Below are 55,997 nucleotides of genomic sequence, written 5' to 3'. Positions count from 1 at the left end.
CGGTGGCGCGCCATGGCGCACCCGCCACGCTGGCCGATCTGGACCGCTGGCCGCTCGTGGCGCAGGGCCAGGCCGAGACGGTTCGCCCCTGGGTCTTTCGGCTGCCCGATGGGCGCGAGGTGACGCACCTGCCCCAGCCCCGCTTCGTCAGCAACAACCTGCTGGCCTTGCGCGAAGCGGTGCTCGCGGGGGCCGGCATGGCACAGATCCCCCTGGAGGCCTGCCGCGACGCGCTGCGCGATGGCGCCTTGATCGAACTGCTGCCCGATCTCGCGCCACCGCCGTCCACCGTGTACGCGATCTACCCCAGCAGGCGCGGGCTGAGCTTTGCGGTGCGCACCCTGATCGACTTTCTGGAAGCGCGATTCCGCGACATGGCCTGAACGCGTTGCAGATCTGGAACGCCGCGTTGCGCGGCCGACGGCTACCCCTGCCGAAGGGCGCTGGCTATCGTTTTCTTCCCATCACACACGGAAGGAAGCGTTCATGAAGTTGTCTGGAAAAGTCGCCATCGTCACCGGCGGTTCGCGCGGCATCGGTGCGGCCATCGCGCGCCGGCTCGCGGGCGAAGGCGCGCAAGTGGCCCTGTTCTATCGCAGCAACGCCGAGGCGGCCGACGCCACGGTGCGCGCCATCGAGGCCGCGGGCGGCCAGGCGGCGGCGTTCAAGGCCGACGTGGCGGACGAGGTCGCGGTGCGTCTGGCCGTGCGCGAGGTGGTGAACCACTTCGGGCGCGTCGATGCGCTGGTCAACAACGCCGGCATCTTCGAAGCCGAACCCGTCGGTGAGATCAGCCGCGAGTCGTTCCACCGGCAGTTCGCTGTCAACGCCTGGAGCGTGCTCGCCAGCACCCAGGCGGCGCTCGAGCACTTTCCCGCCGCGGGCGGCGCCATCGTGAACGTCTCCAGCAGTCTCGCGGTGCGTCCGGAGCCCCAGACCGTCAGCTACTCCGCCAGCAAGGCGGCGGTGGACAGCCTCACGCTGGGCTGCGCGATCGAGTTGGGCGCGCGCGGCATCCGCGTCAACGCGGTGGCGCCTGCGATCACCCGCACCGACATGACGGCCGACATCCCGGCCGAGCAGTTGAGAGAGGAAACGCGCCTGACCCCGCTGGGCCGCCTGGCGGAGCCGGGCGACATCGCCGACGTGGTGGCGTTCCTCTGCTCGGACGACGCGCGCTGGATCACCGGGCGCAGCCTCCTGGTGGACGGGGGCCGGATGTAGCCGGCCCCGTGGCATGCCCTGCGCGACGGCGCTGGCCGCCTGTGCACAGGGCTTTGGCGTTGGCGTTGGCGTTTCGCGCCGCCCCCAGGCAAATGGCGCCCTTCGGTTGGCGATTCGTCGCAAGGGCGTCGTCTTCACGGGCTGCCCTGCCTAAGGTGCGCACCACCGAACCCATGCAGGAACCGCCCATGACCACACCCATCCTCTTGCTCATCTTGTTGACGGCGCCGTACCTCTTCGCGCGGCTGCTCGCGTCGGCTGGCCGCAGCGGCCCCGACCCGAACGCCGCCGCGGCCGTCGGCCTTGGCCTGGTTTTCCTCTTCACCGCCAGCGGGCATTTTGTTCAGACCGAGCCGATGGTGCAGATGCTGCCGGCCTGGGTGCCGGGCAGAGTGCCGCTGGTCTACCTGACCGGCGTGCTGGAAATCGCCATCGCCATCGGCTTCTTCATCCCCCGGCTGCGCCGGCTGGCCGGCCTGAGCGCCGTGGCGGTGCTGATCCTGTTCTTCCCGGCCAACATCCATGCGGCCCTGAATCAGGTGCCGATGGGTGGCCATGCGTGGGGGCCTGTCTACCTGCTGGTGCGGGCGCCCGTGCAACTGATCCTGGTCGCGTGGGCGTGGTGGTTCACGCAAAGGCGAGCCGTCAAGCGGGGTTCTCCGCTTGGGCGGCGCGCTGGCGCAGCTCGGTCTTGAGCACCTTGCCGTAGTGGTTCTTGGGCAGGGCGTCCACGAACACGTAGCGCTTGGGCCGCTTGAAGCGCGCGATGTGCGCCAGGCAGTGCGCGTCGAGCGCGGCGGCATCGCCCGCCTGGCCCGGTGCGGCCACCACGAAGGCCACCACGACCTCGCCCCACTCGGGGTCGGGCGCGCCCACCACGGCCACTTCGGCCACGCCGGGCGCGGTGAGCAGCACCTCCTCCACCTCTCGCGGGTAGATGTTGGAGCCGCCGCTGATGAGCAGGTCCTTGCTGCGGTCCTTGAGCGTGAGGAAGCCGTGCGCGTCCATCGAGCCCATGTCGCCGGTCCAGAGCCATCCCTCGCGCACCGCCGCGGCCGTGGCCTCGGGGTTGCGCCAATAGCCGGCCATCACGGTGTCGCCGCGCACCAGAACCTCGCCCACCTCGCCGGGTGGCAGCGCTTGCCCATCGGCACCGGCCACGCGCACCTGCACCGGCGTCTGCGCCACGCCCACCGAGGCCAGGCGCGCCGCGTGGTCCGGGTGCGCGGCGTCGGCGATGTGTTGCCGAGAGAGCGCGGTGCCCACCATGGGCGTCTCGCCCTGGCCGTAGATCTGCACGAAGCGCGGACCCATCACGCGCAGTGCGCGCTGGATGTCGGCCAGGTACATGGGCGCGCCGCCGTAGACGATGGTCTTGAAGGCACGCGCCGCCTCGGCCGGCCCCAGGCCCTCGGCCTCGGCGTGGTCCACCAGGCGCTTGACGATGGTGGGCGCCGCGAAGGTGGACAGGGGCCCCAGCGCCTGGCCGAGCGCGAACAGCTCGCCCGGATCCACACCGCCCGAGGCCGGCACCACGTGGCGCGCACCGGCCATGAGGTGCGGAATGGCGTACAGGCCGCAGCCGTGCGACATCGGCGCGGCGTAGACGATGGCGTCGCCACGGTCCACCGGGTCCACGTCGACGAAGTAGCACAGGCCCATGGTCATGAGGTTGCGGTGCGTGAGCATCACGCCCTTGGGCCGGCCGGTGGTGCCGCTGGTGTAGAACAGCCAGGCCAGGTCATCCGGTGCGTTGTCGTACGGATCGGGCAGGGCGCCCTGGTCCAGCGGCGCCAGCAGCGCGTCGGCCTCGGGCGATTCGATGTCGATCTGCCGGTCGAGCCCGGCCAGTGGCTGCGGCGCCAGCTCGCGCGTGACGAAGGCCCATCGCGCCTGCGCGTTGTCGATGATCCATTCCACCTCGGCCGGGTGCAGCTTGGCGTTGACCGGCACCACCGCCAACCCGGCCCACCACGCGCCCCACAGGATCTCCAGGTAGCGCGGGTGGTTGCGCATGAACACCACCACACGGTCGCCGGGTTGCAGCCCGGCCGCGCTCAGCCGCTGCGCCAGCGCCGCGCTGCGCTGCGCCCACTGCGCGTGCGTGGCCCAGCGCTCGGTGCCGTTGAAAAGGGCGGGGGTGTCGGGCGAGATGCGGGCCTGGCGGGCCAGCAGGTGGGCAAGAGACATGGTGTGGGCGCAGCCGCGTGACAACGATGGCCCGGACCATAGCGCGCGCCCGAGCTTCTGCCCATACCTTGTGAATACCGCCCCGCCAGGTCCGACACCCTTGGCCGGCGCGGTGCGCATGGGCCACTGCATCTGAAAAATCCCTTAAGCCGCGCCGCCGGCGCGCTTTTCCTCCACCGGAGCGTTGACGCGCCTGGGCCCGCTGTCGTGCAATCGCTTCACCCGACGAGGAGGGGTACATGACGACGAACAATCACCGCACGCGCTGGCTGCGCGTGCTCGGCATTGGCCTCGGCAGCTTGGTGCTGCTGGCCGCCGCCATCCTGGCCACTGGCATCTTCCTGGCCGAACGCAAACAGCAACGCCGCGTGGACGTGGCCGCGCAGGCCGTGCCCTACAAGAGCGACGCGGCCGCGCTGGAACGCGGGCGCTACCTCTACGCGTCGCGCGGCTGCGTGGACTGCCACGGCGCCAACGGCGCCGGCCGCACCTTTGTGGACGACGGAGCGCTCACCATCGCCGGCCCCAACATCACCACCGGCCCCGGTGGTGCGGTGGCCGCCTACCAGCCGGTGGACTGGGTGCGCGCCATCCGCCACGGCGTCACGCCGCAAGGCCGCGCGCTGATGGTGATGCCCAGCGAGGACTACAACCGCTTCACCGACGACGACCTGGCCGCGCTGGTGGCACACATCCGCTCACTGCCGCCGCAGACGGGGCAGGGCGCGGTGGTGAAGCTGCCGCTGCCGGTACGCGTGCTCTATGGTTTCGGCGTGGTCCCGGACGCGGCTTCGCGCATCGACCACACGCTGCCGCCGCAGCAGCCGGTGCCCGAGGGCGTGACGCTGGCGCACGGCGAGTACGTGGCCAATATGTGCATCGGCTGCCACCGCGAAGGCCTGGTCGGGGGCAAGATCCCCGGCGGCCCGCCCGACTGGCCGCCGGCCTCGCGCCTCGCCCCGGGCGAAGGCAGCGTGATGGGGCGCTACGCCGACGCCGACGCGCTGATCACCCTGTTTCGCAGCGGCAAGCGCCCGGACGGGTCGGCTGTGCAGGTCATGCCGTTCGAGTCGCTGCGGGAGATGAGCGAGACCGACCTGCGGGCGCTGCACCTGTATCTGAAGGCGTTGCCTGGCCAGGGTTGAGGGCCGCAGAAACGGTTGCCGGTCGTTTCACACCCGAACCACCACGGAGGGTGTCGGTTGCCCGGAGTCGTCCAACTGATAGGCGTAGGCTTCCTTCATCTTGACGTTGGCGCTGTCCGTGTAAATGAGCAAGCGACGGCCGTCCGTTCGGGTCTTCACCAGGCCGAACGCGGCGCGGCTGAAGCCGTGAAAAGCCCCGCGTTTCCTGGCCACCTGGGGATCGACGTTCTGCACCAGCTTTTCATACGTGAAGAACGCCACCAGCTCGGTCACGAAGATCAGGGGTTCGGCGACCCTCGAATGCTTTCCCAGGGCGCCCATCAGGGTGGCGCGCGGGTGAATGTATTCCTTACGTGCGTTCTCGTCGCCGCTTGAGACCACGCTCACCACCGGAGATATCGCTTGCACGAAGGCGCCGGAAAAATCGGCGGATCCATGGTGCGGCACCTTGAACACTTCCGATCGAAGATTGACCGTTCCCTTGTTGTGCTCCCGCGCGAGAAAGCGGCTGGCCTCATCGTTGAGGTCACCGGAGAAGAGGTAGCTGAAACCACCGTAGTTCAGCTTGAACACGATGGAGTGCCCGTTGATCGTATGAGACGCCGAGAAGCCCTTGCTGTCCAGATCCTCTTGCGCCAGGGATTCATGTCCCATTCGGGGGCCCTTGGGCGGGTCTCCCAGGAATTTCAGCCCCGTCTTGCCCGCGACCGTTTCCGTGATGGGGCCCAGGACCTCGATGTTCAGGCTGCCCTGGTTGAAAAAGGAAAAGGCCTTGGTGTCGCCGAGTTCCAAGCGGCGGAACACGATCTTGCGCCGCTTGTTGTAGGCCGCCAAGGCCTTCTTCCACTTCAGGAAGGGCGCGTTCATGTCCGCATCGGGAACCTTCAGCAGATCCGTCTCCAGTCCCACGAGGTAGAGGCTGTCGCCGAGCTTTGCGGTGGGGCCGAGCAACTCCTTCTCGGGCACCCTTTTCTTGTTCCTGGTGCCGGGCCGCTTCACGATGCCGTTGTGGTAGACGCGGTGCGGGCGAATGAACAGCCGCTTCTTCGGCTCGGGGTGTGTTTCGGAGTCGAAGATCCGGGGCAGGCCTTCGAAGTGGTCTGCGTCACCGTGCGTGACCAGAATGCAGTCGACGTCTTTGGGCTTGGCGGCGCTGGTGCCTCTGAAGCGGCCGGCCAGGTAGCGCGCGAACAACTGGTTGTCGCCACCATCGACGAGGATGAGTTTTCCGTCCGGCGTTTCGATGACCGCACCGTCGCCCTGTTGCACGTCGATGAAGTTGACGCGCAGCACCTCGTTGTTGGCCGCCTTGATGACGACGTCGGCGGGTTTGAAGCCGCTGGACCGGGTGGGCACGATGAAGCCCGGGAGCTTGTTCGGTGTGATGGAGCCGTCCAGCGCTGCCTCGTAGACGACGGTCTCGATTTCAACTGCCGAAGAGGTGATTTTCTTGACGGAGACCTCGTCCCCCCAACCGAGCGTTCGCAGAAACTTCTTGCGCCCGGCGTCGGCCCACACGTCCACCAGGTCCACGTTCACCACGCACCTTGTCGCCACGGCCATCTCCTGTGCGCCAATGCCATCGGGAGTTCTTGCCGTTTGCCTTCGGCGCGAAAGGACGGCGCAGAAGTATGCGAGCGCACTCAGGGCAAAGACCATCCCCCAGTCTGGGGATGGGCGCTCGCCGATGCCTGGGTCCGGTGTTCGCGCGCGCCGATCAGGCGAGCACCGCTCCGTACACCAGCCCCCGCATCACCCCCCGGTAGTGAATCCGCTGGTTCGGCGCCTGCGCCATGAAGATGGCGAACAGCCCCAGCGACGGGTCGACGAAGAAGTGCGTGCCCCCGATGCCGCTCCAGTGGTAGGTGCCCAGTGAGCCGGGCACGCTGGCCTCGCCCGGCGCGGTGCGCACCGCAAAGCCCAGGCCGAAGCCGTGGCCCGGTGGCAGCAAGGGGTTGTCCGCATGGGGCACGCTGGTGCCCAGGTGGTCGGCCGTCATGAAGGCCAGGGTGTGCGGTGAGAGCAGGCGCTGGCCGTCCAGTTCGCCGCCGTTGAGCAGGCACTGCAGGAAGCGCGCGTAGTCGTGCGCGGTGGACATGAGCCCGCCGCCGCCCATCTCCAGCTTCGGCACCTCGCGCGGGTCGTGCATGGGCATCTGCACGCCGCCATCGGGGTCGTGCTCGAAGGCCTCGGCGATGCGGTGGTGCTGCGCGGGCGGCACGTGAAAAGCCGTCTCGTGCATGCCCAGGGGCAGCAGGACAGTCTCGCGCAGGTGCTCGGCCAGGGTCTGGCCGGTGATGACCTCGATCACGCGGCCCAGCACGTCGGTGGCGCGGCTGTAGGCCCAGGCCGTGCCGGGTTGGTGCGCCAGCGGCAGCGCGGCCAGGCGCTCGCACAACTCGGCGTTGGTCTGGTCGCGGCTCACCAGGCCGGCCTGCGAGTAGAGCGCGTTGACGTGGCCGTTGCCGGTGAACTCATACGTCAGGCCGGCGGTGTGGCGCAGCAGATCCTGCACGGTGGCGGGCCGCGTGGCGGGCACCAGCACCACCCCGTGCGGGCCGGGCACGGCCACGCGCTGGTTCATGAAGCCGGGGACGTACTGGCCCACCGGGTCGCTCAGTTGCAGCCGGCCTTGCTCCACCAGCATCATGGCCGCCACCGAGACGATGGGCTTGGTCATGGAGTAGATGCGGAAGATCGCATCCGTGCCCATGGGCGCGTCGCGCGCCGGGTCGAGGCGGCCGACCGCGGCGTCGAGCACCACACGCCCATGCCGCGCGATGAGCACCGCGGCGCCGGGCAGGCGGCCGCGGTCCACGTCGCGCTGCAGCGCCTGAACGATGCGCTGCGTGCGTTCGGGGCTCAGTCCCAGCTCCGCCGGCTCGGCGGTCGGCAGTCCGTGCATGCGGGCCTCCGGTGCGCGATCAGGAACGTTCGAAGATGGCGGCGATGCCCTGGCCACCGCCGATGCACATGGTGACCAGCGCGAAGCGGCCCTGGCAGCGGTCGAGCTCGTGGATGGCCTTGACCGTGATCAGCGCGCCGGTGGCGCCGATGGGGTGGCCCAGCGAGATGCCCGAGCCATTGGGGTTGACCTTGGCCGGGTCGAGCCCCAGATCGCGAATGACGGCGCAGGCCTGGGCCGCGAAGGCCTCGTTCGCCTCGATGACGTCGATATCGTTCAGGCTCAGGCCGGTCTTCTTGAGCACGGCCTGCGTGGCCGGCACGGGGCCGATGCCCATGTACTTCGGGTCCACGCCTGCGTGCGCATAACCCACCAGCCGCGCGATGGGGTTGATACCACGCGCCTTGACCTCTTCGCCGCTCATCAACACCACGGCCGCCGCGGCGTCGTTGATGCCGGAGGCGTTGCCGGCGGTGACGGTGCCGTTCTCCTTCGCGAACACGGGCTTGAGTTTGGCCATGTCCTCCACCGTGGCGTTGGGGCGGAAATGCTCGTCGGTGCCGAAGGCCACCTCGCCCTTGCGGCTCTTGAGCATCACGGGAACGATCTGGTCCTTGAAGTAGCCCGCTTCCACGGCGTGCTGCGCGCGGCGGTGGCTTTCGGCGGCCAGTTTGTCCTGCTCTTCGCGGCTGATGCCCCACTTGGCGGCGATGTTCTCGGCCGTGACGCCCATGTGGATCTTGTGGAAGGGGTCGTGCAGGGCGCCGACCATCATGTCGATCAGCGTCACGTCGCCCATGCGCGCGCCGAAGCGGGTGTTGAGGCTGGCGTAGGGCGCGCGGCTCATGTTCTCGGCGCCGGCGCCGATGGCGATCTCGGTGTCGCCGAGCAGGATGCCCTGCGCGGCCGAGACGATGGCCTGCAGGCCCGAGCCGCAGAGGCGGTTGACGTTGAAGGCCGGGGTGCCCTGGGCGCAGCCGCCGTCGAGCGCGGCCACCCGCGAGAGGTACATGTCGCGTGGCTCGGTGTTGACCACGTGGCCGAACACCACGTGGCCCACGTCGGCGCCGTCGACGTGCGCACGCGCGAGCGATTCGCGCACCACCAGTGCGCCCAGCGCGGTGGGGGGCGTGTCTTTCAGGCTGCCGCCGAAGGTACCGATGGCGGTGCGCACCGCGCTGACGACGAAGACGTCTCGACTCATGTGAACTCCAGGGATCGAAGGGGGAAGGGGAAACGGGGCATGGTAGCGCGGGCCCGTGTCAGAAGGTCTGGCGCGCCAGCACGCGCAGGCGCTCACCCTCGGGCCGCGTCACGAAGACCTCGCCCATGGCCAGGTACTCACCGGTCAGCGCGGTGATGTTCACCTGGTGCGTGACGAGCATCCAGTTGCCGGGCGCGCGCAGCGATTGCACGGCGGCCAGCACCTCGCGGGTCTGCGTCTCGCGTGCCTGTGCCCCACCGAAGAACGAGTTGATGGGCGCCCACACCACGTGCCGGCCGAAGGCCAGTTGCGCGGTGTCCACGCAGCGGCACCAGGCGCTGCTGCGCACCTCGTCGAGGCGGATGCCCTCGCGCCGGAACGCCTCGCCGACGCGTCGGGCCTGCTCACGGCCTTCGGCGCTCAGGTTGCGCTGCGTGGTGCATTCGCCCAGCCGGAAATCGGGCGGGTCGCCCACACCCGGCTCGGTCGTGGCATGGCGCATCAGGACCACGTTGCCGCCCTCGCGCAGGCGGGCCCAGAACTCGCCGGGCTGGGCGCGAACGCCGCCCGCGGCCAGCACGGCGGAGGCGGCGATGAAGCGGCGTCGTTGCAGCATCGGGGCCTCCCGTGGGTGGCGCTCAGGCGTCGCGCACGTCGGCCACGGGGTTCTGGCCGAAGTCCGAGCGGTCCAGCCAGGCGAGCACGCGCGTGGCCGCGTCCTCGGGGCTGCTGAGCATGCCTTTCTCGCGCAGATCGACAAAGCGCTGGCGGTCGGGGAAGGCGCCCGCTTCGCTGCCGCGCAGGTGGATCTGCATGTCGGTGTCGATCACGCCCGGCGCGAGCGACACGAGCTTGGCGCCATGGGGCTGGTGCAGTTCCTCCAGCGCGCAGCAGCGCGTGAAGTGGTCCAGCCCGGCCTTGGCCGCGCAGTACGGCGCCTGCGAGGCCATGGCGTTGCGGCCCAGCCCGGAGGAGATGTTGAGCACGCGGCGCGGGCCTTTCCAGCCGGCCTTCACCCAGGCGCGTGTGGCGCCCAGGAACGCGGCCGTGAGGTGCATGGGCGCTTCCAGCCCCACGCGCAGGGCATTGGTGAGTTGGTCGGGCGGGCAGTCGGGCAGCGGCACGATGGCGGGCAGCACGCCCGCGTTGTTGATCAGCGTGGCGCTGGCGATCTCTTTCGGATTGAGGCCCCCGAGCCAGTTCGCCAGGCGATCGCGCGCGCCAACCGTGTCGGCCAGGTCCTGCGACCACTGCGTGAGCGGCGCGCCCAGGCGCTCGGCCTCGGCCTGCAGCTCATCGCTGATCTGGCGCGACAGGCACAGCAACACGTGGTTGGGCGAGAGCAGTTGCCGGGCCATGGCCTGGCCCATGCCGCGCGAGGCGCCGGTGAGGATGGTGAGGTGGGGGTGGTCATTCGGTGTGTCTCGTCGGGTCGGTCGTTGGGGTTCAGAAGGGGCAGGGGCTGTGCAGCTCGAGTGTGTCGCCGCTGACGGGGTGCGGCAAGGTAAGCCAGCCCGCGTGCAGCAGCAGCCGTTCGGCCATGGCGCGCTGCGCCTCGCTGGCGTAGAGCGGGTCGCCCACGATGGGGTGGCCGATGGCCTGCAGGTGCACGCGCAACTGGTGGGTGCGCCCGGTCACGGGCTCCAGTTCTAAGCGCGTGCCGATGTCCCCGTGCGCGCCTTGGTCATCGGCCGCCAGTCGCCAGCGGGTCAGGCTGGGCTTGCCCATCTCGTGGTGCACGATGCTGCGCGGCCGGTTCATCCAGTCGATCATGAGCGGCAGGTCGATGGTCTGCCAGCCGTTGCCCTCATCGGGGTTGGCCAGGCGGCCGGCCCCCACGGCGGTGTAGCGCTTGTGCACGCGGCGCTTCTCGAAGGCCATGGACAGGGCGCGCTGCATCGCCAGGCCGCGCGCCATCAGCACCAGGCCCGATGTGGCCATGTCCAGGCGGTGGACGATGAGCGCGTCGGGCCAGCGCACCTGGGCGCGCGCGCTCAGGCAGTCCTGCTTGTCCGGGCCGCGGCCGGGCACGGCCAGCAGGCCCGCGGGTTTGTCGAGCACGATCAGGGCATCGTCCTCGTACACGAGGTTCAGCGCGTCCACGGCGGTGTTCATGGCCACGATTGTCCCCGCCGCCGGGCGGCGCCCCGCCGCCACGGGACAATACGGCCCATGCTGCTGCTCGCTCCCATGGAAGGCCTGCTCGACGCCACGCTGCGCGACGTGCTCACGCGCCTGGGCGGCGTGGACCGTTGCACGAGCGAATTCATCCGCGTCACCAACACCCTGCTGCCTGAGCGCGCCTTCATCCGCGTGGTGCCCGAGTTGCTGAACGGCGGGCGCACCGTGGCGGGTGTGCCGGTGCGCCCGCAGTTGCTGGGCTCCGACCCCACGCTGCTGGCGGAGAACGCGGCGCGCCTGGCCACGCTGCAGCCACCGGGCATCGACCTGAACTTCGGCTGCCCGGCCAAGACCGTGAACAACAGCCGGGGCGGCGCCATCCTGCTCGACGAACCCGAGCTGGTGGGCCGCATCGTGGCGGCGGTGCGGCGCGCGGTGCCGGCGCACATCCCCGTGTCGGCCAAGATGCGCCTGGGTTACATGGACGACGCGCGCGCCGAGGACAACGCGCTGGCCATCACCGACGCGGGCGCCAGCGAACTCGTGATCCACGCGCGCACCAAGGCCCAGGGCTACAAGCCGCCCGCGCACTGGGAGCGCATCGCGCGGGTGGCGCAGGCGCTGCCCGCGCAACGGCCGGTGCTGATTGCCAACGGCGAGATCTGGAACGCGGACGACGCGCGGCGCTGCCGGGACGTGACGGGTTGCGAGCACCTGATGATCGGCCGCGGTCAGATCACCGACCCGGGCCTGGCGATGGCCATCCGCGGCGAGGGCGAGGTGCCGTGGCAGGGCGTGGTGCCGCTGCTGCCGCTGTTCTGGGCCCGCGTGAGCGCGCGCGTGGAGCGGCGCCACCGCGCGGGGCGGCTCAAGCAGTGGCTCAACTACCTGCGCCACCGCTACCCGCAGGCGCAGACCGCGTTCGATGAGCTGCGCCTACACCACGATCCCGAGGCGATCGAGGCCTGGATCGCCCGGGCCCAGGCCGCCTGGGGATGCCCCGACGAGGCGTCTGCAGAATCCGCGCAGCCGTGTTAACTTCCGGCCCCCGCTTCGCAAGAGTGTCCTTATGTCTGCACTGCAACAACGGCTGGCCGCCCTGGGCCCCGAGCGCCTGCGCGGTATGCGCCGTGGCCTCGAGAAGGAGAGCCTGCGGTCGCAGCCCGATGGCAAGCTGGCGCTCACCCCGCACCCGGCGGCACTGGGCAGCGCGCTGACGCACCCCCACATCACCACCGACTACAGCGAGTCGCAGCTCGAACTCATCACCGGCGTGCACGCCAGTGTCGAGAGCTGCCTGGGCGAACTCACCGAGGTCCACCAGTTCGTGTTGCGCGCCTTGCAGGCGCAGGGCGACGAGCGGCTCTGGGTGTCGAGCATGCCCTGTGGCCTGCCCACCGACGAGACCATTCCGCTCGGGCGCTACGGCTCGTCCAACGTCGGCCGCGCCAAGAGCGTCTACCGCATGGGCCTGGGCCACCGCTACGGCAGGCGCATGCAGACCATCTCGGGCATCCACTACAACTGGTCCCTGCCCGGCGTGGACAACGAGGGCTACTTCGCGCTCATCCGCAACTTCCGCCGCCACGCGTTTCTGCTGCTCACGCTGTTCGGCGCCTCGCCGGCGGTGTGTTCGAGCTTCGTCGAAGGCCGCAACCACGAGTTGCAAAAGCTCGGCGCCAGCGGCACGCTGTACATGCCGCACGGCACCTCGCTGCGCATGGGGCGCCTGGGTTACCAGAGCGAGGCGCAGGCCACGCTGGCCGTGAGCTACAACGGCCTGGAAGGCTACGCTGCCTCGCTGCACGACGCGCTCACGCGGCCCTGGCCCGCCTATGAGACCGTGGGCATCCGCAACCCGGGCGGCGACTACAACCAGCTCGCCACCACGCTGCTGCAGATCGAGAACGAGTTCTACGGCACCATCCGCCCCAAGCGCGTGATCTTCCCGGGTGAGCGCCCGCTGCACGCGCTGCGCGAGCGCGGTGTCGAGTACATCGAGGTGCGCCTGCTCGACCTCAACCCCTTCGAGCCCATCGGCATCGATGCGATGACGCTGCGCTTCCTCGATGTGTTCCTGCTGCACTGCCTGCTGGCCGACAGCCCGCCCGACACGCCGAGCGAAATCCGCGAACTCGCGCAGAACCAGCACCTCACAGCCGCGCGCGGCCGCGAGCCCGGGCTGGAGCTGCTGCGCCGTGGCGCGCCCGTGACGCTCGCCGACTGGGGTCAGGAAATCATCGAGCAGTTGCAGCCCATTGCCGACGCGCTGGACGAGCTGGATGGCACCGACGCGCACGCGCTGGCCGTGGCGCACGCGCGCAGCACCTTGCGCCAACCCGATCTGCTGCCCTCGGCGCGCGTGCTGCGCGCCATGTCGGCGCACCACGACGACTCCTTCATCGCCTTCGCACGCGGGCAGTCGGCGCTCACGCACCGGCACCTGCTGGGCCTGCCCTGGAGCGACGCCCAGCAGGCGCGCTTCGAGGCGCTGGCGAAACGTTCGGTGGACGATCAGCGCGCCATCGAGGCGGCCGACACCCTGCCCTTCGAGGTGTATCGGCAGGAGTACGTGTCGGCCGATCGCCTGGGGCACCCGCGCGTGGCGGCGGTGGGCAAGGGGCAGGCGCTGGCGGCCTAATAGCGATAGTGGTCGGCCCTGAGGTCATAGAAGGTGGAATCACCGTCTGAGGACCCTGTCCCGCTGTCAGTGGATTCAAGCTCTTTCGTATCGGAGTCCGACGAGCTTGAAAAACCCGACGGCGTGCGCGGCTGCGGTGCCCGGGCAGGTGGGACATGGGTGCCCCTGAGGGACGGCGGGCAGGACAGCGAGCGAAGGCGCATGGGATGGCGGTGGAGTAGGTAGGGAGACGTCTGGCAAGCGCCAAACCCTCCCTGAGTGCGCCACCCCAAGGCCCCGTTCCGGCCCCGCCATGAAGAAACGCTGAGGCGCCCTCAGGCCTCGCCGCCGAACTTCTTCACCAGGTTGGCGATGTACTTGTCGACGAGTTTTTCGAACTCGGCTTCCACCACCGGCGCCACCACCATCTTCATCAGGCTGGGCAGCGGCACGTCCACCGTGCCCTCGATGGCGAGCTCGATGGCGGTGGACTTCTTCTGGTCGGCGATCTTCCAGTGGCCGCCCACCAGGGCGTTGCCCACGCCCTTGACGGGCGTCCACTTCACCGTGCCGGTGCCCTTGGCCTCGTCCCACTTGCTGGTGTACTTGCTCGCGTACACGGTCTGGATGTTGACCTGCGCCGTGCCGACCTTCTCCATCTCCCACTGGTAGCTGCCGCCACCCAGGTCGGTGAGCTTTTCGACCTTGGGGAAAAACGCCACCGACGCGGGCACGTCGGACAGCAGCTTGAACACATCGGCCGCCTTGGCCTTGACGGCGAATTCGTAGCCGAGGTCGATCTTGACGGTGATGGCCATGCTTGCCTTTCGCTGGGAGGGGGTAAGGACGGGGCATTCTAGGCAGGCGAGCCCCGATCGGGGGGCGGACTTGTACCAAGGCACAATGCGCGTCCTTCCGCCCCCCTCAGCCCTTGTTCCCCGTCCCCCATGAGCGTCCAGTGGTTTCCCGGTCACATGCACCTCACGCGCCAGGCCATCGCCGAGCGCGTGAAGGCCATCGACGTGGTGATCGAGATGCTGGACGCGCGCCTGCCGGGCTCCAGCGCCAACCCGCTGCTGAGCGAGCTCACGAAGAAGCGGCCGTCGCTGAAGGTGCTGAACAAGCAGGACTTGGCCGACCCGGAACGCACCGCGCTCTGGCTCGCGCACTACAACGCTTTGCCCGCCACCCGCGCCATCCCGCTGGACGCCAGCGTGACCGCACCGGCGCGCGCCTTGATCGCGGCCTGCCGCGAACTCGCGCCCAACCGCGGCGGCATGGTCAAGCCGCTGCGCGTGCTGATCTGCGGCATCCCCAACGTGGGCAAGAGCACGCTCATCAACACCCTGGTGGGCAAACGCTCCGCCAAGACCGGCGACGAGGCCGGCGTGACGCGCACCGAGCAGCGCCTGCTGCTGGCCGACGACTTCTACCTCTACGACACGCCGGGCATGCTGTGGCCGAACATCATCGTGCCGCAGAGCGGGTACAACCTTGCTGCGAGCGGGGCCGTGGGGCGCAACGCCTACGACGACGAAGAGGTGGCGCTGGAGTTGCTGGACACGCTCAAGGCCAGTTACCCGGCGCTGCTGCTGGCGCGTTATGGCTTTGCTTTCAGCGCCGAAGCGCTGGCCGATGTGCCCGCCGAAGAATTGCTCGAAACCATCGGCCGCCAGCGCGGCGCGCTGGTGAGCGGCGGGCGTGTGGATGCGCAGAAGGCGGCGGAGCTGGTGATCGGCGACTTTCGCGCCACCTTGATCGGACGCATCACGTTGGAGACGCCGGTGCAGTACCTGGAGTGGCTGCGCGCGGGCAAGGCGGCGCATGCGCAGAGGCAGCAGGAGCGTGAGCGGGAACGGCCTGCGCGCAGGCCGCGGCGGCGCTGAACCGCAGGCCTTTGCACGAGGTCCGCAAAGCAAGGCCAACCCAGCCCAGGGTGGCCTTGTCGTTCCAGGGCGCACACCTGAGTGCCTTGGGGAACGGAGACTTTGTCACCAGTCGCAAGCAACCAGCCACTGTTGGCGATCCGTGCTCCACCTCACGCGCTCGCTGGCCCACAGGCCGTAGTACATCGTTTCGCTGCGCGCGGCTTCGAAGTTGCGTGTTTCGCTCAGTTCTACCCATGCTGGCAGCCAAGGGGCTTGCGATTCGACATACACCCTCGACAACATCAATCGCCGCCAATAGTCGCCTCCCGGGTTGGGGCCCGTCCTGAGCGCATACCCCGGCACATAGCCCATGGGGTAATACACCACACCGTCGCTGTTCGTGATCAAGGTGCCCCCGACGCTGTTGTCGGCTCCCGCATTCTTGATGGGCCAATTCCAGATTTCGTCGTCGCAGGCTGAGATGCCGAAGACCCGCGGTGGGAGATAGAACAGCAGCGTGGGTTTGGCCTTTGCCACGATGACTTGGCCTGTGACGGTTTCACCCGTGCTGGTCTTGGCCAGGATGGTGGCCGTTCCGGCGTTGAGGATGTGGATCGTCGTGCCGTCCTTGATTTCGAACACGTCCTGTTGGGCATTCCCGTACTCGAAGGTGACATTGCCCACGACGCCCGTGGGGCGCGGGATGAGGAAGTCTGGATCGCCATACGTGGCGTGGATGGCTGCGAAGCTTCGGTCCTGGGCCGACTTCACCGTCACGGTGGCTTCGACGAAGGCCTCGCGGAAGTTGTCGGCGGCGCTCTGGGTCGCGCGGATAGTGGCTGGCATGCCGGGCGGTGTTGGAGCCACCGGCACAATCTGGCCATTGACGATCCTAGCGACCTCGGGCTGCCCCGGCGCTTGGACGATCTCATAGCGCCAAGTGCCCGAGGCGTTGAGCGAAGCGGGTGTAGACAGTGTGCGAGGGAGCGAATCCATGCCGATTTCAATGTCGGGGAAGCTTTGCAGCCTGGGGTTAGCGCCGGTCACCGTCATCACGACGCTGTCGTAGTCGAGCACCGCCGGGCCGCCGCCCGCAACCACGTAGCAGGTGATCACCGTGGTGCCGACACCCGCGGTTTCCCAATGGTCCTTGTCGAACCCTTCAGAGCCGGTGGCGATGCCCACGCCGCGCAACACGGCCGTGTTGCTGGACCTGAAGTGGGTGCAGCGATTGCCGTCGGTGATTTCCGCGCCGCTGTCGTCATAGGACTTGGGCATCACCGGCTTGTCGCCGTAGACCACGCTCAGCGGCGCCCCCAGATTGAACCGCTTCGGGATGCCTGAGGCATCGACCTCGAACTCACGAACCAGAGCGGGGATGGTCCAACCCGAAGAGATGGCTTCAGCGAACGGCCCCGACACAGTGGACAGCACGAAGCGATACGTACCTGTAGTGGCCTGATCCGTGACCCGAAAGCTCATGCTCCCGTCGGTTCCCACGCGGCTTGGGGGCGTGTGCGTGGCGAGCGGGATGGCGGGGGAAGCGAATGCCGGATCGCTGGCCGCGACGTGGCCCGCCACCGCACCCCTGACGAAGTTGACGCGATAGCCGATGTCAAAGCCGTTGCCGGGCTTGAGCAGCGACGTGGGCGACACGGTGATCTGGACGCCGGGCGGGCCATCGTTGATGGTGACGGGAACGGTGATCTCGCGCGCCGCCCAGGGACCGACTGCGGCTTTGGAAACCTTGACGTTCACCGTGCCCGGGCCCTTGACCCACAGCTGACCCGTCATCGGATTGATTTCGGCGATCTCGTCGTTCTGGATCGGATCAGGAATGCTGAAGACGATGGGCCCGGGGGCGTTCGAGCTGGCGCGCAGCGTGGTTTCGAAGGTGGTGGACGGCAGTGGTGGCACGGGGTCTACCGTCAGCGTGGGCTGGCCCGCGACCACCGTCCACGTGGCCTTGGCCACCACGATGCCTCCGGCATTCCTGGCCTCAAGCTCTGTCGTCCCCAACTGGCCCTTGAGCGACACCTGGGGCGAGCCGCTGGTGCCCACGATGGTGGCCACGCCGGGTGTGCCGCTGGTGTAGGTGACCGACTGACCGCCCAGTTGGGCCGGCAGATCGATGGGCGTCGTGGTGTACGGAATCTCCTGGTTGTTCAGGCCCGGAACCGCCGTCACCTCGAACTCGGCCTCCACGGTCCCGCTGTCGTAGATGCCCAAGGGCTTTTGCGTGGCCACGATGGTGGTCTTGCCCACCGCCTTGACCGTGATCAGGCCTTGCGGCGTGATGCTGGCCACGGTGGTGGCGGTGTCCTTGAGGCTGTAGACGATGGCCGCGCCCTGGACGTTGGAGGTGGGCGCCGTGATCTGGAAGGCCGGCATGCCATACATCACCGGGGCCAGTTGCCATGGCTGGAAGGTGACGGGCTGGCCTTTCACCTTGATGGTGTAGCTGGCGCTGGCCGCCGGGTAGGGCGGTGAAGCGGCCTGGTCTGCCGTGATGGTGGCCTCGCCCGCGAGCACGCCGCTGACCTGGCCCGTCTGGGCGTTGACTGTGGCCACCGCCGTGTCGCTGCTGCGGTACGTGACGGCGCCCGGGCTCAGGCGCGCGGTGGCGGTCTGCGTGAACTGCTGGTTGACGGCCACCTCGGCCTTGGCCTGCGCGAACGACAACTGCTTCACGGTGGTGATCACCAGATTGTTGATGCTCACACCGCCCGCCGCCCACACGAGGGGCATGCCGATGAGGAGCAGCAGCAGCCATCGCCAGGGCCGCTTGAGCAGGGGAAGGAAGAACGGCGTCATCGAGGGGGCAGAGAAGAGGTTGTTGGCGCGCATGTCAGTACCCCACCGCGTTGAAGTCCACGAGGGTCAGGCTGGCGTCGGACATCACGACCACGACGGAGACGGGCGTGGTGGCGCCGGCGCCCGGGTTGGGGAAGCGGCGAATGCCGAGGTAGAGCGAACCGTCCTGCACCCAGATCAGCGGCCTGCCATCGCTGCCCAGGTTGTTCGAGAGCACTCCGTTGAGGGTGACCTGTGCCACGGCCACTGCGGGCACGGGCAACTTGATGATCAGCGCCTCCGGTGTGGCGCTCACGGTGGCGCCGCCCAGGCCGGCCTTGTCCAGGCTGGCCAGCAGCACGGGCACGGCGGTCAGGTCGACCTTGGCGAGCACGCGCGTGGGCAGTTCGCGCGGGCGCTGGTACACCTCGTCGAGGCGGCGGACACCGGCGGTCTGGCGCTGGCTCAGGGTGGTGCAGCGTGGGGTGCGACCATCCAGGGGGACCTCAAGGCCCAGCATCAGGCTGGTGCGCGCCTTCATGCCCGTGGCGCCGGCATCGTGCGCCAGCGTGAGGTTCCACTTGCCACGGCGCACGCCGAACGAGAGCCTGTCGCCCGCCACGCCCGTGTTGGCGTTGCCGTCGATCTGCCAGCAGCCCGGCAGCGCGTGGGTGTAGCCCAGGCCCGTGGTGGTGCGGCTGTCCTTTTCGCCGGAGCCGTCCTGGAAGCGGTAGCGCACCCTTTCGCGGCCCAGGGTGAACTTGAACTCGGCGTTGGCCCAGAGGGCGACGCCCATGCCCAGGTTGAAGCCCTGCAGGCGGCCGGGGGCGATTTCGCGGGGATCGACGAGGAAGCGGATGAGGGTGGGGGTTTCCTCCACCATCACGGCGTCCGGCACGTCAGGTTTGCGCGCGCGCGCCGTGTAGGCGCTGGCGTTGAGTTGCGTGAGCCACGATCCCTGATCGAAGCGCTTGATCACCCGCAGCAGGGCAGAGGTCTGGTCGACCGCCACCTCATCGGGGCCCGAATGGAACCGGTAGGTGTCGGTGTCGCGCAGCCAGCCCAGTGACAGGCCCAGGTGGAGGTCTTTCGTGGGCGAGTACAGGCCGTTGAGCATGAACTCCTGGTGCTCGGTGCCCGCGGACACGTTGGCGCCAAGGGCCCAGGTGTCGCCGAGCAGGCGCGCGTAGTCGATGTCGATGCGCGTGCCGCCACCAGCGCCCCAGTCACGCCCGAGCCGGGCGCCGATGCGGGCGTCGCGCGATTCGCTGCGGTACTGGGCGCCCGATTCGTTGAGGCTCAGGTCCCCTGCCTGGAGGTTCGGGCGGGTTTGATTGGCCTGGCCAGGGCGCCGGTCCGGCATGGTCGGGCTGCCGTCGGCCGGGGCCTGGGGCGTGGCTGGCGACGAGCCGGCTGGCGTGGGAAGGGACTGGGCGAGGCAGGGCGCGATGGCCAGCGGAGCCGCGAGGGCGGCCAATGCCCACCGGGCGAGCGGGGTGCGAGGCATGGAGCGGTCGAAGGATGGTTGGTGAAGCGCCCCACGCGTGAACGCGATGGGGGGTGCTCACCGAGTGTCATCCGAATGACCTACTTTACAGATGCCTCCATTGCACTAATTCATTACGTCTTATCGGCGGTCGGGCCCGGTCGTGCCTATTGACCGCTGAGCCCGACAAAGCTGGCGAGTTGCGCCGTGGGCATGGCCCCGGCCACGGTGCGCGCGCCGCCGCCCTGCGGGTCGCGCGCCACGATGAAGGGCACAGACTCCGCGCCCAGGCGATTGAGCAGCGCCGTGTTGTGCTTGATGGCGGCCTCGACGTCGGCGGGGATGCTGGCCGAGGCGGCGGTGCCGCCCTGGCCGGCGGTGAGGCTTTTCTCATGCGCCGACATGGCCTCGGCGGGGTTGGCCGCGCCCAGGATGGCCGCGCCCTGCGGCAGGCTCTTGGCATTGAGCAGGGCCACCGGCAGCCACACGAAGCGCGCCTGGCGCAGCAGCGGCTGGGACGACTCCCACAGCGCGGCGCAGTGCGGGCACTGCGGGTCGAACAGGACGTAGACGGTGTTGGCGGCCATCATGGCGCCCACGGTGAAGCCCTTGCCTTCGGCGGCGAGCACCTGAAGGGCCTGGGAGCGGTCGATGGGCGGGGCCGGTGGCGCGGCGTCGGGCTCGCGCGAGCAGGCGGACAAAAGGTGCATGGCCGCGAGGGCGGCCATGGAGGAGAGGGCGTGGCGGCGTTGCATGCCGCGATGATAGGACGCCCCGATGACGCTCAATTGAGGATGGCGTGGGCGATCAGACCGGTGGCCGCCGCGATCAGCAGGAACTCGCCGTTGACCTGCACCCAGTGGTGGCCGCGCGGCGGCTGGTACAGGCGCGGGTGGTGCTGCACTACCACGTAGCGTCCGCCGCGGTATTCGCGCGGCAGGTATTGGCCGCGGTGCCAGCGCGGGCCGCGGTTGTCGTAGTAGTGGTGTCGGTTCACTATGCGCACGTCGCGGTGGACATGGCGGTGCACGTCGCGTTGGACGTGGCGCGGACCGCGGTCGTAGACATGACGCTCGACGTGGCGCTCGACGCGCGGGCCGTCGTGCCGATGTCCGCGGCGGTGGTCGTCGCGGGCGAACGAGGCCGTGCTCACGGCCAGCGTGGCGGCGGCGACGGCGATCGAGATCAACGAACGGGCTTTCATGGCTGTCTCCTTTCGGGAGGTGTTGGTGAGCCTTCATCGTGCTCACGCCATGTATCGCGCCGGTAAACGCGGCGCAGCGCCATCGCAAAGATCGTTGCCGGGCTTGCAGCGGGCTTTGGCTCAGGGCAGCTCGGCGTGGCCGGACGGCGGCCCCGAATGCTGCGCGTGCATCTTGGCCGCGATGTACTCGCCGTGCGTGACGTGCAGCAGCCCCGCCACCTTGCGGATGACCGCGTTCTCGTGCACGTCCAGGTGCTCGTCGGCGTACGCCACCTCCCACATGGCCTCCACCATGGCCACCTTCTGGGCGTGCGTGAAGCGTTCGTTCAGCAGGCTCGTGAAGCGCTGGTAGTCGTAGGCGGTGCGCGCGGTTTCGTGGGCCAGTTCGATCAGTCGCTGCAGTTCGTCGTCGCTCAGTTCGAACTTGCGGCGCAGGGCGCGCAGCACGGCGTCGTATTCGTCTTCGTGCACCTCGGGCGCGGCGCGCATCACCTCCACCAGCAACACGGCGGTGGACAGGTGCAGGGTGTGGTCGCCGGGCGGGGTATCGGCCGGCGACGACAGCTCGCCGGTGAGTTGTTCGATCAGGTCCTTGATGGTTTTGAACATGAAGCCTCCATGACAAGGATGGACACGCTCCGTTGAACGGAGGTTCCGCCGCGCCCGCGCGTCGCGCACGCGACAGGCCACGGTACGCCCGACTCAGGGAAAACGCCAGACCCTCTGGTGTGCGCGGCGCGGCAGGCCTATAACCGCCGCTCGGAACAGCACCCTGCCAGGCCATCGAGCCGCGTTCAGCGGCCTTCCCAGGAGACAAGCCATGACCCCGACTCGCCCGCGCTGCCCGCGGCTGGCGTTCACGCTGGCCTTTTCCTTTGCCCTGTGGCCGATGCTTGCGCAGGCCGACGGCGTAACCGTGCGTTACGACGCCGAGGCCTCGCCTTTCCCCAGCAACCGCTACACCGTGCCCGACTTCGGCAACGCCACGCTGCGCCGCGTGAACCTGCCCAAGCCCGATTGCGCCATCCGGCCCAGCGACTGCGCCGACATCGACGTCATCAACACGCTCGACGGTTTCTCTACGCAACCGCGCATCACCGTGCCCTTCACCGGTGACATCGACCCCGCGTCGGTGAACAGCGACAGCATCTACCTCGTCAACCTGGGCGACGTGCTCACCCTGCGCGGCTTTGGCCAGCGGGTGGGCATCAACCAGGTGGTGTGGGACCCGGCGAGCAAGACCCTGGCCTTCGAGTCCGACGAGCTGCTGCAGGAGCGCTCGCGCTACCTGCTGGTGGTCACCAACGCCGTGCGCGACGCCAGCGGCAAGAAGTTGAAGAACGCCGACTTCCTGGGCGGGCGCGACGCCCACCTGCGCGAACTGCGCGACGCGCTGCCCATGGCGCGCGGTGGCGGGCGCGCGGTGGTGGCGGCCTCGCTGTTCACCACGCAGACGGCCACGGGCGACCTGCTCAAGATCCAGCGCCGCATCAAGGCCGGCACGCCCGCGCCCATGAACTTCATGGTAGGCAACGGCGGTGCCGTGCGCGCGCTGTTCCCCGTGGCGGGCCTGCAGGGCATCCAGTTCAACCGCCAGACCGGCACCGCGCCCACGTTCACGGCGGGCTTCCTGCCCACGCCCGCCTTGCAGGTGATGCCGGGCGCCGTGGGCCACGTGGCCTACGCGCGCTTCGATTCGCCCGAGTACCAGAACGCCGCCAAGGTGATCCCGCCGACGGACACGCTCACGGGCAACCCGCGCCCCTTGGGCCGCCAGGCGCTGACGGCCCAGTTCTTCCTGCCCGCGAGCCCCAGGCCGGCCGGCGGCTGGCCGGTGGCCATCTTCGGCCACGGCTTCACCGACAGCATGTACGGCGCCCCGTGGACGGTGGCCTCGGTGCTGGCGTCACAGGGCATCGCCACGCTGTCCATCAACGTGGTGGGCCACGGCGGCGGGGCGCAGGGCTACCTCAACGTGCTGCCCACGGCGGGCGCGCCGGTGCAGATCCCCGCTGGCGGGCGCGGCATCGACCAGGACGGTAACGGCAGCATCGACAGCACCGAAGGTGTGAACGCCGCCGCGCCGCAGACCATCGTCAGCAGCCGAGACGGCCTGCGCCAGACCGTCATCGATCTCATGCAACTGGTGCGCCAGGTGGAGGTGGGCGTCGACGTGGACGGCGACGGCTCGCGCGACCTCGACCCCGCGCGCATCTACTACGCGGGCCAGTCCTTCGGCGGCATCTACGGCACCATCCTGCTGGGCGTGGAGCGCAACATCAAGGCCGGCGTGCCCAACGTGCCCGGCGGCTCCATCACCGAGATCGCGCGCCTCAGCCCGTCGTTTCGCATCCTCACGGGCCTGAGCCTGGCCACGCGCCAGCCCGTGCTGCTGAACCTGCCGCCCACGCCCGAGCTGCCGGTGCCGCTCAACTTCAACGAGAACCTGCCCCTGCGCGACCAGCCGCCGCTGGTGAACACCGTTCCTGGCGCCATGGCCATCGCCGAGCTGCTGGACCGCAACGAGTGGGTGCAACAGTCGGGCAACCCGGTGTCCTACGCCGAGCTGATCCGCCGCGACCCGCCCCTGGGCCACGCGGCGAAGCCCGTCATCGTGCAGTTCGCCAAGGGAGACGTGACCGTGCCCAACCCCACCAGCAGCGCCATCGTGCGCGCGGGCGGCTTGAAGGACCGCGTCACCTACTACCGCAACGACCTGGCCTTTGCTGGCAACCCGGGCATTCCGAAGAACCCGCACACCTTCCTCACCAACATCGGCGTCGCGGCGGCCGCGCCGCTGGCGGTGGCGGCGCAGACGCAGATCGCGGTGTTCTTCGCCAGCCATGGTGCGACGGTGATCGATCCGGACGCGGGCGGGCCGCTGTTCGAGGTGCCGATTCAAGGCGACTTGCCAGAAGGTCTGAACTTCATCCCCTGACGCAACGGTGGCGCGGGGCGGCGGTACAGTCGCCGCCTTATGTCCCACGCCGTCTTCCGCCTGCGCGCCGCGCGCATGGCCGCCAGTGTCAAGCCTTTCGTGGCGCGCGGTGGCGCGGCCATTCGGTGCGAACGTTGCCGGCTCCTGCGGGCTTACTGCGTCTGCGATCTGCAGCCCCACGCGGACACGCGCGCGGGTGTCTGCCTCCTCATGGGCGACACAGAAGCATTCAAGCCCAGCAACACCGGCTGGCTGATCGCAGACGTGGTGGCCGACACCTGGGCCTTCGGCTGGTCGCGCACCGTCATCGACCCCGCGCTCATCGCGCTGCTCAATGACCCGCAATGGCAGCCCTGCGTGGTGTTCCCCGGCGAGTTCGTGGACCCGGCGCGCGTGATCGCCGCGCCGCCGCAGCCCGAGCCCGCCACGGCCAGCGCACCCGCGCGCCGCCCGCTGTTCGTGCTGCTCGACGGCACCTGGTCCGAGGCGCGCAAGATGTTCAACAAGAGCCGCTACCTCGACCCCTTCCCGGTGCTGAGCCTGCACCCCGACCATCCCTCCAGCTACCGCCTGCGCCGCGCGGCGCGCGACGACCATTTCTGCACCGCCGAGGTGGCGGCCTTGTGCCTGGCGCTGGCCGGCGAGCCGCGTGCGGCCGAGGCCCTGTCGTCCTGGCTCGGCGTGTTCACCGAGCACTACCTCAAGGGCAAGCAGAACCAGCCGGTGGACCACGAAGACCCGGTGCACCAGCGGCTGCGCGCGCTCGCGCCCGTCGCGGCACCTTAGCCGCAGCGCACCAGCGCGTTGCCGCCCGGCGCGGTCACGTCGGTTCGCCGCTCCAGCACCTCGGCCGGTGGGCCCGCGTCCTTCGACCCGGCTTCGGCGCCCGCGCGCAGACGAACAACGTCGCCGGGTGCCAGGCGCAGGCGGTCCGGCGCGGTCGCCACCCAGACCGGCGCATACCAATCGCCACCGTCCAGCACCTTGAGCTGACAGCCCAGGCGCAGCACGCGGCCGGCCGCCAGGTCGCTGTCGCGCAGCGCGTCCAGGCGGCGCAGGCCGGCCGCAGCGAAGTCGAAGGCCCAGGCCGGCACGGGGCCGCGCAGTGTCACCCGCCACTGCCCGGCCGGTGCGCCCGGCACCTGGCAGCGCGTGCCCGGGTGGGGGCCCAGGGCCGTGGCGCCGGCCTCGCCCAGCGCCGTGGCGGTGCCCGCGTAGACGCCGTGCAGCCGCGCCGGCACGCCGCCATCCGGGGCCGGCCAGGCCGCGCCCAGTCCGTGCACGTCCGCCACGGTGCCCCTGGACAGACGCACGCCAGGCGGCAGCAGCACCGTCACCGTGTGCCAGCGCATGCCCGAAGGCTGAGCGACGTCGGGCACACCGCACTCGCCTTCGACCAGCCGACCCTCGTCGAGCTCGCGCCGCGTCACACCGGCGCGCAGGGCCGCGTACAGCTCGGGGTGGCCGTCGCGCAGGGCGTTGCGGTCCGTCACCACGTCCAGCACCTGGGCCTGCGTCTCGCTCCCGGCGCGGGGCGCGGTTTCGCAGGCGGCCAGGGCGGCGCACAAGGCCAGCGTCATGAAGCGCCAGACCGCTGTGGTTCGGTCGCGGGCTGGCGCGGAGGGGGTCATGCGCATCGGGTCATCCATCGGTGGCGTGCCAGGAAAGGGCGGTAGCGCTGCGCCACGGCCAGCGGGTCCTCCATCATCGGCAAATGTCCCAGGCGGTCCAGCACCTGGATGTCCGCGTCGGGACGGTGCCAGCGCAGCGTGCGCGCGCCCGATACGTGGAACACCCGGTCGCGCCGGCCCCACAGCGTCAACAGCGGCGCGCGCACCCGCGCGAGGCGGCCCTCCAGCAGGTAGCGGTCGGCCACATGTTCCTTCCACAGGCGGTGATTCGACGGCGCACGCCGGATCGCGTCTTCGCGCGCCACGCGCAGGACGGGCCAGGGCAACCAGGGCCGCCGAGCGAACAGGCGCTCCAGCAGGGCGTCGAACTCCGCCGCGTCGTGTGCGATCAGCGGCGCCTGCCCCGCGTCGATCAGGCGGTCCGTCTCGCTGGCTTGCGGCGAGCGCAGGCCGTGCGGCGCGCCGATGAAGGCCAGGGAAGCCACGCGCCCAGGGTATTCGCTGGCCAGCAGCGCGCCCAGTACACCGCCCATGGAGCTGCCCGCCACGTGTGCGCGCTGCAGGCCAATGGCGTCCATGAAGGCGCGCAGGCGCTCCACCTGCTCGGCGTAGCCATAGCGCTGGTCGTCGTGCCGGTCGCTGGCGCCGAAGCCGGGCAGGTCGGGCACGATCACGCGGTGATGCGGCGTGAGCCGCCGCGCCAGATCGACCCAGTGGTCCTTCTCCGCGAAGATGCCGTGCAGCAAGAGCACCGGCTCGCCGCGCCCGCCTTCCAGATAATGCAGCGCGTGCCCGGCCACGCGGACCTGGCGTTCGCCCAGGCCCGCCAGCCGGCGGTTCATGTTCACCAGTGGAGCCTTGAGCAGATGGGACAGGCCCTTGCCTGCAGCGTTGATCAACCCGGCCTGTGGGGCCAGGCCCAGCGCCCAATGGTGGGCGGTACGAATCGACACCTCGTTCTCCTGTCGTGTGGTGGGATGGAGCCGTCACGGTATCGGTGGAGCGCGCGAGCGTCTTGGAGGTTTGGGCTGTGTTGAGCGGCAACGCGCTCACCCTGTGCGCCGACAAGGCGCTCTACCTTGGCGAGATCCCCGCCACCGGCTGGCACCGCCACGCCGCGCCGGTGCTGCTGCTGGGTTTGTCGGGGCGGTTTCGCCTGCTGTTGCCGGCGGGGCGCGTCGAGACCTGCCACAGCGCCTTGGTCGACGCCGGCGTGGAGCACGTGTTCGATCCGCAGGGCGAACGCGTCGCGCTGATGTACCTGGAACCCGACGCGCCCGAGGTGCGGCGCCTGCGGCCGGTGTTCGCGCGCCAGGGCCCGGTGATCGGCGAGCCGGTGCCGCGCTCGGTGAGCCGCTGGCACACCGAGCAGCGCCTGCACAGCTTCGACCTGCCCGCGCTGCTGGGGCGCGCGGGCCTGCCCGAGCTGCAGCCGGTGGACCCGCGCGTGCTGCGCAGCCTGCAGCGCCTGCGCGAAGCGGGCGAGGGCGTGCCCGATCGCGACGCGCTGGCGCGTTCGGCGCACCTGTCGGCCTCCCGCTTCAACCACTTGTTCAGCGACGAACTGGGGGTGAGCTTTCGCAGCTACCGCATCTGGACCCAGGTGCGCCGGGCCATGGCGGCCTACCGGCCCGACGGCAGCCTCACCGAGGCCGCGCTGGATGGTGCCTTCGCCGACTCGGCCCACTTCAGCCGAATGTTCCGCCACACCTTCGGCATGACGCCCTCCAGCGTGCTGCGCCCGCTGCGCGCGGTGAACCTGCTCGGCTGAGCACGCGCTTCAGATCACGTGCTCAGGCCACGAAGCGGTAGCCGATGCCGGTCTCGGTGAGCAGGTGCTTCGGCATCGCCGGGTTCTGCTCGATCTTCTTGCGCAGGTTGGCCATGTGCACGCGCACGTAGTGCGTGTCCTCTCGGTGGCCGGGGCCCCACACGGCCTGCAGCAGTTGCGCGTGGGTGATCACGCGCTCGGGCTGGCTGGCCAGGTGGGTGAGCAGCTTGTATTCGATGGGCGTGAGCCGCAGAGGCTCGCCCGCGCGCTGCACCTGGTGGCGCGCCAGGTCGATGGCCACCTCTCCGAAGTGGATGACCGATTCCCCGGCGGGCGTCTGCGCCAGGTGCCGGCGCAATTGCGCGCGCACGCGCGCCATCAGCTCACCCGATCCGAAGGGCTTGACGAGGTAGTCGTCGGCGCCCGCGTCCAGCGCCTCGATCTTGCTGGCCTCGGCGCTGCGCGCCGACAGCACGATCACCGGCACCGCCGACCACTGGCGCAGGTCGCGGATCAGGTCCACGCCGTCGCCATCGGGCAGGCCCAGGTCCAGCACCACCAGGTCGGGGCGGCGCGTGCCGGCCTCGATCAGGCCGCGCTGCAGGGTGGCGGCTTCGTGCACCTCGTGGCCTTCGGCCTGCAGGGTGAGCCGCACGAAACGGCGGATATCGGCCTCGTCTTCGACGACCAGGATCTGCGGGGCGTGTGTGCTCATTGCGTCGAATTGTCGGCCGGCGGCGTGCCGCGCGGCAGGGTGATCTCGATGCGCGCGCCTTCCACGCGGCCGTCGCGCTCGCGGTTGCGGCCCTCGATGCGTCCGCCGTGTGCTTCGACGATGGCGCGGCCGATGGCCAGGCCCAGGCCCACACCGGGCGTGGCGCTTTCGCGCGCGCCGCGCTCGAACTTCTCGAAGATCCGCGCTTCCTGGCCGCGCGGCAAGCCGGGGCCGTGGTCGTCCACGCACAGGCGCACCGACTCGGCGTCGGCCGCAGCCCACAGCCGGATGGCCGAGCCCGCCGGTGTGTACTTGGCGGCGTTCTCCAGCAGGTTCACCAGCACGCGCTCCATCAGCACGGCATCGAACTGCAGCAGCGGCAGATCGGCCGGCAGATGCACGTCGATCGCTCGGCCGTGCAGCGCATCGCCGCACGCCGCCAGCGCGCTGCCCACCACCTCTTCCAGCGGCTGCCACGCGCGCTGCAACGGCACCGCGCCGGCCTGCAGGCGCGCCATGTCCAGCAGGTTGGTCACCAGCGCCGCCATGCGCCGCGCCGACTGCGCGATGGCCTCGGCCAGCTCGGCCTGCGCGGGCGCCAGCGGCGGCGGCGTGAGGCGCAGCGCGTCGCCCAGGCCCACCAGCGAGGCCAGTGGCGTGCGCAGGTCGTGCGAGATGGCGGCCAGCAGCGAGTTGCGCAGGCGCTCCGACTCGATCTGCACCGTGCTGTGCTGCGCCACCTCGATGTAGTGGATGCGCTCGAGCGAGATGGCCAGCAGCGACGCGCAGGCCTGCAGCGCCCGGCGCTGCTCGGTGTCCAGGGCCTGGCGTTGGCCGGTGCCCGGTGCGACTGTGGCGCCAGGGTCGATCACCAGCGCGCCGCGTGTGCGCATCGGCGCCTTCAGCGGCACCACCAGCGTGGCGCTCGCGGGCAGGGTGTCGGTGCCACGGCCGGCGGGCTCGCCGCGCTCGAAGGCCCATTGCGTCACGGCCATGTCCACCGGCGCCTGCCCGCCGGGCAGGGCCTGCAGCCGGTCATGTTCGTCGGCGGCCAGCAAGGTGCTGCGCATGCCGAACTCGGCCTGCACGAAGCGCGCACCGATGTCGGCCACCTGCTCGGGCAGCAGCGCGGCCGACAGGTCGCGCGACATGTCGTGCAGCGCGCGCACGCGCCGTTCGCGCCGCGTGGCGGCGTCAGCCTGCTGGCGCAGCACCGCCGTGAGCTGCCCGATGGCCAAGGCCACCACCAGCATCACGGCGAAGGTGACGAGGTACTCCACGTCGCTTACCGCGAGCGTGAAGCGCGGCGGCACGAAGAAGAAGTCGAACAGCGCCACGCCCAGGAAGGCCGCCAGCACCGCAGGGCCGCGCCCGAACCGCAGCGCGATGCCCACCACCACGAGCAGGAAGATCATGACGATGTTGCTGAGCTCCAGCACCGGGATGAGCGGCGTGGCCAGCAAGGCCGTGAGCCCACAGGCCACGGTGGCGGCCACGTAGCCGGGCCAGCGCGGCCCGCGCGGCACCTCCCCGGGCGCGTGCGCGGGTTCGCTGCGTTCGCGCTGGCCGTGCGGCTCGGCCACGTGCAGCAGCTCCAGCTCGCCCGCCTGCGCGGCGATGCGCTCGGCCATGGGCCGCGCCCAGGGCCAGGCGCGGCGCGATCGGCCCAGCACCAGGCGCGTGAGGTTGTGCTCGCGCGCGTGGCGCACCAGCGCGGCGGCGGGGTCGCGGTCGCTGAAGCTGCTCACGCTGGCGCCCAGCGATTCGGCCAGGTCCAGCGCCTTCTGCGTGGCCGCATCGGGCTCGTGCGAGAGCGCCTGCACGTGCACCGCGTGCCAGGGCACGTCGAGTTGCGCGGCCATGCGCGCGGCGCTGCGCACCACCTTGTCGGCCGAGGCGCCTGGCCCCACGCAGGCCAGCAGCGATTCGCGGTTGGGCCACACCGGGCGCACCGCGCCCGCCTGGCGGAAGGCGCGCACCTCGTCGTCCACGCGGTCGGCGGTGCGGCGCAGGGCCAGTTCGCGCAGCGCCAGCAGGTTGCCCTTGCGAAAGAAGTTCGCGGCGGCGCGTTCGGCGCGCTGGTCGTCGCCCTCCCGCGTGGGCAGGTAGACCTTGCCGCTGTGCAGGCGCTCCAGCAGCTCGTCGGGCGGCAGGTCCACCACCACCACCTCGTCGGCCTCGTCGAACAGGCGGTCGGGCACCGTCTCCCACACGCGCACGCCCGTGATGCCGCTGACCACGTCGTTAAGGCTCTCGAGGTGTTGCACGTTCATCGTGGTCCACACATCGACCCCGGTGGCCAGCAGTTCCTCCGCGTCCTGCCAGCGCTTGGGGTGGCGCGATCCGGGCGCGTTGCTGTGGGCGAGTTCGTCGAGCAGCACCAGGGCCCCGGGGTGCGCCGCGCCGAAGGCCAGCGCCGCGTCGAGGTCGAACTCGTGCAGTGCATGGCCTTTGTGCGGCACGCTGCGCAAAGGCAGGCGCGGCAGCCCCTGCGTCAGCGCCTGCGTCTCGGGCCGGCCATGGGTTTCCACCACGCCGATGGTGACGGCCGTGCCCTCCGCCTGGGCGGCGCGTGCGGCCGAGAGCATGGCGTAGGTCTTGCCCACGCCCGCGGACGCGCCGAAAAAGATCTTCAGTCGCCCGCGCCGCGCCCGGTCCTCGTCGGCCTGCACCTGCGCGAGCAGGATGTCGGGATCGGGGCGCTGCGGGGTGTCGTTCATGGCGCCCGCATCATCGCACCGGCTTCGCGGCGGCATCGATGGCGAGGTTGAGTTCCAGCACGTTCACGCGCGGCTCGCCCAGGCCGGGGATCAGCGGGCGCTGGGCCTGGCGATCCACCAGAGCCTGCACCTTGTCCGGCGCCAGGCCGCGCGCACGCGCCACGCGATCGATCTGGTACTGCGCCGCCGCCAGGCTGATGTGCGGGTCCAGCCCGCTGCCCGAGGCCGTGACCAGGTCCACCGGCACGGGTGCGGTGTTGCCCGGGTCGGCCGCGCGCAGCGCCGCGACGCGTTCCCGCACGGCGTCCTGCAGCGCCTGGCTGGTGGGGCCGAGGTTTGAGCCCCCCGACGCCGCGGCGTTGTAGGCCGCGGGCCCGGTGGCCGAGGGCCGGCCCCAGAAGTGGCCCGGTTCGGTGAAGGTCTGCCCGATCAGCGCGGAGCCCACGGGCTTGCCGTCGCGTTCGATCAGGCTGCCATTGGCCTGGTGCGGAAACAGCGTCTGCGCCGTGCCGGTGAGCAGCAGCGGGTAGAGCAGGCCGGTGACCACGCTGAGCAGCAGGAACAGCAGCACGGCGGCGCGCAGCGTGCTGCCCAGGCCTTCGCGGTTGGTGGGGGTGTTGTCGCTTGTCATGGGAACTCCGTGGGATCAGGCCAGGCCCAGGCCGGCGATCACGAGATCGATGGCCTTGATGCCGATGAAGGGAACGATCACGCCACCCAGGCCGTAGACCGCCAGGTTGCGCCGCAGCAGCGGGCCCGCGCCCACGGCGCGGTAGCGCACGCCGCGCAGCGCCACGGGGATCAGCGCCACGATGACCAGCGCGTTGAACACCACCGCCGAGACGATGGCCGAGGCCGGGCTCGCCAGCTGCATCACGTTGAGCGCCTGCAACTGCGGGTAGGTGGTGACGAAGGCCGCCGGCACGATGGCGAAGTACTTCGCCACGTCGTTGGCGATGCTGAAGGTGGTCAAGGCGCCGCGCGTCATCAGCAACTGCTTGCCGGTCTCCACGATCTCGATCAGCTTGGTGGGGTTGCTGTCCAGGTCCACCATGTTGCCGGCCTCTTTGGCGGCCTGTGTGCCGGTGTTCATGGCCACGGCCACGTCGGCCTGCGCCAGCGCGGGCGCGTCGTTGGTGCCGTCGCCCGTCATGGCCACCAGGCGGCCACGTTGCTGGTGCTCGCGGATGAGCGCCAGCTTGGCCTCGGGCGTGGCCTCGGCGAGGAAGTCGTCCACGCCGGCCTCGGCCGCGATGGCCGCCGCCGTGAGGCGGTTGTCGCCCGTCACCATCACGGTCTGGATGCCCATGCGGCGCAACTCGGCGAAGCGCTCCTTGATGCCGCCCTTGACGATGTCCTTCAACTCCACCACGCCCAGCACGCGCGCGTTGTCGGCCACCACCAGCGGCGTGCTGCCGCGCCGCGCGGCGTCGTCCACCAGGGTCTGCACGGCCGTGGGCCACACACCGCTGATGGCTTCCACGTGGCGGCGGATCGCATCAGCCGCGCCCTTGCGGATCTGGCGGCCCTCGGCAAGGTCCACGCCGCTCATGCGCGTTTGCGCCGTGAACGCGACGAAGTGCGCACCCATGGACTGCAGTTCGCGTTCCCGCAACTGGTGCCGCTGCTTGGCCAGCACCACGATGCTGCGGCCCTCGGGCGTTTCATCGGCCAGCGAGGCGAGCTGCGCGGCGTCGGCGAGATCGCGCTCGCTCACACCCGGCGCGGGCAGGAAAGCCGCCGCCTGCCGGTTGCCCAGCGTGATGGTGCCGGTCTTGTCGAGCAACAGCACGTCCACGTCGCCAGCCGCCTCCACCGCGCGGCCCGAGGTGGCGATCACGTTGGCCTGCATCAGCCGGCTCATGCCCGCCACGCCGATGGCCGAGAGCAGACCCGCGATGGTGGTGGGGATCAGGCAAACCAGCAGCGCCACCAGCACCACCAGGCTCACGGGTTCGCCCCCACCAACGGTCGCGCCCGCCTGCGCGCTGAAGGTCGAGAAGGGCAGCAGCGTCACCACCACGCCAAGGAACACGAGGGTCAGCGCCACCAGCAGGATCGTCAACGCGATCTCGTTGGGCGTCTTCTGGCGCCGCGCGTTCTCCACCATCGCGATCATGCGGTCCACAAAAGTCTCGCCGGGGTTCACGCTCACGCGCGCCACCACCGCGTCGGACAGCACGCGTGTTCCACCCGTGACGGCCGAGAAATCGCCGCCCGACTCGCGAATCACCGGTGCCGACTCGCCCGTGATCGCGCTTTCGTCCACCGAGGCCACGCCGTCGATCACCTCACCGTCGGCGGGCACCGTATCGCCGGCCTCGATCAGCACCACGTCGCCCTTGCGCAGCGACTCGGCCTCGATCGGCAGCCAGCGCATGGCCGTGCGCGGCGTGCCGGGCTTGAAGGCGCCGTCCAGCTTCTTCGCCCAGGTCTTGCGTTTGAGCCCGCGCAGGCTGGCTGCCTGCGCCTGGCTGCGGCCCTCGGCCAGCGCCTCGGCGAAGTTGGCGAACAGCACCGTGAACCACAGCCACAGCGCCACCGCGAGCGTGAAGCCGTCGGGCCGCGCGAAGCACAGCGCGGTGGTGAAGGCGCTGCCCACGTAGACGACGAACATCACGGGGTTGCGGATCTGCGCGCGCGGGTCGAGCTTGCGCAGCGCGCCGATCAGGGCCGGCCGCACCAGGGCCGGGTCGAACAGGGAAAGGCTTTGTCTTGTCATGGTCGGGCGCCTCATTTCGCCCACAGCATCAGGTGCTCGACGACTGGGCCCAGGGCCAGTGCGGGCACGTAATTGAGCAGACCCACCAGCAGCACCGTGCCCACCAGCAGACCGATGAACAGCGGCCCGTGCGTGGCCAGGCTGCCCGCGCTGGCCTCGGCGCGCGGCTTGGCTGCGAACGAACCGGCCAGGGCCAGCACCGGCAGGATCACGCCGAAGCGGCCCACCGCCATGGCGATGGCCAGCAGCACGTTGTAGAAGGGCGTGTTGGCCGACAGGCCCGCGAAGGCGCTGCCGTTGTTGTTGGCGGCCGAGGACAGCGCGTACAGCACCTCGGTGAACCCGTGCGGGCCCGCGTCCTGAATGCCCGCGCGACCGGCCTCGGTCATCACGGCGATGGCCGTGCCCAGCAGCACCAGCAGCGGCGTCACCAGGATCGCGATCGACACCATCTGCATCTCGAAGGGCTCGATCTTCTTGCCCAGGTATGCCGGTGTGCGGCCGATCATCAAGCCCGCCACGAACACCGCCAGCAAGGCGAACACCAGCATGCCGTACAGACCGGAACCCACGCCACCGAACACCACCTCGCCCAGTTGCATCAGCGCCGTGGGCACCATGCCGCCCAGCGGCGTGAAGCTGTCGTGCATGGCATTCACCGCGCCGCAACTGGCGGCCGTGGTGATCACCGCGAACAGCGAGGACGCCGCGATGCCGAAGCGCACCTCCTTGCCCTCCATGTTGCCGCCCGATTGCAGGGCGCTGGCGGCCTGGTCGGCGCCGAGCGCGGCCAAAGCCGGGTTGCCCTGCTGCTCGAAGCTGGTGGCGGCCACCACGGCGGCCACGAAGATCAGCGCCATCGCGGCCAGCACGGCCCAGCCCTGGCGCCTGTCGCCCACCACGCGGCCGAAGGTGAAGCACAGGCCGGCGGGGATGGCGAATATCGCAAGCATCTGCAGCGCGTTGCTCCACTCGCTCGGGTTCTCGAACGGGTGCGCCGAGTTGGCGTTGAAGAAGCCGCCGCCGTTGGTGCCCAGCATCTTGATGGCCAGTTGCGAGGCCGTGGGCCCCATGGCCAGCGTCTGATCGCCCACGCCCGCTTGCAGCGGCGTCAGCGTGAGGTAGGGCGAGAGGTTCTGCACCACGCCCAAGCCCACGAAGGCCAGCGCGAGCACGATTGAAATCGGCAGCAGCACCCACAGGGTGATGCGCGTGAGGTCCACCCACACGTTGCCCACCGCGCGCGCCGAGTGCCGCGCGAAGCCGCGCATCAGCGCCATCACCACCACGATGCCCGTGGCCGCCGACAGGAAGTTCTGCACCGTCAGGCCCAGCATCTGCGTCAGGTACTCCCGAATCGTCAACAGGCTTCGTTTCTGTCATCTGACGACACGCACGCATTCGAAGAGATGCTTGGGCAGATGGACGTCGCCAACGTTTCGTTGGCGACGCCTCGCGGACGGGGCGAAGCGGACGGCGAAGGGTCGCTGGGGCTGACGTTCGACGCTGAAGTCGCTACGCACCCGGATACGGACACGTCCTGGAGACTCGCGGGTCGCCCATCTATCGATCCGGCGCGCACCAACCGCATGGCGCAGGCGAGAGAACCCAATGCCGTTCGGATGGACAAAGCCGCGGATGGCTACGCAAAGGCCTGGGGAAGTTTTGTCAAGAAATGCCTGGTGCCGGTAGATGGCGTGCATGGCCTGAGCAACCATCAACGTTTGGTCAAGGACTGGTGGACCGGCTTGTTGCCCAAGGCATCCTACGATCCCGCTACACACAATGCCGATGCCGACATGCCCCTTGCCTATCTGGAGCCCGGCGATTTCGTGAAAGTGTTCGTGACCGAATGGCCTCGCAAGCTGGAGGAGCGTCGTCAAGAGCTCAAGGATCTCCTCTTACAGAAAGACCGCCTGAAGAACCGGGGAGCAGACGCTCACCAGCGGATCAATGTCCTCATCCAACAGGCCGCCAACAGCCTGCAACAGGACCTCGATCGCTACAGCGCGCAAGTCAATGCGCTGGCGACACGTCTGATTGACCAGAAAGGTTTTCCTGGCGGAGTGCCTGCCAGCTTCTCGCTTGCCACGTCAGATGCCGGCAAAAGCCTGCAGGCTTTGGGCGAGGCGTTGAAAGCGCCCATGGCGCGCGCCTACCGCTTGGTACAGGACGCTCGCGAGCGCTCGGTCCTGGCGAGCTAACGCCTCACCGCCCCCTCGCCCCCAGCTTGCGATAAATCGTCGCCCGACTGATCCCCAGCGCCCGCGCGGCTTCCTGCACGTTGCCGCGCGCGTCGTCCACCGCCTTGCGGATGGCGGCGGTTTCCAGGTCTTTCAGTGGCACGGCCTGCGCCACGGCGGCGCTGGTGCGCGTGGCGTGCCGGTCCAACTGGGCCAGCACCTGCAGCCGCAGGCCCGACCACAGCGGCAACTCCAGCGCGCCGCCATGCACCGCGGCCGTGTCGAACAACGACTCGACCGGCGCCGCGAAGTGCAGGCTGGCGTGGCCGGCGGGTGAGCCTGGGGCCACGCCCAGCATGTCGGCCGCAGGCCGGTTCAGCCCGGTGATGTTCCCGTCCGCGTCCAGGCCGATCAGGCCGTCGCTGTCGTCGCCCAGCACGCGGCCAGGCCAGTTCATGCGCAGCAGCAGGTGGTGGGGGCGCGCCAGCGCCAGTGCGTTCTCGATGCTGCGCGCCGATTGCGACACCAGGTGCTTGAGCGCGGGCTGCTCGGCCACGTTCACGCCGGTCAGGTCCAGCATGCCCACGCACTGGCCGTCCGGGTCCCAGATGGGCGCGCCCGCGCAGCTGTAGACGCTGGTGGCGTCGAAGAAGTGTTCGCCCCGGTGCAGCCACACGGGCTGCAGGTCGGTCAGCGCCGAGCCGATGGCGGTGGTGCCCACGGCGCGCTCCGACAGGTCCACCCCCACGCGCGCGATGCGCGCCACGCTCGGGTCGTGCCGGTCGATGGGGCCATTCACATCGATGACCACGCCCTGCGCGTCGGTGAGGATGGCGAAGTAGCGCGTGTGCGCCATGGCGCGCGCCAGCGATCGGATGACGGGCGCGGCGGCCCGCAGCAGCGGCTGGCTGGCCTCCAGCGCGCGTTGCGCCTGGGCGCTGCTCACGGGGTCGAAGCTGACTTCGCGCCGAGGCTCCAGGCCCAGTTGCAGGCAGCGCCGCCAGGAGCGCGCCACCCAGGGGGCCAGGCGGGGCCCGGCGTCGGGGTCGCGCGCCTCCAGCACGGCGCGGCGCGCCTGCTCGATCAGGGCCAGGCGGTCGGTGGGCGAAGCGGCTGGGCTGATGGGCATGGGGTGCATTGAATCAGCCTGCCGCGGGTCGATCAAGCCTTGTTCATGCCGCAGTGCGGCAAGGCCTCGGTGGCCGGCAATTCAACGCGCCAACCGGTGGCTTTTGCGAGGCGTGGCAGGTCCTCCGGCGTGTCCAGGTCGCGCACATGGGCCTCGTCCGATGTGTTCCACAACGCGACAACCTCGGGTTGGCGCTGGCGCCAGGCGCGCAGGCCACCGGCCTGGTTGCGCAGCAGCGCGCAGGCCAGGCCGTCGAGCACGGCCGGGTGGCCGGGCTGGCCGCTCACCATCGGCACCAGCACGTGGCGCCCGCGCTCGCGTGCGTCGAAGGCGTCCACGGCCGCCAGGATCTGCGGCGCGCCGAGCAGGGGCAGGTCGCCCAGCAGCACCAGCAGACGTTCGGGCATGGCCGTGAGGCTGCGCAGCCCCACGCGCAGCGAGTCGGCGGGTTCGTCGCCGGGCTCGGGGTTGCGCAGCAGCACGGGGCGGCGCTCGGACGGCAGGGTGGCCACGTGCGCGGCGACGGCGTCCGCGTGGTGGCCCACCACCAGGCGCACGTCGTGCACGTCGGCCTCGGCCAGTGCGTCCAGCAGCCGCTCCAGCAGCGTGCGGCCGTCCACGCGGATGAGGCACTTGGGCACCCCGCCCAAGCGGCTGCCCGCGCCGGCCGCCAGCACCAGCGCGACGGTGTCGCTCCAAACCCTCACGTTTCTTCGCGCACGAAACAGACCGCCGCCGCGTCGTTCGGCGTTACGTCGAGCTGGTCCTTGGCCGGGCCCACCGCCAGGTCGCGCGGCAGCGGCACGCCGTTCTTCACGGCCAGCACCTCGGCCATCACGCTCACGGCGATCTCCGCCGGCGTCTTGCTGCCGATGTAGATGCCGATGGGCCCACGCAGCTTGGCCAGGCTCTCCTCGGTCTGATCGAAGTGCTCGATCAGCCGCGCGTGCCGCGCCATCTGGTTGCGCCGCGAGCCGATGGCACCGATGTAGAAGGACTCGGTCTCCAGCGCCTCCAGCAGCGCCAGGTCGTCCAGCTTCGGGTCGTGCGTGAGGGCGACGATGGCCGTGCGCCGGTCGGCGCGGAACTCGCGCACCACGTCGTCGGGCATCTCGGTGGTCAACGTCACGCCGGGCACCTGCCAGGCGCCGCGGTACTCCTCGCGCGGGTCGCACACGGTGACTGAAAAACCGCTGAACAGCGCCATGGTCGCCAGGTACTCGGTGAGCTGACCGGCGCCGATCATGAGCAGCCGATACTCGGGCCCGAAGGCGTTGTGCAGCGCGCCGTCGTGTTCGCGCAGGGCCTCGGGCTGGTCAATGTCGGTGAGGGTCACGCGGCCGGTGGCCACGTCGGTGCTGCGCAGGACCATGCGGCCCGCGCTCAGGCGCTCCACCAGCTCACCCAGCGTGGCGGCGTCGGGGTTGAACTCCAGCAGCAGCTCCAGCGTGCCGCCGCAGGGCAGGCCGAAGCGGTGGGCCTCGTCCGCGCTCACGCCGTAGCGGGTTTTCTGGGGCGGGCCGTCGGCCAATACGTCGCGAAAGCGGTGGATCAGGTCGTCCTCGATGCAGCCGCCCGAGACGGAGCCGACCACGGCACCGCCCTCGCACAGCGCCATGATGGAGCCCACCGGGCGCGGCGAGCTGCCCCAGGTGCGGGTGACGGTGGCCAGCAGCGTGGCCTTGCCCGCGCGCCGCCAGTCCAGCAGCGTGCGCAGCACGAACAGATCGAGGTTTTCCATGGTGAGCGATCAGCCCCAGGCGAGGCTGAAAAAGATGATGAGCGCAATGATGAATGTGCCGCCAAACGCCAGCGCCGGCCAGGCCCAGCCGGGCATGGGGCCCGACGGCCCGCCGGCCCCGGCCGTCACCGGCACCGCCACGCGTGCGGCCGCGGCCTCGGGGTGGCGGCGCAGCAATTCTTCCTCGAAGCGGCGGAAAAAGTCGTCGGCCATGGATTTGGCCGCACCGTCGATAAGGCGTTGCCCCAGCTGGGCGATCTTGCCGCCCACGGTGGACTTCACCGTGTACGTCAGCTCGCTGCCCCCGGGCGCGGGGTCCAGCGTCACGGTGGATTCGCCTTTGCCGAAGCCGGCCACGCCGCCCTGGGCTTCGAACGTGAGCTTGTAGCTGCGCGGGGGCGTTACCTCACTGAGCTGCACGCGCCCGGTGAACTTGGCCGACACCGGCCCCACCTTGATGGCCGCGCCCACGGCGTAGGCGTCGTCGCCCAGGGGCTCGAACTTGTCGCAGCCCGGCACGCAGGCCTTGAGCACGGCCGGGTCGTTGAGGGCGTCCCAGGCCTTGACCTGGTCGACGGGGAGGAGGCGGTGGCCTTGCATGTCCATAAGAGTCTCCTTCGGAGGTTCGATTCAACGCTTCGAGCGCCAGACCCGCAACCAAGAGGTACCGCGGAACCGGCTTTGCCGGGCCGCAGGTGCCGCCCCCTGGAGGGGGTCGCGCGAAGCGCGGCGGGGGTGTTTCATGTTTTCAGCAGTTCGGCCAGGGCCTGGGCGAGCTGTTCCAGCCGTTCCAGGTTGTGCACGGCCAGCATGCCGTGCGCGTGGCGGTGCAGCACGCTCGCGCCTTGCGCCAGCGGCTCATAACCCGCGTACCGCAGCAGCGGGTTGAGCCACAGCACCTGGCGGCTGTGGCGCCGCAGCCAGAGCAGTTCGGTGTCCAGCAGCGCCGGGTCGCCGGTGTCCAGGCCGTCGGTGATGAGCAGCACCACCGTGCGCCGGCCCACCAGGCAGCGCGCGTGCTTCTCGCGCAATTCGGCAAGCGACATGCCCAGCCGCGTGCCGCCCGCGAAATCCGCGATGGCGGCGTTGCTCAGCGCGAGCATGGTGTCGGCGTCGCTCTGCTTCCAGGCGGCACGCAGATCGGTGAGGCGGGTGCCGAAAGCGAAGGCCGAGCGCGGCGCGCCGCGCGTGGCCTGGTGCAGAAACGCCAGCAGCAAGCGCGCGTAGCGCTCCATGGAGCCGGACACGTCCACCAGCACCAGCAGCGGCAGCGGCTGGCGGCGGCGCTGGCGGCGCGGCGGCGCGATCAGCTCGCCGTCGTGCCGCCGCGCCTGCTGCAGCGCGCGGCCCCAGTGAATGCGGTGGCCGCGCTGGCCGGGCCGGTCGCGTCGGCTGGGCACCTCGGGCAAGGGCAGGGCGATCTCGCGCGCCAGGGTTTCGACCAGGCGGAACTCGCTGGCCGACAGCCCCGCGAAATCCGCGTGGCGCAGGCGCTGCAGGTCGCTCGCGGTCATGGCGGCGTCGAAGCGCAGTTCGGTCTCGCTCGGTGCGCGCTGCTTGGCCACCGCGCCGGCCACGGTCAGCGCTTCTTGCGCGCGCGCGCTGCGCGCGGCGGGCTTGGCGGTGGGCGACTTGGGCAGCATCTGCGACAGCAGTTGCTTTTCCAGCTCGGGGTTGCGAAAGAAGGCCGCGAAGAGTTCATCGAACACCTCGACGTCCTGCGGGCGGCTCACCAGCACCGCGCCCAGCGCCGCCTGCAGGTCGTCGCGCCGTTCCAGGCCCACCAGTTGCGTGGCGGTGATGGCGCTGGCGATGCGCGCGCTGTCCACCGGCACGCCGGCGCGGCGCAGGGCGCGGCCGAAGGCGGTGATCTGGTCCGGGAATTTCCCCGTTCTGGCGTCGCCGAGTTGCATGGCGATCCTCAGACTTCCGGTGCCAACAGCTGATCGATCATCGGCAACAGCGCGGCCACGTCCTCGCGCTGCTTGAACAGAATGCCCGCGGTGTCCTGAATCACCTCCGGGTCGAGCGTGAGTGTGTCCAGCGCCACCAGGGCCTTGGCCCATTCCACGCTCTCGGCAATGCCGGGGCTGCGCTGGAAGGCGTTGCTGAAGGGCTGCGCGCGCAGCCGCTCCACGAAGCGCGCGATCTGCTCGGTGAGCGCGGCGCTGGCTTGCGGCACCTGGCCGCGCACGATGGCGAGCTCGCGCTCGCGGTCGGGGTGATCGAGCCACTGGTACAGGCAGCGCCGCTTCACCGCGTCGTTCAGATCGCGCGTGCGGTTGCTCGTCAATATCGTCAGCGGCGCCGCCATCGCGGTGATGGTGCCCAGCTCGGGGATGCTCACCTGGTATTCGCCCAGGTACTCCAGCAGAAACGCCTCGAAGGGCTCGTCCGCGCGGTCCACCTCGTCGATCAGCAACACCGCGCCCGGCGGCGGCGTCTGCAGCGCCTGCAGCAGCGGGCGGCGGATCAGGTAACGCTCCTGGTACACCTCGCGCTCGATCTGCTCCGGCGTGGCGGTGTTCTGCGCCGCGCGCATGTGCAGCAGCTGCGCGGTGTGGTTCCACTCGTACAGCGCCTCGCGTTGCTCCATGCCGTCGTAGCACTGCAAGCGCAGCAAGGGGCGCTGCAGCACGCGCGACAAGGCCTTGGCCAGCTCCGTCTTGCCCACGCCGGGTTCGCCCTCCAGCAGCAACGGGCGCTGCAGGCGAATGGCCAGGAACACGGCCGTGGCCAGCGCGCGCGGGGCGTGGTAGCCCACGCCGCGCAGCGCGGCCAGCAAGCCGTCGATGTCGCGCGGTTCGGTCGTCGTGGCGGCGGCTTCAGGCATCAGCCATTGGCCGCAGCCACCGCGCGCTGCGTCTGCACGCGAATGAGCTGCGCGCGGTACTCGGCGCTGGCGTGCAGGTCGCTGTTGAGCTGGCCCGCGTCAACCGCCACACCCTGCACGGCCTCGGGCGTGAAGCTCTTGGTGAGCGCCGCCTCCAGCCCCGCGTGGCGGAACACGCCGTTGCCCGCACCGGTGATGGCCACGCGCGCGCCGCCGTCGGTGAGCGCCACGAACACGCCCACCAGCGCAAAGCGCGAGGCCGGCTGGCGGAACTTGGCGTACGCCGCTTTCTTCGGGATGGGGAAGCGGATCGCGGTGATCAGCTCGCCGCTGTCCAGCGCGGTGCTGTACATGCCCTGGAAGAAGTCGTCGGCCTTGATCTCGCGCTTGTCCGTGACGATGGTGGCGCCCAGCGCCAGCACCGCGCTGGGGTAGCACGCGGCCGGGTCGTTGTTGGCCACCGATCCGCCCATCGTGCCCATCGCGCGCACCTGCCTGTCGCCAATGCCACCGGCCAGCGCGGCCAGCGCGGGAATGGACGATTTCACGTCCGCGCTGTTGGCCACCTCTTCATGGCGCGTCATGGCGCCGATGACGAGGCTGTTGCCCTCGCGGCGGATGCCGCGCAGCTCGGCCACACCGCCCAGGTCCACCAGCGCGCCGGGTTGCGCCAGGCGTTGCTTCAGCGACGCGATCAGCGTCTGCCCGCCCGCCAGCGCCTGCGCGCCGCCGCCGGCCAGCCGCTTCGCATCGGCCAGGGTCTTGGGTTGTTCAAGGGTGAAGGCATACATGGTCTTGTCTCCTTGAATGAATCACTTCTTGGCCGATTGAATGGCCTGCCACACGCGCGAGGGCGAGGCCGGCATGTCGATGTCCTTCACGCCCAGCGGCGCCAGGGCGTCCAGCACGGCGTTGATGACCGCCGGCGGCGAGCCGATGGCCCCGGCCTCGCCGCAGCCCTTGGTGCCCAGCGGGTTGGTGGTGCAGGGTGTGCACACGTGGCCCAGGGTGAAGCTGGGCACGTCGTCGGCGCGCGGCATGGCGTAGTCCATGAAGGAGCCGGTGACGAGCTGGCCCGTTTCCCGGTCGTACACGCAGTGCTCCAGCAGCGCCTGGCCAATGCCCTGCACCAGCCCGCCGTGCACCTGGCCCTCCACGATCATCGGGTTGATGATGGTGCCGAAGTCGTCCACCGCGGTGAAGCGGTCCACGCGCGTCTCGCCCGTCTCGGGGTTCACCTCCACCTCGGCGATGTAAGTGCCGCCGGGGAAGGTGAAGTTGGTCGGGTCGTAGAAGGCCGTTTCGTTCAGGCCCGGCTCCAGCTTGTCCAGCGGGTAGTTGTGCGGCACGTAGGCCGTGAGCGCCACCTGGCCGAAGGCGATCTTCTTGTCCGTGCCCTTCACCGTGAACTCGCCGTTGGCGAAGTCGATGTCGGCATCGCTGGCCTCCAGCAGGTGCGCGGCGATCTTCTTGGCCTTGGCCTCGATCTTGTCCAGCGCCCGCATGATGGCCGCGCCGCCCACCGAGATGGAACGCGAGCCATACGTGCCCATGCCGAACGGCACGCGGCCCGTGTCGCCGTGCACGATGTCCACCTGCGACGGATCGATGCCCAGCCGCGACGCCACCACCTGCGCGAACGTCGTCTCATGCCCCTGGCCGTGGCTGTGCGAACCGGTGAACACCGTGACGCTGCCCGTGGGGTGCACGCGCACCTCTCCGCATTCGAACAGGCCCGCGCGCGCGCCCAGGGCGCCTGCGATGTTCGACGGCGCCAGGCCGCAGGCCTCGATGTAGCTGCTGTAGCCAATGCCGCGCCGCAGGCCCTTCGCCTCGCTCGCCGCGCGCCGCTTGGCAAAGCCCGCCACGTCGGCCAGCTCGTTCGCCTTGTCCATGCACGCGTTGAAATCGCCCGTGTCGTACTGCAGCGCCACCGGCGTCTGGTACGGGAACTGGGTGATGAAGTTGCGGCGGCGGATCTCGTCCTGGCTCAGGTTCATCTCCCACGCCGCGCGGCTGACGATGCGCTCCAGCAGGTAGGTGGCCTCGGGCCGGCCCGCGCCGCGGTACGCGTCCACGGGCGAGGTGTTGGTGAACCACGCGTCCACCTCCACGTAGATCTGCGGCGTGGTGTACTGCCCCGCCAGCAGCGTGGCGTACAGGATGGTGGGCACCGCCGTGGAGAAGGTGGACAGGTAGGCGCCCAGGTTCGCGTCCGTGTGCACGCGGAAGCCCAGGAACTTGCCGTCCTTGTCCATCGCCAGCTCGGCGTGCGTCACGTGGTCGCGGCCGTGCGCGTCGCACAAGAAGGCCTCGCTGCGTTCGCACGTCCACTTCACCGCGCAGTTCAGCTTCTTCGCCGCCCAGGTCACGGCCACGTCCTCCGCGTACAGGAAGATCTTGGCGCCGAAGCCGCCCCCCACGTCCGGCGCGATCACGCGCACCTTGTGCTCGGGCAGGCCCATCACGAAGGCCGTCATCAGCAGCCGCTCCACGTGCGGGTTCTGGTTGGCCACGTACAGCGTGTACTCGTCGTTCGCGCGGTTGTAGTTGCCAATGCAGGCGCGCGGCTCGATGGGGTTGGGCGCCAGCCGGTTGTTCACCAGGTCGATCTTGGTGACGTGCGCCGCGCCGGCAAAGGTGGCGTCCACCGCCGCCTTGTCGCCAATGGCCCACTTGTAGCAGTGGTTGTCGGGCGCAATGTCGTGCAGCGCCGTGCCCTTGGCCGCGTCGCGCACGTCCACCACGGCGGCCAGCGGCTCGTAGTCCACCTCCACCAGTTCGGCCGCGTTCTTGGCGTGTTCCACCGTGTCGGCGATGACGATGGCCACGTGGTCGCCCACGTAACGCACCTTGCCCTGCGCCAGCACCGGGTGCGGCGGCTCCTTCATCGGCTGGCCGTCGGTGCTGGTGATGAGCCAGCCGCAGGGCAGGCCGGCGATCTTGTCGTTGGCCACGTCCTGCCCGTCGAACACGCCCACCACGCCCGGCGCCGCCAGCGCGGCGGCCTTGTTGATGGAGCGGATGTTGGCGTGCGGATGCGGCGAGCGCACGAACACCGCGTGCTGCATGTTCGCGAGCTGAATGTCGTCGGTGTACTGGCCGGCGCCGGTGAGGAAACGGTAGTCCTCCTTGCGGCGCAGCGGCTCACCGATGTGGGGGAGTTTGGCGAAATCGATGGCACCCATGATCGCGCTCCTTATTTCATGGCGGCAGCGCCTTGCTGCACGGCCTTGACGATGTTGTGGTACCCCGTGCAGCGGCACAGGTTGCCTTCCAGCTGCTCGCGGATCTGCGCCTCATTGGCGCCGGGGTGGCGCTGGCACAGGTCCACCGCGCTCATCACCATGCCCGGTGTGCAGAAGCCGCACTGCAGGCCATGGCACTCCTTGAAGGCGGCCTGCATGGGGTGCATGGTCCCGTCGGCGGCGGCCATGCCTTCGATGGTGGTGACCGAGCGCCCGGCCACCTGGGCCAGCAGCACGTTGCACGACTTCACGGCCTTGCCGTCCACGTGCACGGTGCAGGCGCCGCATTGCGCGGTGTCGCAGCCCACGTGGGTGCCGGTGAGGCGCAGGTGTTCTCTAAGCGCGTGCACCAGCAGCGTGTTGGGTGCCGCGTCCACGGCCACGCTTCGGCCGTTGACCTTCAGTTCTACGGGCATGGTTGTCTCCTGGGTTCGTGGGGAAGCCGGGGACAGTGGAGCACTCGGGGTCTGAAGGGGAGGGGTGGGTTAACCCTCGAAAGGCGGCGCGCGGGGGAAGTGTTCTCAAATTGAGACGGGTGGTGCGGTGCAGCAGGAATCAGAGTTCGGAAATGCTTTTTCTGCATCAAAGCGGTCCAAGCCGCTGATCGAGGAGGGAACACTCACTGGCTTCAGGGAGTTCGCCCATGTTTATTACCTCCAACGGTTCCGCCTCATTCCGCCATCCTTCCATCGCTCCGCACAAGCAGAAGCACTGGACAGTTGTCACCTGCGCTTTGGAGGGGCCTTGGTATCTGGTGGTTTACGAGGTGACCTGCCGCAAGGGGCGGAGGGTGTCGCAGACATCCCTGGTGGGCTGTGAGGAGGCGTTGGTGGACATGCTCGGCGAGATTGCGGTGGCCGACATGAAAGGCATTGGCCGCCTCGATCGGCACCACGGGCCTAACCCCGGTTGGGGTCTCAAATGGATTGATACCTTGTGGAAGCCTACACGTGGTGAGGCGCGGAAGGTCGGTCCGTTGCTGTTCAGATTCGACGCAGAGCCGTTTGTGCGCGATGTGCTTCTGCGGCCTGTGGAGGAGTGGCCTGGGCGGCGCCTTTTATATCGTGCGGTTGACAATGATGAGCGCGGGTCGATCGCGACGGAGTTCCAGTAGGCTGCAGCGCGGCGGGTGCAGTCATATAGCCATTCCACCGATTTCACTCTTTCGGCCGTCTTCCGGTCACTGACTCGTTCGGACTTGACTCGACGAACGGCCTGTCCGAGGCGCACGACTACGGTGGTCGATCATCTTGAGGAAGAAGTCGCCATCCAAGAGCTTAGCCTTTTCCTCGTCGACCAAATCAGAGAAGTAAATGTGGTTGAAGACGACTTTGGCTTTGATGATCCTCGTATAGACCCCGACGTTCAGGACCATTTCACTTGCCGCCACTCGTGGCGACGAGAGCTTGTCCGACTGAATCTGTGCTTGGTTGAGCAAGTACAGCCTCGTCGTCAGGATGAAGCGAAGATCCTTGTTGTTTCGAAGTCGGTCCAGGAAAACTGGCAGACGCTGATCCACCTTGCCCAACAGTTCGTTGGTCAGACTAATCTGACCCAGGAAATCATCGAGGAAGATAAGCCGCTTTTCGCCGGCTGTGCTCACGGCCATTGCCTCCTGCAGGTCGTCCACAACGAAGACCTTCCAGTTCTGCTCCATGTGAAGCCAGAGCAGCATTCGGCCAAGAGTGGTCTTTCCGACGCCAGGCTCGCCTGCAATGATCAGCGCGCCACGATCCACCAGAATCTTCTCTGCCTCAGCCACACTGGCGTTGTGCACGAACTTGGGAACAAGTTGCTTGATGCGGGCCAACTCGGCATCGGTCCGGTTGTAGACCGCGCTGTGCAAGATTCGCTCAAGGACTTCCGTGCTAGTTAGCCAAAGCTTGAAATGCTGACGCAGCACGCGAGGATGAATGCCCAACAGATTGTTCAGATCCTCGCGGCCTATGCACCAACCTCCGTCAGGGAATGCATCTGGCACGCCAAGCAATCTCACATCCACACTCACGTTCAGCCGCTGAAGTTCGGCCGAAAGCTCCCTCAGCGGCCAGTCGGGATCAGGATCCGGAGATGGCGGCGGAAACTTGAATCTTTTGTCCCACTGAATGATCATGGTTTGGCCTTTTGGTCCTTCAGGCACCCGTATCGGATGAGTCGTCTGCGCGCGCGTGGCCTGCCTTGACTTCTGGAATCGTTGCCCGCATCTGCACGTCACCTTCCGGTTGATTGAATGCCGGCGCGCTCTTCTCTTTCAACTGTGCAGGTTCCGATCATCCGCATGCAACTGCCGGTTGTTCTCATCGGTGTTGAACGCCGCACCCGCGGTGGCATTGCCACCTGCCACGCCCGATAGTGCCGCTAGCCCACCGGCCAAGCCCAGCCCCGCCACTTCCTGCGCAACCAGTGCGTCCACTCCCGCGTCTTGCAGCGCCGTCTGCATCTGGTGCTGCAAGGCATTGAGCCCCGGCTCTGCCTGGCTGGCGCCGCCCGCGCCAGCGCACCTCCCGCGCCGCCGCTCAGAGAACGCCGCGAGATGATGGAGGAGGCCCAGCGCCGGGGCTGGGTGGTGGTCGACAGTTAGGGGCAGGTGGAAAAGGGCGTGAAAGCCCTCAAGCCCCAGCGCCCAACAGCAGCACCTCGTGCACGGTGCTGGCGTGGTCGCCCCCCACGCGCGTGCCGCCGCCGAACACGTGAATGCGGTCGCCCACGGTGGCCGCGCCCAGGCCGTGGCGCGGCGTGGGCAGGGGCGGCAGGGCGCTCCAGCGGTCGCTCGCCGGGTCGTACACCCAGGCATCGGCGAAGACCTTCTGTTCGGGCACCCACTGCTCGCCACCGAAGACATACAGGCGCCCACCGTGCGCCGTGGCGGCCAGGCCGCCTTGCGCTTGCGGCATGGGGGCGCGTGTGGTCCAGCGGTCGGCGGCGGGGTCGTACACCTCCAGGCTCGGCACGTTCACCTGGCGCAGCGAGCCATCTGCCTGCTTCAAGGCCTGGCGCCCGCCCACCACGTAGAGGCGGCCGTCGATGACGGCGGCGGCGGCGCTGTTGCGCGCGGTGGGTGCGTCGGCGATGGGCGACCAACGCGCGCTGGCGGGATCGAACACCAGGCCGCGCGCGGTGTCGGCGTGCTGGTTGAAATGCCGCGCGGCCTCGTGTTCGCGCACGCGCCCACCCACCAGGTAGAGCCGGCCCGCAACGCCGGCGAACACGCCCTCGGCGCAGGCGTAGGGCAGGGGAACGCCCTCGCTCCAGCGGTTGGCGGCGGGGTCGTACACATAGGTCGACGCCTGGGCGCGCCAGTTGGGGAAGCCACCACTGAAGCCGCCCACGCCGTGGATGAACCCACCGGCCGCGGCCAGCGCGATGTGGTGGCGCGCCTCGGGCAGCGTGGCCAGGCGCGTCCAGCGGTCGGTCGCGGGGTCGTAGGACTCGACGTGCGCGGAGTAGCCGGTGTTCGGGTTGAGCAGGCCGCCGGCCACGTAGATGCGGCCGTTCAAGACCTCGGGGTAGAGCTCCTGCCGCGCGAGCGAGGGCGCGGCGGCGGTGGTCCAGCGCGGCGCGGTGGCCGGGGCCTGCGCCAGCGCGGGCTTCAGAAGGGGCGCTGCCGCCAGGGCGGCGGCGAGCCGCAAAGTGTCGCGTCGTTGCATGGTCGGGCCTGGTGTGTTGCGGTGGGGCGCATGCTAGGCAAGCCACCGCAAAAGACCAGACGCGCAGGGCCGAACAGATTGATCGGCCTGAACGAACAATGCCGCGTGAGGCAGCGGGCGCGCCCAACGCTCGGGCAGGAACGTGCTTTGCTGGCGATGCCCTTTCCAGCTCGAAGGGAGACCGCCATGCCCACCGCCGCGCCACCGCATGTCCCATCGCCTCCACCGCCGCCGCTGACGCAACACGGGCTCACTTTGCTGCTGGTGGTGCTGTTGGCCGTGGCCGCCCTGGTGCTGTTCGCGGGCGGTGGCTGGCTGCTGATGCTGGGCGGCACGCCCTACTACGTGCTGTCGGGCGCGGCGTTGGGCTTCGTGGCGCTGCTGCTGGTGCAGGCGCAGCCCATGGCCTTGTGGGTGTACGCGGGGTTCGTGTTGGCCACGCTGCTGTGGTCGCTGTGGGAGGTGGGCCTGGCCTGGTGGGGCCTGGCCGCGCGCGGTGATGTGTTCTTCGTGCTGGGCCTGCTGATGCTGCTGCCCGCCGTGGCGCGGCGCCTGAGTCACGACCCGCAGGTGCGCGGCACGGCACCGTCAATGGGCTGGCGCGGCGGGCGCGGCGCGCTGGCCGGCGTGCTGGTGCTGTACCTGGGCGTGGCTGTCGCGTCCTGGGTGGTGGACCCCTTCACAACCCGGGGCAGCTTGCCCGGGCCGCGCGGTTCGCTGGCGCAGGGCAATGGCGTGCCGGCGGGCGAGTGGCACGCCTATGGCCGCACGGGCCACGGCCAACGCTACGCGCCGCTGGCGCAGATCACGCCCGAGAACGTGGGGCAACTGGAGGAAGCCTGGCACTTCCGCACCGGCGACCTGCGCGGCCAGCCCGGTGACCCCCAGGAAACCACCTTCGAGGTGACGCCGCTGAAGGTGGGCGATCACCTGTTCCTGTGCACGCCGCACCAGCAGGTCATCGCACTGGACGCAACGACGGGTGAGGAGCTGTGGCGCTTCGACCCGAAGATTCGCTCGGGACTGGCGCTGCAGCACCTCACCTGCCGGGGGCTGTCGTACTGGTCGGGCCAGGGCGGCTCGGCGGCCGAGAGCGTGGCGCCCGCCACCCCGGGCGAGGCCCCGGTGGCCGCCGGCGGCAAGCCGCCCGCGGCACCGGCGCTCAGCGGCCCCGAGTTGCCCGTTGCCGCGCAGGACAGCCCCGCCACCGACAACTGCCCCGCCATGCTGTACATGCCCACGGCCGACGGCCGCGTGATCGCGCTGGACCCGCGCAGTGGTGAGGTGTGCAGCAGCTTCGGCGAGGGCACGGGCCAGATCAACCTGTGGCGCGGCATGCCGAACGTGAAGCTGGGCGGCTACTACTCCACCTCGCCGGTGGTGGCCACGCAGCGCGTGCTGGTGGTGGGCGGCACGGTGCTGGACAACGTGTCGGTCAACGAGCCATCCGGCGTGGTGCGCGGCTACGACGTGCGCACCGGCGCGCTGCTGTGGGCCTGGGACCCGGCGCGTCCCGACGACCAAACGCCCCTGCAGCCGGGGCAAACGTACTCGGCCAGCTCGCCCAATGTGTGGTCGATCATGAGCGTGGACGAGGCGCTGGGCCTGGTGTACTTGCCGCTGGGCAACCCGCCGCCGGACCAGTGGGGCGGCAAGCGCAGCCCGCAGGTGGAGCGCGTGGGTTCGTCCGTGGTGGCGCTGGAGCTGGCCACGGGCCGGCTGCGCTGGGTGTTCCAGACGGTGCACCACGACCTGTGGGATTACGACGTGCCTTCGCAGCCCACGCTGGTGGACTTGAACATTCAGGGCGCCAGCGTGCCCGCGCTGGTGCAGCCCACCAAGCAGGGCGAGCTGTTCGTGCTGGACCGCCGCACCGGCAAGCCCGTGCACCCCGTGCGCGAGGTGCCCGTGCCGCAAGGCGCGGCCGAGGGCGACCGCACCGCGCCCACGCAGCCCGTCTCGTCCATTTCCTTCGAGCCTGAGCCCTTGCACGGCGCGGCCATGTGGGGCGCCACGCCGTTCGACCAACTGGGCTGCCGCATCGCCTTGAAGCGGCTGCGCTACGAAGGGCGCTACACGCCGCCGTCCACCGAGGGCTCGCTGGTCTACCCCGGCAACTTCGGCGTCTTCAACTGGGGCGGCATCGCGGTGGACCCGGTGCGCCAGGTGGCCTTCACCACGCCGGCCTACCTGGCGTTCACCTCACAACTGGTGCCCCGGCCGGACGACACCGCGCTGATGGTGCAGGGCGACAACCAGCCCAAGGACGACCTGCCCGCGCTCAACGAGAACTTCGGCGCTCCCTTCGCCGTGAAGATGGGCGCGTTCACCTCGCCCCTGGGCCTGCCCTGCCAGGCGCCGCCCTGGGGCTACGTGGCGGGGGTGGACCTCGTCAGCGGCGAGGTCGTCTGGCAGCACCGCAACGCCACCGTGCGCGACCTGGCGCCCGTGCCCCTGCCGTTCAAGATGGGCGTGCCCAGCCTGGGTGGGCCGCTCATCACGCAGGGCGGTGTGGCCTTCCTCTCGGGCACGCTGGACGACTACCTGCGCGCCTACGACCTGAGCACGGGCGAGACGCTGTGGCAAAGCCGCCTGCCGGCGGGCGGCCAGGCCACGCCCATGAGCTACCTCGGGCGCGATGGGCGCCAGTACGTGGTGGTGGCGGCGGGCGGGCATGGCTCGCTGGGCACCAAGGCGGGGGACTCGGTGATCGCGTACGCCTTGCCCAGGTGATGGGGCGGTGAGTTGACGTGCCTCAAGGCCCGCTCACGCGCGTGCGCTAAGGTCGGGTTCAAGCCTTGAACCCATCGAAAGAACACCACCCATGAGCGACACCGTCAGCATCACCGTCACCCGCCAGCAGGGCTACCAGTTCCTCGTCGATTTCGGTTCGGCCATGCCGGCGCTCAACGCCGACCTGCCCGCGCCGCTGGGCCAGGGCGCCGGGCCGTCACCCGAGCACCTGCTGCTGGCGGCCGTGGCCAACTGCCTCGGCGCCAGCCTGCTGTTCGCGCTGCAGAAGTACAAGCAGGACCCGGGAACGCTGAGCGCCACTGCCACCGCCACCATCGGCCGCAACGAAGACAAGCGCCTGCGCGTGACGGGCGTGGACGTGGCGCTGAGCCTGGGCAAGCCCGCCGCCGAACTGGAGCACCTGGAGCGCGTGCTCGCGCAGTTCGAGGATTTCTGTACCGTCACGCAGAGCGTGCGCGCCGGCATGGACGTGCGCCTGAGCGTGAGCGACGCCACCGGACAGCGCCTGGGCGGTTGACCGTCCCGTCGCTTCAGTGCTGCAGGTAGCCCTGCAGGATGTGGGTTTCGACGGCGTTGGCGGCCTGGTAGAGGGTTCGCATGCGCCGCATTCTGGTAGCCCGCGCATCCCCCATTCGTCCATTCGCCGTCGTCCGCGCCGTCGAAAACCGGGACATGCTCGCCGGGCCCCAACCACCGGATCGAGTTCACCCATGAACGACAAAGACCTGTTGCTCGGCCCCGTGCTGTCCTTTCGCGGCAGTGCCGGCGGCCTGTGGAAAGTCACCGCCCTCATCGGCCTGAAAGAGGCCGCGCCCATCCCCACGATGGAGCTGGACGGCAAGCCCTGCCCCAAGCCGCGCGAACTGCTGCTCGCCAATGGCGAGCGCTACCTGCGCTACGACCTGTCGTGCCGCTTGCTGAAGACCGAGCGCATGGTCGGCTACGGCATCGTGGGCGGGCCGCGGTGGGCGCTGACCGTGCCCGCCAAAGGCGAGGCGCCACGCATGGCCTACGTGTCCTGCAATGGCTTCTCGGACCCGGCGGTGATGCGCAAGCTGGTGCGCACCTCCAACGCCGTGTGGGAGGACCTGCTCTTCAGCCACGACAAATCGCTGCGCGTGCCGCTGCCCTCGGGCGAGCCCAAGCTGCTCGACAAGGAACAGCTCTGGCACGAGCGCCGCATCCACGACAAGCAGTTGCAGCGCTTCAACCTCATGCTCATGGGCGGCGACCAGATCTACTTCGATTCGATCTGGGAGGAGATCGAGGCGCTGCGCCAGTGGGTGGCGCTGCCGCGCGCGGAGCAACTGAGCTTCAAGGTGACGGCCGCATTGGAGAAGAAGATCGAGGCCTACTACTTCGGCTTGTACCAGCAGCGCTGGCTGCCCAAGGACCGCGGCGCCTGGTCGTCGAAGACGCCTTCGCTGGACGCCGCGTCGGCCATGGCGCGCATCCCCACCATCATGATGTGGGACGACCACGACATCTTCGACGGTTGGGGCTCCTACAGCTGCGAGATGCAGCACAGCCCGCTGTTCCAGACGCTGTTCCGCCATGCGCGACGTGCCTTCTGGGTGTTCCAGATGCAGCACGCGCTGGCGGACCTGCCCGAACTCATCGACGTGACGCCAGCCGGCTTCTCGAAGCAAGACCCCTTGCTCGAACCGATCAACTGGAGCCGGGCATTGTCGAAGGACCCGCTGGCGCTGCCCCTGCTCGACGGGCAACCGGGTTTCACTTCGGCCTTTGCGCTCGGGCCGCTCGCCGTCGTCGCAGCCGACCTGCGCACCGAGCGCTCGCGCAACCAGGTCATGGGCACGGACACCTGGCGGGGAATCAAGGCCTGGCTGGGCACGCTGCCCGGCGGCGATCTGCCCGCAGACAAGGCCTGCCGGCACCTGCTGTTCATGTCCTCCGTGCCCGTGGTGCACCCCAAGCTGTCGTTGGCCGAGCTGCTGCTGGACAAGTTCGGCGCGGACCACGTGACCGACAGCAACGCCGACGACCTGAAGGACCACTGGTCGCACGACGACCACGAGGGCGAACGCAAGCGGCTGCTGGAGGTGTTCTCGTCGCTGGCCAAGGACAAGAAGATCCGCGTCTCGCTCGTCTCGGGCGATGTGCACGTGGCGGCCTGGGGCACCGCCTACCGCAAGGACCTGCCGGCCTCCGACACCTGGTCGCAGATGCACCAGTTCACGTCATCGGCGGTGGTGCACCCTTCGCTCATGGGCGTGATGGAGCGCCTGTTTCTGTCCTGGTTGAACTCGAGTGCGAAGCACCCGCAGAACATCGACGTGCAGTACGTTGCCGAGATGATGACCTTCCCGGGCCACGACAAGCACGTGATGGCGGCGCGCAACTGGCTGGCGCTGGAGCTGGACGAAGGCTCGCCCGAGGGCTGCAAGCTGTGGGCGACCTGGCGATGCGAGACGGAGAGCAGCTTCTCCAACCACCTGCTGGCGGTGGCGCCGGTGCAGTGAGGCGCGGCGGGCCGTCTCAGTCAGCTTTCTTCTCCGGGGGGGCGTTGTCCATCAGGGCCTTGAGCGTGCGCCTGGACACCTGGGCCTGGTAGTCGGCCCACTCGCTGGCGTCCAGTGCCTGCTTGGCTGCAACGGTGACCGAGTCGCCCAGGTCGTCGCAGAACTTGAAGGCGCGCTCCATGCCGGCGGGGCTCATGTTCGGCGCGCGGAACGCCGCCTGGATCACCGGGATGTCGGCTGTTGCGATGCCCATGCCGGTCACGCCCGCGGTCTCCAGCGCATGGCGGCGCGCCACCAGATTGCGCATCCACCCGAAGACGGCGCCCGCGCGCTCGCTGTCGGTGGACTTGAAGTACTCATCGGTGAGGGTCTTCGTCGTGCGGTTGAACAGCACGTCGCAGGCGCCGCCGATCTGCTGCAGGCTTTTCAGTCCCTTGAACTCCGCCGGCAGGTCCGGCGGCTTGAAGTCGAGCTTGCCCTGGGTCTGGGCCTGGGCGGTGGACGCCAGCACGATCAGGGCGGCAGCGAGGACGGGAGCGGCGCGTAGGGGCTTCATGCGGGGCTTGGAGCGGTTGATATATCCCCTGACAGTACACTGCCCCGGCCCTTGAAACGGGTGATGTTTTTCATGAACCTGTACGAAGTCATCCGCTGGGGCAACGACGCCGACGACCCCTTCACCGGCGGCCCCGATGGCGCCGACACCTGCTTCCTGGTGCGCGCCGGCTCGGTGGAGCAGGCCGCCGAGCTGGTGGACGCGGATCTGCGCAAGCTCAAGCCCCAACGCGCGGCGGCCTTCGTGGAAGCGGTGTACCTGCTGGGCACCGAACAGAGCACGGAGGGCACACCGCGCCTGCTGCGCGGGCCGTATGTGCAGCACGCGCACCGCCATGGGTGGCGCCATTGGTATCGGGACGAGGAGGGCGGGGCCTGGGTCGAGCGGCCCGACACGCGCGCGGGCGACGGTCAATCCGAAACCGCTTGACGTTCCCCGGGGGCTCCTGCACGGTGTCGGACCTTGCCGACACACGGACCGCGCGCCGTCCTGCACGCCACGCCCTTCTTGTGGGACAGCATGGACGGTCCCACTTCCAAAGAGGCGCACTGATGGCTTCCGCCGCCCCGCTCAAAGACGCCAGGCAACTTGCCGAGCACGCGAAGACGCCTTTTCCCGGCGCCTCGCCGGAGTACGAGGCCGCGCGCCGGGCCCTGCTGGCAGAGGAGATCGAACTGCGGCGGCACAGCACGCGGGTGGTGGCGCAGCGCCGCGCACTGCCCCCGGGCCCGGTGATCGAGAAGGCGTACAAGTTCAAGGACGAGCACGGCTTTGACGCCGAACTGATCGACCTGTTCGGTGACAAGGACACGCTCGTCGCCTACTTCTGGATGTATGGCCCGCAGCGGCAGCGCCCTTGCCCGATGTGCACCAACCTGATCGGCGCGCTCAACGGCAATGCCCGCGACATCCGCCAGCGGGTGGCCTTCAAGGTCCTGGGCCGCTCGCCGGTTGGCCGGCAGTATGAGTTCGCCAATGAACGGGGCTGGCGCGACATCCAGTTCGTGCAAACCGTGGGCGACGACTACGCCCGCGACCTGGGCCTGTTGAATCCCGATGGCAGCGAGAACCCCGCGCTGACGGTGTTTCGCAAGGACGGCGACAAGGTGCGCCTTTTCTGGGCCAGCCAGATGACCAAGGACATGGCCGACCCCGGTCAGGACCCGCGCGATTCGCCCGACCTGGCGCCGCTGTGGTCGGTGCTGGACCTGACGCCCGAGGGGCGCGGCGAGAACTGGTACCCCAAGCTGCAGTACTGAACGGCGGCCGCCTTCAGACCCCGCCAAAATCCCTTCTCAGCGTCGGCAACCCCACACCCGCCGCATCGAAGCCCCCGTCCACCGCCAGCACCTGTCCGGTGATGTAGCTCGCCTCCGGTGAGCACAGGAAGCCGATGCCGTTGGCGATTTCTTCCTCGGAGCCGTAGCGCGCCAGCGGCACGGCCGCGTGGTAGTCGGCGCGGATCTCGGGTGTGTGCACCTGCTTGGCCATGGCCGTTTCCACCGGGCCGGGCGCGATGGCGTTGCTGCGGATGCCCAGGCCCGCCAGTTCCACCGCCTGCTGCCTGGTGAAGTGGATGAGCGCGGCCTTGCTGGTGCCATAGGCCACGCGCAGGGTGCTGGCGCGCAGGCCCGAGATGGAGGCGATGTTGACGATGGCGCCGCCGCGTTTGCGCATCACGGGCACCACCGCCTGGCTGCAGAGGAAGGCGCCGTCGAGGTTGGTGGCCATCACGTGGCGCCACTCTTCGAAGCTGGTCTGCACCAGGGGCTTGAAGACCGCCACGCCCGCGTTGTTCACCAGCGCGTCGATGCGTTCCCATTCGGTGTCCACCATCGCCACCATGGCCTCCACCTGCACGGGGTTGGAGACGTCGCAGGGCAGGGCGATGGCGCGGCCGGGCGCTTCCCATTCGAGTTGATCGCGCGCGGCGTTCAGCGCGGGCGCGTCCTTGTCGATGATGGCCACGCGCCACTGGCGCTGGAGAAACCAGCGCGCCGTGGCCAGGCCGATGCCGCGCGCCGCGCCGGTGACGATGGCCACCTTGTGTTCCCGTCCGTCCTCCACCATGCGAGGCACTCCTGTCAGCTCAGTTGCGGCTCTGATCGACCAGCTTGTTCTTGGCGATCCAGGGCATCATGGCGCGAAGCTGCGCGCCCACCACCT

The 55,997-nt window shown here is 69.5% G+C and carries 51 protein-coding genes (1 of these 51 running past the window's edge); 17 read left to right on the top strand and 34 right to left on the bottom strand.

Features of this window, described 5'->3' with window-relative positions; genetic code table 11:
* The 3 genes from BN948_RS14975 to BN948_RS14965 form a co-directional block, all read left to right on the top strand.
* Positions 1-383: the final stretch of a LysR substrate-binding domain-containing protein gene (locus BN948_RS14975; RefSeq protein WP_009516883.1), read on the top strand. Its footprint begins 517 nt before the window's first position; the window shows 383 of its 900 coding nt (coding positions 518-900); its start codon lies beyond the left edge, outside the window; its stop codon occupies positions 381-383.
* Positions 384-486: 103 nt separating this feature from the next.
* Positions 487-1,224, top strand: a complete 738-nt coding sequence (locus BN948_RS14970; RefSeq protein ID WP_009516884.1) for an SDR family NAD(P)-dependent oxidoreductase — start codon at positions 487-489, stop codon at positions 1,222-1,224.
* A gap of 188 nt (positions 1,225-1,412) precedes the next feature.
* On the top strand, positions 1,413-1,919 hold the full coding sequence (locus tag BN948_RS14965; protein WP_009516885.1) for a DoxX family protein: 507 nt from the start codon (positions 1,413-1,415) through the stop codon (positions 1,917-1,919).
* On the opposite strand, the gene BN948_RS14960 is transcribed toward BN948_RS14965, so the two are convergent.
* Complete coding sequence (locus tag BN948_RS14960) at positions 1,870-3,414, bottom strand: class I adenylate-forming enzyme family protein (RefSeq protein ID WP_009516886.1); 1,545 nt, start codon at positions 3,412-3,414, stop codon at positions 1,870-1,872. The two genes, BN948_RS14965 and BN948_RS14960, sit on opposite strands and share 50 nt — an antisense overlap.
* A gap of 239 nt (positions 3,415-3,653) precedes the next feature.
* On the opposite strand from BN948_RS14960, the gene BN948_RS14955 reads away from it, so the two are divergent.
* Positions 3,654-4,559, top strand: coding sequence for a c-type cytochrome (locus BN948_RS14955; RefSeq protein ID WP_009516887.1), 906 nt, complete (start codon positions 3,654-3,656; stop codon positions 4,557-4,559).
* 27 nt (positions 4,560-4,586) lie between these two features.
* Here the strand turns inward: BN948_RS14955 and BN948_RS14950 are convergent, their stop codons facing one another.
* The 6 genes from BN948_RS14950 to BN948_RS14925 all read right to left on the bottom strand — a co-directional run bounded on the left by BN948_RS14950 (position 4,587) and on the right by BN948_RS14925 (position 10,783).
* The gene (locus BN948_RS14950) at positions 4,587-6,122 is read right to left on the bottom strand and encodes a ComEC/Rec2 family competence protein (protein ID WP_420319433.1); all 1,536 of its coding nucleotides are present in this window, start codon (positions 6,120-6,122) and stop codon (positions 4,587-4,589) included.
* 154 nt (positions 6,123-6,276) lie between these two features.
* Entirely contained in the window at positions 6,277-7,464 is a 1,188-nt protein-coding gene (locus BN948_RS14945; protein ID WP_009516889.1) for a serine hydrolase domain-containing protein, read from the bottom strand.
* 19 nt (positions 7,465-7,483) lie between these two features.
* The gene (bktB, locus tag BN948_RS14940) at positions 7,484-8,668 is read right to left on the bottom strand and encodes a beta-ketothiolase BktB (RefSeq protein ID WP_009516890.1); all 1,185 of its coding nucleotides are present in this window, start codon (positions 8,666-8,668) and stop codon (positions 7,484-7,486) included.
* A gap of 58 nt (positions 8,669-8,726) precedes the next feature.
* Complete coding sequence (locus BN948_RS14935; RefSeq protein WP_009516891.1) at positions 8,727-9,284, bottom strand: histidine phosphatase family protein; 558 nt, start codon at positions 9,282-9,284, stop codon at positions 8,727-8,729.
* Positions 9,285-9,306: 22 nt separating this feature from the next.
* Positions 9,307-10,062 carry an SDR family NAD(P)-dependent oxidoreductase gene (locus BN948_RS14930; protein ID WP_035622345.1) on the bottom strand — a complete coding sequence of 252 codons (756 nt, stop codon included), beginning with the start codon at positions 10,060-10,062 and terminating at the stop codon, positions 9,307-9,309.
* A gap of 52 nt (positions 10,063-10,114) precedes the next feature.
* A complete protein-coding gene (locus tag BN948_RS14925) occupies positions 10,115-10,783 on the bottom strand; it encodes an RluA family pseudouridine synthase (protein ID WP_009516893.1) in 669 nt (222 codons plus the stop codon).
* Between the two features lie 57 nt (positions 10,784-10,840).
* Here BN948_RS14925 and BN948_RS14920 point away from each other — a divergent pair, with 57 nt between their 5' ends.
* Both BN948_RS14920 and gshA read left to right on the top strand, forming a co-directional pair.
* Positions 10,841-11,827 carry a tRNA dihydrouridine synthase gene (locus BN948_RS14920; protein WP_009516894.1) on the top strand — a complete coding sequence of 329 codons (987 nt, stop codon included), beginning with the start codon at positions 10,841-10,843 and terminating at the stop codon, positions 11,825-11,827.
* A 31-nt stretch (positions 11,828-11,858) separates the two neighbouring features.
* Complete coding sequence (gshA, locus tag BN948_RS14915; RefSeq protein ID WP_009516895.1) at positions 11,859-13,430, top strand: glutamate--cysteine ligase; 1,572 nt, start codon at positions 11,859-11,861, stop codon at positions 13,428-13,430.
* Between the two features lie 314 nt (positions 13,431-13,744).
* Here gshA and BN948_RS14910 read toward each other — a convergent pair whose 3' ends face one another.
* Complete coding sequence (locus BN948_RS14910; protein WP_009516896.1) at positions 13,745-14,227, bottom strand: SRPBCC family protein; 483 nt, start codon at positions 14,225-14,227, stop codon at positions 13,745-13,747.
* A gap of 129 nt (positions 14,228-14,356) precedes the next feature.
* Between BN948_RS14910 and ylqF the strand changes: the two genes are divergently transcribed.
* Positions 14,357-15,295, top strand: coding sequence for a ribosome biogenesis GTPase YlqF (gene ylqF, locus BN948_RS14905; protein ID WP_009516897.1), 939 nt, complete (start codon positions 14,357-14,359; stop codon positions 15,293-15,295).
* Positions 15,296-15,400: 105 nt separating this feature from the next.
* On the opposite strand, the gene BN948_RS14900 is transcribed toward ylqF, so the two are convergent.
* The 5 genes from BN948_RS14900 to BN948_RS14880 form a co-directional block, all read right to left on the bottom strand.
* Complete coding sequence (locus tag BN948_RS14900) at positions 15,401-18,124, bottom strand: Ig-like domain-containing protein (RefSeq protein ID WP_009516898.1); 2,724 nt, start codon at positions 18,122-18,124, stop codon at positions 15,401-15,403.
* 1 nt (position 18,125) lies between these two features.
* Positions 18,126-19,577, bottom strand: coding sequence for a hypothetical protein (locus tag BN948_RS14895; protein WP_009516899.1), 1,452 nt, complete (start codon positions 19,575-19,577; stop codon positions 18,126-18,128).
* Positions 19,578-19,723: 146 nt separating this feature from the next.
* A complete protein-coding gene (locus BN948_RS14890) occupies positions 19,724-20,311 on the bottom strand; it encodes a thioredoxin fold domain-containing protein (protein WP_009516900.1) in 588 nt (195 codons plus the stop codon).
* A 29-nt stretch (positions 20,312-20,340) separates the two neighbouring features.
* On the bottom strand, positions 20,341-20,760 hold the full coding sequence (locus tag BN948_RS14885) for an RcnB family protein (RefSeq protein WP_009516901.1): 420 nt from the start codon (positions 20,758-20,760) through the stop codon (positions 20,341-20,343).
* A gap of 120 nt (positions 20,761-20,880) precedes the next feature.
* Positions 20,881-21,369 (bottom strand): tellurite resistance TerB family protein, encoded by a 489-nt coding sequence (locus BN948_RS14880; RefSeq protein WP_009516902.1) that lies wholly within the window; start codon positions 21,367-21,369, stop codon positions 20,881-20,883.
* A 211-nt stretch (positions 21,370-21,580) separates the two neighbouring features.
* Here BN948_RS14880 and BN948_RS14875 point away from each other — a divergent pair, with 211 nt between their 5' ends.
* Entirely contained in the window at positions 21,581-23,698 is a 2,118-nt protein-coding gene (locus BN948_RS14875; RefSeq protein ID WP_009516903.1) for an Ig-like domain-containing protein, read from the top strand.
* Positions 23,699-23,737: 39 nt separating this feature from the next.
* Positions 23,738-24,484 carry a tRNA-uridine aminocarboxypropyltransferase gene (locus BN948_RS14870; RefSeq protein ID WP_009516904.1) on the top strand — a complete coding sequence of 249 codons (747 nt, stop codon included), beginning with the start codon at positions 23,738-23,740 and terminating at the stop codon, positions 24,482-24,484.
* Here the strand turns inward: BN948_RS14870 and BN948_RS14865 are convergent.
* Together BN948_RS14865 and BN948_RS14860 are read right to left on the bottom strand one after the other, a co-directional pair.
* Entirely contained in the window at positions 24,481-25,335 is an 855-nt protein-coding gene (locus tag BN948_RS14865) for a hypothetical protein (RefSeq protein WP_009516905.1), read from the bottom strand. The genes BN948_RS14870 and BN948_RS14865 overlap by 4 nt on opposite strands.
* Positions 25,326-26,282 carry an alpha/beta fold hydrolase gene (locus BN948_RS14860; protein ID WP_009516906.1) on the bottom strand — a complete coding sequence of 319 codons (957 nt, stop codon included), beginning with the start codon at positions 26,280-26,282 and terminating at the stop codon, positions 25,326-25,328. The genes BN948_RS14865 and BN948_RS14860 overlap by 10 nt, the downstream gene beginning before the upstream one ends.
* A 77-nt stretch (positions 26,283-26,359) precedes the next feature.
* Here BN948_RS14860 and BN948_RS14855 point away from each other — a divergent pair, with 77 nt between their 5' ends.
* On the top strand, positions 26,360-27,100 hold the full coding sequence (locus tag BN948_RS14855; protein ID WP_009516907.1) for an AraC family transcriptional regulator: 741 nt from the start codon (positions 26,360-26,362) through the stop codon (positions 27,098-27,100).
* A 22-nt stretch (positions 27,101-27,122) separates the two neighbouring features.
* On the opposite strand, the gene kdpE is transcribed toward BN948_RS14855, so the two are convergent.
* From kdpE to kdpA, 5 genes are read right to left on the bottom strand one after another with little or no spacing between them, the layout of a single operon-like run.
* A complete protein-coding gene (gene kdpE, locus BN948_RS14850) occupies positions 27,123-27,815 on the bottom strand; it encodes a two-component system response regulator KdpE (protein ID WP_009516908.1) in 693 nt (230 codons plus the stop codon).
* Positions 27,812-30,535, bottom strand: coding sequence for a DUF4118 domain-containing protein (locus BN948_RS14845; RefSeq protein WP_009516909.1), 2,724 nt, complete (start codon positions 30,533-30,535; stop codon positions 27,812-27,814). The genes kdpE and BN948_RS14845 overlap by 4 nt, the downstream gene beginning before the upstream one ends.
* Positions 30,536-30,545: 10 nt before the next feature.
* Positions 30,546-31,166 carry a potassium-transporting ATPase subunit KdpC gene (gene kdpC / locus BN948_RS14840; RefSeq protein ID WP_009516910.1) on the bottom strand — a complete coding sequence of 207 codons (621 nt, stop codon included), beginning with the start codon at positions 31,164-31,166 and terminating at the stop codon, positions 30,546-30,548.
* A 15-nt stretch (positions 31,167-31,181) separates the two neighbouring features.
* Positions 31,182-33,257 (bottom strand): potassium-transporting ATPase subunit KdpB, encoded by a 2,076-nt coding sequence (kdpB, locus tag BN948_RS14835; RefSeq protein WP_009516911.1) that lies wholly within the window; start codon positions 33,255-33,257, stop codon positions 31,182-31,184.
* Positions 33,258-33,268: 11 nt separating this feature from the next.
* Positions 33,269-34,594, bottom strand: a complete 1,326-nt coding sequence (gene kdpA, locus BN948_RS14830) for a potassium-transporting ATPase subunit KdpA (protein WP_009516912.1) — start codon at positions 34,592-34,594, stop codon at positions 33,269-33,271.
* An 84-nt stretch (positions 34,595-34,678) separates the two neighbouring features.
* On the opposite strand from kdpA, the gene BN948_RS14825 reads away from it, so the two are divergent.
* Positions 34,679-35,461: a hypothetical protein gene (locus BN948_RS14825; protein ID WP_138820058.1), complete on the top strand. Its 783-nt coding sequence runs from the start codon at positions 34,679-34,681 to the stop codon at positions 35,459-35,461.
* A 4-nt stretch (positions 35,462-35,465) separates the two neighbouring features.
* On the opposite strand, the gene BN948_RS14820 is transcribed toward BN948_RS14825, so the two are convergent.
* The 9 genes from BN948_RS14820 to BN948_RS14780 all read right to left on the bottom strand — a co-directional run bounded on the left by BN948_RS14820 (position 35,466) and on the right by BN948_RS14780 (position 44,807).
* Positions 35,466-36,578 (bottom strand): sigma-54-dependent Fis family transcriptional regulator, encoded by a 1,113-nt coding sequence (locus BN948_RS14820; RefSeq protein ID WP_009516914.1) that lies wholly within the window; start codon positions 36,576-36,578, stop codon positions 35,466-35,468.
* Between the two features lie 23 nt (positions 36,579-36,601).
* Positions 36,602-37,276 (bottom strand): nucleotidyltransferase family protein, encoded by a 675-nt coding sequence (locus BN948_RS26935; protein ID WP_009516915.1) that lies wholly within the window; start codon positions 37,274-37,276, stop codon positions 36,602-36,604.
* On the bottom strand, positions 37,273-38,310 hold the full coding sequence (locus BN948_RS14810; protein ID WP_009516916.1) for an XdhC family protein: 1,038 nt from the start codon (positions 38,308-38,310) through the stop codon (positions 37,273-37,275). Before BN948_RS14810 ends, BN948_RS26935 begins: the two co-directional genes overlap by 4 nt.
* Before the next feature lie 9 nt (positions 38,311-38,319).
* Positions 38,320-38,916, bottom strand: coding sequence for an SRPBCC family protein (locus BN948_RS14805; protein WP_009516917.1), 597 nt, complete (start codon positions 38,914-38,916; stop codon positions 38,320-38,322).
* A 134-nt stretch (positions 38,917-39,050) separates the two neighbouring features.
* The gene (locus BN948_RS14800; RefSeq protein ID WP_009516918.1) at positions 39,051-40,223 is read right to left on the bottom strand and encodes a vWA domain-containing protein; all 1,173 of its coding nucleotides are present in this window, start codon (positions 40,221-40,223) and stop codon (positions 39,051-39,053) included.
* 8 nt (positions 40,224-40,231) lie between these two features.
* Entirely contained in the window at positions 40,232-41,143 is a 912-nt protein-coding gene (locus BN948_RS14795; RefSeq protein WP_009516919.1) for an AAA family ATPase, read from the bottom strand.
* A complete protein-coding gene (locus BN948_RS14790; protein ID WP_009516920.1) occupies positions 41,143-41,934 on the bottom strand; it encodes an FAD binding domain-containing protein in 792 nt (263 codons plus the stop codon). Before BN948_RS14790 ends, BN948_RS14795 begins: the two co-directional genes overlap by 1 nt.
* Positions 41,935-41,955: 21 nt before the next feature.
* Entirely contained in the window at positions 41,956-44,331 is a 2,376-nt protein-coding gene (locus BN948_RS14785) for a xanthine dehydrogenase family protein molybdopterin-binding subunit (protein WP_009516921.1), read from the bottom strand.
* A gap of 11 nt (positions 44,332-44,342) precedes the next feature.
* Entirely contained in the window at positions 44,343-44,807 is a 465-nt protein-coding gene (locus BN948_RS14780; protein WP_009516922.1) for a (2Fe-2S)-binding protein, read from the bottom strand.
* 227 nt (positions 44,808-45,034) lie between these two features.
* Between BN948_RS14780 and BN948_RS14775 the strand changes: the two genes are divergently transcribed.
* Positions 45,035-45,505: a hypothetical protein gene (locus BN948_RS14775; protein WP_009516923.1), complete on the top strand. Its 471-nt coding sequence runs from the start codon at positions 45,035-45,037 to the stop codon at positions 45,503-45,505.
* A 66-nt stretch (positions 45,506-45,571) separates the two neighbouring features.
* On the opposite strand, the gene BN948_RS14770 is transcribed toward BN948_RS14775, so the two are convergent.
* The 3 genes from BN948_RS14770 to BN948_RS14760 all read right to left on the bottom strand — a co-directional run bounded on the left by BN948_RS14770 (position 45,572) and on the right by BN948_RS14760 (position 48,038).
* The gene (locus BN948_RS14770) at positions 45,572-46,504 is read right to left on the bottom strand and encodes an nSTAND3 domain-containing NTPase (protein ID WP_009516924.1); all 933 of its coding nucleotides are present in this window, start codon (positions 46,502-46,504) and stop codon (positions 45,572-45,574) included.
* A gap of 138 nt (positions 46,505-46,642) precedes the next feature.
* Positions 46,643-46,831: a hypothetical protein gene (locus BN948_RS14765; RefSeq protein ID WP_035622331.1), complete on the bottom strand. Its 189-nt coding sequence runs from the start codon at positions 46,829-46,831 to the stop codon at positions 46,643-46,645.
* A 169-nt stretch (positions 46,832-47,000) separates the two neighbouring features.
* Positions 47,001-48,038, bottom strand: coding sequence for a Kelch repeat-containing protein (locus tag BN948_RS14760; protein ID WP_009516925.1), 1,038 nt, complete (start codon positions 48,036-48,038; stop codon positions 47,001-47,003).
* Between the two features lie 186 nt (positions 48,039-48,224).
* Here BN948_RS14760 and BN948_RS14755 point away from each other — a divergent pair, with 186 nt between their 5' ends.
* The 3 genes from BN948_RS14755 to BN948_RS14745 all read left to right on the top strand — a co-directional run bounded on the left by BN948_RS14755 (position 48,225) and on the right by BN948_RS14745 (position 53,275).
* Entirely contained in the window at positions 48,225-50,771 is a 2,547-nt protein-coding gene (locus BN948_RS14755) for a membrane-bound PQQ-dependent dehydrogenase, glucose/quinate/shikimate family (RefSeq protein ID WP_009516926.1), read from the top strand.
* A 91-nt stretch (positions 50,772-50,862) separates the two neighbouring features.
* Positions 50,863-51,309 (top strand): OsmC family protein, encoded by a 447-nt coding sequence (locus tag BN948_RS14750; protein WP_009516927.1) that lies wholly within the window; start codon positions 50,863-50,865, stop codon positions 51,307-51,309.
* Between the two features lie 193 nt (positions 51,310-51,502).
* Entirely contained in the window at positions 51,503-53,275 is a 1,773-nt protein-coding gene (locus tag BN948_RS14745; RefSeq protein WP_009516928.1) for an alkaline phosphatase D family protein, read from the top strand.
* Between the two features lie 16 nt (positions 53,276-53,291).
* Here BN948_RS14745 and BN948_RS14740 read toward each other — a convergent pair whose 3' ends face one another.
* Positions 53,292-53,831 (bottom strand): hypothetical protein, encoded by a 540-nt coding sequence (locus BN948_RS14740; protein ID WP_009516929.1) that lies wholly within the window; start codon positions 53,829-53,831, stop codon positions 53,292-53,294.
* Between the two features lie 72 nt (positions 53,832-53,903).
* Here BN948_RS14740 and BN948_RS14735 point away from each other — a divergent pair, with 72 nt between their 5' ends.
* Complete coding sequence (locus BN948_RS14735) at positions 53,904-54,260, top strand: hypothetical protein (RefSeq protein WP_050980608.1); 357 nt, start codon at positions 53,904-53,906, stop codon at positions 54,258-54,260.
* Positions 54,261-54,382: 122 nt separating this feature from the next.
* Positions 54,383-55,090, top strand: coding sequence for a DUF899 family protein (locus BN948_RS14730; protein ID WP_009516931.1), 708 nt, complete (start codon positions 54,383-54,385; stop codon positions 55,088-55,090).
* Positions 55,091-55,103: 13 nt separating this feature from the next.
* Here BN948_RS14730 and BN948_RS14725 read toward each other — a convergent pair whose 3' ends face one another.
* On the bottom strand, positions 55,104-55,901 hold the full coding sequence (locus BN948_RS14725) for an SDR family NAD(P)-dependent oxidoreductase (protein ID WP_009516932.1): 798 nt from the start codon (positions 55,899-55,901) through the stop codon (positions 55,104-55,106).
* Between the last annotated feature and the right edge of the window lie 96 nt (positions 55,902-55,997).

Origin of the sequence: Hydrogenophaga intermedia, from assembly GCF_000723405.1 — a bacterium.
In the GTDB taxonomy this organism is placed as follows: Bacteria; Pseudomonadota; Gammaproteobacteria; order Burkholderiales; family Burkholderiaceae_C; genus Hydrogenophaga; species Hydrogenophaga intermedia.
Note: the sequence above shows the minus strand (reverse complement) of the source record. Positions and strands in the feature narration are given on the sequence as shown.

Bases quoted from the DNA above. Each gene is read 5' to 3' on its own strand.
- BN948_RS14970 (WP_009516884.1), top strand. From the start codon at position 487: ATGAAGTTGTCTGGAAAAGTCGCCATCGTCACCGGCGGTTCGCGCGGC.
- BN948_RS14965 (WP_009516885.1), top strand. From the start codon at position 1,413: ATGACCACACCCATCCTCTTGCTCATCTTGTTGACGGCGCCGTACCTC.
- BN948_RS14960 (WP_009516886.1), bottom strand. From the start codon at position 3,414: ATGTCTCTTGCCCACCTGCTGGCCCGCCAGGCCCGCATCTCGCCCGAC.
- BN948_RS14955 (WP_009516887.1), top strand. From the start codon at position 3,654: ATGACGACGAACAATCACCGCACGCGCTGGCTGCGCGTGCTCGGCATT.
- BN948_RS14950 (WP_420319433.1), bottom strand. From the start codon at position 6,122: ATGGCCGTGGCGACAAGGTGCGTGGTGAACGTGGACCTGGTGGACGTG.
- BN948_RS14945 (WP_009516889.1), bottom strand. From the start codon at position 7,464: ATGCACGGACTGCCGACCGCCGAGCCGGCGGAGCTGGGACTGAGCCCC.
- bktB (WP_009516890.1), bottom strand. From the start codon at position 8,668: ATGAGTCGAGACGTCTTCGTCGTCAGCGCGGTGCGCACCGCCATCGGT.
- BN948_RS14935 (WP_009516891.1), bottom strand. From the start codon at position 9,284: ATGCTGCAACGACGCCGCTTCATCGCCGCCTCCGCCGTGCTGGCCGCG.
- BN948_RS14925 (WP_009516893.1), bottom strand. From the start codon at position 10,783: ATGAACACCGCCGTGGACGCGCTGAACCTCGTGTACGAGGACGATGCC.
- BN948_RS14920 (WP_009516894.1), top strand. From the start codon at position 10,841: ATGCTGCTGCTCGCTCCCATGGAAGGCCTGCTCGACGCCACGCTGCGC.
- gshA (WP_009516895.1), top strand. From the start codon at position 11,859: ATGTCTGCACTGCAACAACGGCTGGCCGCCCTGGGCCCCGAGCGCCTG.
- BN948_RS14910 (WP_009516896.1), bottom strand. From the start codon at position 14,227: ATGGCCATCACCGTCAAGATCGACCTCGGCTACGAATTCGCCGTCAAG.
- ylqF (WP_009516897.1), top strand. From the start codon at position 14,357: ATGAGCGTCCAGTGGTTTCCCGGTCACATGCACCTCACGCGCCAGGCC.
- BN948_RS14900 (WP_009516898.1), bottom strand. From the start codon at position 18,124: ATGCGCGCCAACAACCTCTTCTCTGCCCCCTCGATGACGCCGTTCTTC.
- BN948_RS14895 (WP_009516899.1), bottom strand. From the start codon at position 19,577: ATGCCTCGCACCCCGCTCGCCCGGTGGGCATTGGCCGCCCTCGCGGCT.
- BN948_RS14890 (WP_009516900.1), bottom strand. From the start codon at position 20,311: ATGCAACGCCGCCACGCCCTCTCCTCCATGGCCGCCCTCGCGGCCATG.
- BN948_RS14885 (WP_009516901.1), bottom strand. From the start codon at position 20,760: ATGAAAGCCCGTTCGTTGATCTCGATCGCCGTCGCCGCCGCCACGCTG.
- BN948_RS14880 (WP_009516902.1), bottom strand. From the start codon at position 21,369: ATGTTCAAAACCATCAAGGACCTGATCGAACAACTCACCGGCGAGCTG.
- BN948_RS14875 (WP_009516903.1), top strand. From the start codon at position 21,581: ATGACCCCGACTCGCCCGCGCTGCCCGCGGCTGGCGTTCACGCTGGCC.
- BN948_RS14870 (WP_009516904.1), top strand. From the start codon at position 23,738: ATGTCCCACGCCGTCTTCCGCCTGCGCGCCGCGCGCATGGCCGCCAGT.
- BN948_RS14865 (WP_009516905.1), bottom strand. From the start codon at position 25,335: ATGCGCATGACCCCCTCCGCGCCAGCCCGCGACCGAACCACAGCGGTC.
- kdpE (WP_009516908.1), bottom strand. From the start codon at position 27,815: ATGAGCACACACGCCCCGCAGATCCTGGTCGTCGAAGACGAGGCCGAT.
- BN948_RS14845 (WP_009516909.1), bottom strand. From the start codon at position 30,535: ATGAACGACACCCCGCAGCGCCCCGATCCCGACATCCTGCTCGCGCAG.
- kdpC (WP_009516910.1), bottom strand. From the start codon at position 31,166: ATGACAAGCGACAACACCCCCACCAACCGCGAAGGCCTGGGCAGCACG.
- kdpB (WP_009516911.1), bottom strand. From the start codon at position 33,257: ATGACAAGACAAAGCCTTTCCCTGTTCGACCCGGCCCTGGTGCGGCCG.
- kdpA (WP_009516912.1), bottom strand. From the start codon at position 34,594: ATGCTGGGCCTGACGGTGCAGAACTTCCTGTCGGCGGCCACGGGCATC.
- BN948_RS14825 (WP_138820058.1), top strand. From the start codon at position 34,679: ATGGACGTCGCCAACGTTTCGTTGGCGACGCCTCGCGGACGGGGCGAA.
- BN948_RS14820 (WP_009516914.1), bottom strand. From the start codon at position 36,578: ATGCACCCCATGCCCATCAGCCCAGCCGCTTCGCCCACCGACCGCCTG.
- BN948_RS14810 (WP_009516916.1), bottom strand. From the start codon at position 38,310: ATGGAAAACCTCGATCTGTTCGTGCTGCGCACGCTGCTGGACTGGCGG.
- BN948_RS14805 (WP_009516917.1), bottom strand. From the start codon at position 38,916: ATGGACATGCAAGGCCACCGCCTCCTCCCCGTCGACCAGGTCAAGGCC.
- BN948_RS14800 (WP_009516918.1), bottom strand. From the start codon at position 40,223: ATGCAACTCGGCGACGCCAGAACGGGGAAATTCCCGGACCAGATCACC.
- BN948_RS14795 (WP_009516919.1), bottom strand. From the start codon at position 41,143: ATGCCTGAAGCCGCCGCCACGACGACCGAACCGCGCGACATCGACGGC.
- BN948_RS14790 (WP_009516920.1), bottom strand. From the start codon at position 41,934: ATGTATGCCTTCACCCTTGAACAACCCAAGACCCTGGCCGATGCGAAG.
- BN948_RS14785 (WP_009516921.1), bottom strand. From the start codon at position 44,331: ATGGGTGCCATCGATTTCGCCAAACTCCCCCACATCGGTGAGCCGCTG.
- BN948_RS14780 (WP_009516922.1), bottom strand. From the start codon at position 44,807: ATGCCCGTAGAACTGAAGGTCAACGGCCGAAGCGTGGCCGTGGACGCG.
- BN948_RS14775 (WP_009516923.1), top strand. From the start codon at position 45,035: ATGTTTATTACCTCCAACGGTTCCGCCTCATTCCGCCATCCTTCCATC.
- BN948_RS14770 (WP_009516924.1), bottom strand. From the start codon at position 46,504: ATGATCATTCAGTGGGACAAAAGATTCAAGTTTCCGCCGCCATCTCCG.
- BN948_RS14765 (WP_035622331.1), bottom strand. From the start codon at position 46,831: ATGCAGACGGCGCTGCAAGACGCGGGAGTGGACGCACTGGTTGCGCAG.
- BN948_RS14760 (WP_009516925.1), bottom strand. From the start codon at position 48,038: ATGCAACGACGCGACACTTTGCGGCTCGCCGCCGCCCTGGCGGCAGCG.
- BN948_RS14755 (WP_009516926.1), top strand. From the start codon at position 48,225: ATGCCCACCGCCGCGCCACCGCATGTCCCATCGCCTCCACCGCCGCCG.
- BN948_RS14750 (WP_009516927.1), top strand. From the start codon at position 50,863: ATGAGCGACACCGTCAGCATCACCGTCACCCGCCAGCAGGGCTACCAG.
- BN948_RS14745 (WP_009516928.1), top strand. From the start codon at position 51,503: ATGAACGACAAAGACCTGTTGCTCGGCCCCGTGCTGTCCTTTCGCGGC.
- BN948_RS14740 (WP_009516929.1), bottom strand. From the start codon at position 53,831: ATGAAGCCCCTACGCGCCGCTCCCGTCCTCGCTGCCGCCCTGATCGTG.
- BN948_RS14735 (WP_050980608.1), top strand. From the start codon at position 53,904: ATGAACCTGTACGAAGTCATCCGCTGGGGCAACGACGCCGACGACCCC.
- BN948_RS14730 (WP_009516931.1), top strand. From the start codon at position 54,383: ATGGCTTCCGCCGCCCCGCTCAAAGACGCCAGGCAACTTGCCGAGCAC.
- BN948_RS14725 (WP_009516932.1), bottom strand. From the start codon at position 55,901: ATGGTGGAGGACGGACGGGAACACAAGGTGGCCATCGTCACCGGCGCG.